The sequence below is a fragment of the Mucilaginibacter sp. UYNi724 genome, assembly GCF_054057495.1.
Map to the genome: position 1 here is coordinate 115,344 of NZ_JBSRZI010000011.1, position 57,671 is coordinate 173,014.

At 43.4% G+C, this 57,671-nt stretch carries 54 protein-coding genes and 1 pseudogene (2 of these 55 cut by a window edge); 31 read left to right on the forward strand and 24 right to left on the reverse strand.

What is annotated here, in order from left to right:
- The 3 genes from ACVW0P_RS16135 to ACVW0P_RS16145 all read right to left on the reverse strand — a co-directional run.
- Positions 1–89, reverse strand: partial view of an NAD(P)H-dependent oxidoreductase gene (locus ACVW0P_RS16135; RefSeq protein WP_457133003.1) — the start only. The gene continues 541 nt to the left of window position 1, outside the view; the window shows 89 of its 630 coding nt (coding positions 1–89); it begins with the start codon at positions 87–89; the stop codon falls past the left edge of the window.
- Positions 90–184: 95 nt separating this feature from the next.
- Positions 185–577, reverse strand: coding sequence for a hypothetical protein (locus tag ACVW0P_RS16140; protein ID WP_457133004.1), 393 nt, complete (start codon positions 575–577; stop codon positions 185–187).
- A gap of 2 nt (positions 578–579) precedes the next feature.
- On the reverse strand, positions 580–2,859 hold the full coding sequence (locus ACVW0P_RS16145; RefSeq protein ID WP_457133005.1) for a transglycosylase domain-containing protein: 2,280 nt from the start codon (positions 2,857–2,859) through the stop codon (positions 580–582).
- A 102-nt stretch (positions 2,860–2,961) separates the two neighbouring features.
- Between ACVW0P_RS16145 and ACVW0P_RS16150 the strand changes: the two genes are divergently transcribed.
- The 3 genes from ACVW0P_RS16150 (at position 2,962) to ACVW0P_RS16160 (ending at position 5,148) form a co-directional block, all read left to right on the forward strand.
- A complete protein-coding gene (locus tag ACVW0P_RS16150) occupies positions 2,962–4,056 on the forward strand; it encodes an Mrp/NBP35 family ATP-binding protein (RefSeq protein WP_457133006.1) in 1,095 nt (364 codons plus the stop codon).
- A 96-nt stretch (positions 4,057–4,152) separates the two neighbouring features.
- A complete protein-coding gene (locus ACVW0P_RS16155; RefSeq protein ID WP_354427000.1) occupies positions 4,153–4,431 on the forward strand; it encodes a NifU family protein in 279 nt (92 codons plus the stop codon).
- 96 nt (positions 4,432–4,527) lie between these two features.
- The gene (locus tag ACVW0P_RS16160) at positions 4,528–5,148 is read left to right on the forward strand and encodes a carboxypeptidase-like regulatory domain-containing protein (RefSeq protein ID WP_457133007.1); all 621 of its coding nucleotides are present in this window, start codon (positions 4,528–4,530) and stop codon (positions 5,146–5,148) included.
- 151 nt (positions 5,149–5,299) lie between these two features.
- Here the strand turns inward: ACVW0P_RS16160 and def are convergent, their stop codons facing one another.
- Positions 5,300–5,872, reverse strand: coding sequence for a peptide deformylase (gene def, locus ACVW0P_RS16165; protein ID WP_354426998.1), 573 nt, complete (start codon positions 5,870–5,872; stop codon positions 5,300–5,302).
- A gap of 21 nt (positions 5,873–5,893) precedes the next feature.
- Complete coding sequence (locus ACVW0P_RS16170; protein ID WP_457133008.1) at positions 5,894–7,123, reverse strand: M16 family metallopeptidase; 1,230 nt, start codon at positions 7,121–7,123, stop codon at positions 5,894–5,896.
- A gap of 60 nt (positions 7,124–7,183) precedes the next feature.
- Here ACVW0P_RS16170 and hpt point away from each other — a divergent pair, with 60 nt between their 5' ends.
- A complete protein-coding gene (gene hpt, locus ACVW0P_RS16175; protein WP_457133009.1) occupies positions 7,184–7,723 on the forward strand; it encodes a hypoxanthine phosphoribosyltransferase in 540 nt (179 codons plus the stop codon).
- A 6-nt stretch (positions 7,724–7,729) separates the two neighbouring features.
- Positions 7,730–8,683, forward strand: coding sequence for a hypothetical protein (locus tag ACVW0P_RS16180; RefSeq protein ID WP_457133010.1), 954 nt, complete (start codon positions 7,730–7,732; stop codon positions 8,681–8,683).
- Here the strand turns inward: ACVW0P_RS16180 and mfd are convergent.
- Positions 8,680–12,033, reverse strand: a complete 3,354-nt coding sequence (mfd, locus tag ACVW0P_RS16185) for a transcription-repair coupling factor (protein WP_457133011.1) — start codon at positions 12,031–12,033, stop codon at positions 8,680–8,682. The two genes, ACVW0P_RS16180 and mfd, sit on opposite strands and share 4 nt — an antisense overlap.
- Before the next feature lie 137 nt (positions 12,034–12,170).
- Between mfd and ACVW0P_RS16190 the strand changes: the two genes are divergently transcribed.
- The 7 genes from ACVW0P_RS16190 (at position 12,171) to ACVW0P_RS16220 (ending at position 16,213) form a co-directional block, all read left to right on the forward strand.
- On the forward strand, positions 12,171–12,587 hold the full coding sequence (locus ACVW0P_RS16190) for a DUF4199 domain-containing protein (RefSeq protein WP_354426993.1): 417 nt from the start codon (positions 12,171–12,173) through the stop codon (positions 12,585–12,587).
- On the forward strand, positions 12,577–12,882 hold the full coding sequence (locus ACVW0P_RS16195) for a DUF2752 domain-containing protein (protein WP_457133012.1): 306 nt from the start codon (positions 12,577–12,579) through the stop codon (positions 12,880–12,882). The genes ACVW0P_RS16190 and ACVW0P_RS16195 overlap by 11 nt, the downstream gene beginning before the upstream one ends.
- A gap of 137 nt (positions 12,883–13,019) precedes the next feature.
- The gene (locus ACVW0P_RS16200; protein ID WP_354426991.1) at positions 13,020–13,388 is read left to right on the forward strand and encodes a TM2 domain-containing protein; all 369 of its coding nucleotides are present in this window, start codon (positions 13,020–13,022) and stop codon (positions 13,386–13,388) included.
- 43 nt (positions 13,389–13,431) lie between these two features.
- On the forward strand, positions 13,432–13,557 hold the full coding sequence (locus ACVW0P_RS16205) for a hypothetical protein (RefSeq protein ID WP_457133013.1): 126 nt from the start codon (positions 13,432–13,434) through the stop codon (positions 13,555–13,557).
- Positions 13,558–13,918: 361 nt separating this feature from the next.
- On the forward strand, positions 13,919–15,016 hold the full coding sequence (locus tag ACVW0P_RS16210; protein WP_457133014.1) for a Nif3-like dinuclear metal center hexameric protein: 1,098 nt from the start codon (positions 13,919–13,921) through the stop codon (positions 15,014–15,016).
- Positions 15,016–15,759 (forward strand): zinc ribbon domain-containing protein, encoded by a 744-nt coding sequence (locus ACVW0P_RS16215; protein WP_354426988.1) that lies wholly within the window; start codon positions 15,016–15,018, stop codon positions 15,757–15,759. The genes ACVW0P_RS16210 and ACVW0P_RS16215 overlap by 1 nt, the downstream gene beginning before the upstream one ends.
- A gap of 223 nt (positions 15,760–15,982) precedes the next feature.
- Complete coding sequence (locus ACVW0P_RS16220) at positions 15,983–16,213, forward strand: hypothetical protein (RefSeq protein WP_354426987.1); 231 nt, start codon at positions 15,983–15,985, stop codon at positions 16,211–16,213.
- Between the two features lie 29 nt (positions 16,214–16,242).
- Here ACVW0P_RS16220 and ACVW0P_RS16225 read toward each other — a convergent pair whose 3' ends face one another.
- Together ACVW0P_RS16225 and ACVW0P_RS16230 are read right to left on the reverse strand one after the other, a co-directional pair.
- Positions 16,243–16,377, reverse strand: coding sequence for a hypothetical protein (locus tag ACVW0P_RS16225; RefSeq protein WP_457133015.1), 135 nt, complete (start codon positions 16,375–16,377; stop codon positions 16,243–16,245).
- 99 nt (positions 16,378–16,476) lie between these two features.
- Positions 16,477–17,547, reverse strand: coding sequence for a PA0069 family radical SAM protein (locus ACVW0P_RS16230; protein WP_457133016.1), 1,071 nt, complete (start codon positions 17,545–17,547; stop codon positions 16,477–16,479).
- A 250-nt stretch (positions 17,548–17,797) separates the two neighbouring features.
- On the opposite strand from ACVW0P_RS16230, the gene ACVW0P_RS16235 reads away from it, so the two are divergent.
- Entirely contained in the window at positions 17,798–18,898 is a 1,101-nt protein-coding gene (locus ACVW0P_RS16235) for a metallophosphoesterase (RefSeq protein WP_457133017.1), read from the forward strand.
- Between the two features lie 49 nt (positions 18,899–18,947).
- Here ACVW0P_RS16235 and ACVW0P_RS16240 read toward each other — a convergent pair whose 3' ends face one another.
- The 3 genes from ACVW0P_RS16240 to rsfS form a co-directional block, all read right to left on the reverse strand.
- A complete protein-coding gene (locus tag ACVW0P_RS16240) occupies positions 18,948–19,586 on the reverse strand; it encodes a LutC/YkgG family protein (RefSeq protein ID WP_457133018.1) in 639 nt (212 codons plus the stop codon).
- 99 nt (positions 19,587–19,685) lie between these two features.
- Positions 19,686–21,794, reverse strand: a complete 2,109-nt coding sequence (ftsH, locus tag ACVW0P_RS16245) for an ATP-dependent zinc metalloprotease FtsH (protein WP_457133019.1) — start codon at positions 21,792–21,794, stop codon at positions 19,686–19,688.
- Between the two features lie 63 nt (positions 21,795–21,857).
- Positions 21,858–22,232: a ribosome silencing factor gene (rsfS, locus tag ACVW0P_RS16250; protein ID WP_457133020.1), complete on the reverse strand. Its 375-nt coding sequence runs from the start codon at positions 22,230–22,232 to the stop codon at positions 21,858–21,860.
- Between the two features lie 92 nt (positions 22,233–22,324).
- Between rsfS and ACVW0P_RS16255 the strand changes: the two genes are divergently transcribed.
- The 5 genes from ACVW0P_RS16255 (at position 22,325) to pfkA (ending at position 26,813) form a co-directional block, all read left to right on the forward strand.
- Positions 22,325–23,050, forward strand: coding sequence for a biotin--[acetyl-CoA-carboxylase] ligase (locus ACVW0P_RS16255; protein WP_457133021.1), 726 nt, complete (start codon positions 22,325–22,327; stop codon positions 23,048–23,050).
- Positions 23,050–23,493 carry a protein-disulfide reductase DsbD domain-containing protein gene (locus ACVW0P_RS16260; protein ID WP_457133022.1) on the forward strand — a complete coding sequence of 148 codons (444 nt, stop codon included), beginning with the start codon at positions 23,050–23,052 and terminating at the stop codon, positions 23,491–23,493. The genes ACVW0P_RS16255 and ACVW0P_RS16260 overlap by 1 nt, the downstream gene beginning before the upstream one ends.
- Positions 23,494–23,527: 34 nt before the next feature.
- On the forward strand, positions 23,528–23,980 hold the full coding sequence (locus tag ACVW0P_RS16265; RefSeq protein ID WP_457133023.1) for a protein-disulfide reductase DsbD domain-containing protein: 453 nt from the start codon (positions 23,528–23,530) through the stop codon (positions 23,978–23,980).
- A 16-nt stretch (positions 23,981–23,996) separates the two neighbouring features.
- Positions 23,997–25,718, forward strand: a complete 1,722-nt coding sequence (locus tag ACVW0P_RS16270; protein ID WP_457133024.1) for a protein-disulfide reductase DsbD family protein — start codon at positions 23,997–23,999, stop codon at positions 25,716–25,718.
- 117 nt (positions 25,719–25,835) lie between these two features.
- Positions 25,836–26,813, forward strand: a complete 978-nt coding sequence (gene pfkA, locus ACVW0P_RS16275; protein ID WP_457133025.1) for a 6-phosphofructokinase — start codon at positions 25,836–25,838, stop codon at positions 26,811–26,813.
- A 63-nt stretch (positions 26,814–26,876) separates the two neighbouring features.
- Here the strand turns inward: pfkA and ACVW0P_RS16280 are convergent, their stop codons facing one another.
- The gene (locus ACVW0P_RS16280) at positions 26,877–28,772 is read right to left on the reverse strand and encodes an SPFH domain-containing protein (RefSeq protein ID WP_457133026.1); all 1,896 of its coding nucleotides are present in this window, start codon (positions 28,770–28,772) and stop codon (positions 26,877–26,879) included.
- 271 nt (positions 28,773–29,043) lie between these two features.
- On the opposite strand from ACVW0P_RS16280, the gene ACVW0P_RS16285 reads away from it, so the two are divergent.
- The 5 genes from ACVW0P_RS16285 (at position 29,044) to rplS (ending at position 31,979) form a co-directional block, all read left to right on the forward strand.
- Positions 29,044–29,592 carry a 30S ribosomal protein S16 gene (locus ACVW0P_RS16285; RefSeq protein ID WP_354426972.1) on the forward strand — a complete coding sequence of 183 codons (549 nt, stop codon included), beginning with the start codon at positions 29,044–29,046 and terminating at the stop codon, positions 29,590–29,592.
- A gap of 79 nt (positions 29,593–29,671) precedes the next feature.
- Positions 29,672–30,202, forward strand: a complete 531-nt coding sequence (rimM, locus tag ACVW0P_RS16290; protein WP_354426971.1) for a ribosome maturation factor RimM — start codon at positions 29,672–29,674, stop codon at positions 30,200–30,202.
- A 77-nt stretch (positions 30,203–30,279) separates the two neighbouring features.
- Entirely contained in the window at positions 30,280–30,660 is a 381-nt protein-coding gene (locus ACVW0P_RS16295) for a VOC family protein (RefSeq protein ID WP_457133027.1), read from the forward strand.
- An 86-nt stretch (positions 30,661–30,746) separates the two neighbouring features.
- Positions 30,747–31,421, forward strand: a complete 675-nt coding sequence (gene trmD, locus ACVW0P_RS16300; protein WP_457133028.1) for a tRNA (guanosine(37)-N1)-methyltransferase TrmD — start codon at positions 30,747–30,749, stop codon at positions 31,419–31,421.
- A 210-nt stretch (positions 31,422–31,631) separates the two neighbouring features.
- Positions 31,632–31,979 carry a 50S ribosomal protein L19 gene (gene rplS, locus ACVW0P_RS16305; protein WP_129877254.1) on the forward strand — a complete coding sequence of 116 codons (348 nt, stop codon included), beginning with the start codon at positions 31,632–31,634 and terminating at the stop codon, positions 31,977–31,979.
- 466 nt (positions 31,980–32,445) lie between these two features.
- Here rplS and ACVW0P_RS16310 read toward each other — a convergent pair.
- The 4 genes and pseudogenes from ACVW0P_RS16310 to ACVW0P_RS16325 form a co-directional block, all read right to left on the reverse strand.
- Positions 32,446–33,099 (reverse strand): annotated as a pseudogene (locus ACVW0P_RS16310) (phosphatidylserine decarboxylase family protein); the annotation flags it as partial.
- 26 nt (positions 33,100–33,125) lie between these two features.
- Positions 33,126–33,965: a phosphatidate cytidylyltransferase gene (locus ACVW0P_RS16315; protein ID WP_457133029.1), complete on the reverse strand. Its 840-nt coding sequence runs from the start codon at positions 33,963–33,965 to the stop codon at positions 33,126–33,128.
- Entirely contained in the window at positions 33,962–34,174 is a 213-nt protein-coding gene (locus ACVW0P_RS16320) for a hypothetical protein (RefSeq protein WP_457133030.1), read from the reverse strand. Before ACVW0P_RS16320 ends, ACVW0P_RS16315 begins: the two co-directional genes overlap by 4 nt.
- Positions 34,155–35,096 carry a CPBP family intramembrane glutamic endopeptidase gene (locus ACVW0P_RS16325; RefSeq protein ID WP_457133031.1) on the reverse strand — a complete coding sequence of 314 codons (942 nt, stop codon included), beginning with the start codon at positions 35,094–35,096 and terminating at the stop codon, positions 34,155–34,157. Before ACVW0P_RS16325 ends, ACVW0P_RS16320 begins: the two co-directional genes overlap by 20 nt.
- A gap of 40 nt (positions 35,097–35,136) precedes the next feature.
- Between ACVW0P_RS16325 and dusB the strand changes: the two genes are divergently transcribed.
- From dusB to ACVW0P_RS16340, 3 genes are all read left to right on the forward strand, one after another.
- Positions 35,137–36,129: a tRNA dihydrouridine synthase DusB gene (gene dusB, locus ACVW0P_RS16330; protein WP_457133032.1), complete on the forward strand. Its 993-nt coding sequence runs from the start codon at positions 35,137–35,139 to the stop codon at positions 36,127–36,129.
- 47 nt (positions 36,130–36,176) lie between these two features.
- Positions 36,177–36,563: a Co2+/Mg2+ efflux protein ApaG gene (apaG, locus tag ACVW0P_RS16335; RefSeq protein WP_252758665.1), complete on the forward strand. Its 387-nt coding sequence runs from the start codon at positions 36,177–36,179 to the stop codon at positions 36,561–36,563.
- A 393-nt stretch (positions 36,564–36,956) separates the two neighbouring features.
- On the forward strand, positions 36,957–38,099 hold the full coding sequence (locus ACVW0P_RS16340) for an NAD(P)/FAD-dependent oxidoreductase (RefSeq protein ID WP_457133033.1): 1,143 nt from the start codon (positions 36,957–36,959) through the stop codon (positions 38,097–38,099).
- 194 nt (positions 38,100–38,293) lie between these two features.
- Here ACVW0P_RS16340 and ACVW0P_RS16345 read toward each other — a convergent pair whose 3' ends face one another.
- Positions 38,294–39,655 (reverse strand): UDP-N-acetylmuramoyl-tripeptide--D-alanyl-D-alanine ligase, encoded by a 1,362-nt coding sequence (locus ACVW0P_RS16345; protein ID WP_457133034.1) that lies wholly within the window; start codon positions 39,653–39,655, stop codon positions 38,294–38,296.
- Positions 39,656–39,674: 19 nt separating this feature from the next.
- A complete protein-coding gene (recQ, locus tag ACVW0P_RS16350) occupies positions 39,675–41,816 on the reverse strand; it encodes a DNA helicase RecQ (protein WP_457133035.1) in 2,142 nt (713 codons plus the stop codon).
- 99 nt (positions 41,817–41,915) lie between these two features.
- Here recQ and ACVW0P_RS16355 point away from each other — a divergent pair, with 99 nt between their 5' ends.
- Positions 41,916–44,417, forward strand: a complete 2,502-nt coding sequence (locus ACVW0P_RS16355) for a M14 metallopeptidase family protein (RefSeq protein ID WP_457133036.1) — start codon at positions 41,916–41,918, stop codon at positions 44,415–44,417.
- A 117-nt stretch (positions 44,418–44,534) separates the two neighbouring features.
- Here ACVW0P_RS16355 and ACVW0P_RS16360 read toward each other — a convergent pair whose 3' ends face one another.
- The 4 genes from ACVW0P_RS16360 to ACVW0P_RS16375 all read right to left on the reverse strand — a co-directional run bounded on the left by ACVW0P_RS16360 (position 44,535) and on the right by ACVW0P_RS16375 (position 49,446).
- The gene (locus tag ACVW0P_RS16360; RefSeq protein WP_457133037.1) at positions 44,535–46,976 is read right to left on the reverse strand and encodes an outer membrane beta-barrel protein; all 2,442 of its coding nucleotides are present in this window, start codon (positions 46,974–46,976) and stop codon (positions 44,535–44,537) included.
- Positions 46,977–47,200: 224 nt separating this feature from the next.
- Positions 47,201–47,413: a hypothetical protein gene (locus ACVW0P_RS16365; RefSeq protein WP_457133038.1), complete on the reverse strand. Its 213-nt coding sequence runs from the start codon at positions 47,411–47,413 to the stop codon at positions 47,201–47,203.
- Positions 47,413–49,086, reverse strand: coding sequence for a PspC domain-containing protein (locus tag ACVW0P_RS16370; protein WP_457133039.1), 1,674 nt, complete (start codon positions 49,084–49,086; stop codon positions 47,413–47,415). Before ACVW0P_RS16370 ends, ACVW0P_RS16365 begins: the two co-directional genes overlap by 1 nt.
- Before the next feature lie 24 nt (positions 49,087–49,110).
- Positions 49,111–49,446: a PadR family transcriptional regulator gene (locus ACVW0P_RS16375; RefSeq protein ID WP_354426955.1), complete on the reverse strand. Its 336-nt coding sequence runs from the start codon at positions 49,444–49,446 to the stop codon at positions 49,111–49,113.
- A 185-nt stretch (positions 49,447–49,631) separates the two neighbouring features.
- Here ACVW0P_RS16375 and ACVW0P_RS16380 point away from each other — a divergent pair, with 185 nt between their 5' ends.
- The 3 genes from ACVW0P_RS16380 to ACVW0P_RS16390 are packed head-to-tail and all read left to right on the forward strand — an operon-like array spanning position 49,632 to position 55,348.
- On the forward strand, positions 49,632–52,739 hold the full coding sequence (locus ACVW0P_RS16380) for a SusC/RagA family TonB-linked outer membrane protein (RefSeq protein ID WP_457133040.1): 3,108 nt from the start codon (positions 49,632–49,634) through the stop codon (positions 52,737–52,739).
- Between the two features lie 17 nt (positions 52,740–52,756).
- On the forward strand, positions 52,757–54,445 hold the full coding sequence (locus tag ACVW0P_RS16385; protein WP_457133041.1) for a SusD/RagB family nutrient-binding outer membrane lipoprotein: 1,689 nt from the start codon (positions 52,757–52,759) through the stop codon (positions 54,443–54,445).
- Positions 54,446–54,466: 21 nt separating this feature from the next.
- Entirely contained in the window at positions 54,467–55,348 is an 882-nt protein-coding gene (locus ACVW0P_RS16390; protein ID WP_457133042.1) for a BT_3987 domain-containing protein, read from the forward strand.
- 221 nt (positions 55,349–55,569) lie between these two features.
- Here ACVW0P_RS16390 and ACVW0P_RS16395 read toward each other — a convergent pair whose 3' ends face one another.
- Together ACVW0P_RS16395 and ACVW0P_RS16400 are read right to left on the reverse strand one after the other, a co-directional pair.
- The gene (locus ACVW0P_RS16395; protein ID WP_457133043.1) at positions 55,570–55,977 is read right to left on the reverse strand and encodes a DoxX family protein; all 408 of its coding nucleotides are present in this window, start codon (positions 55,975–55,977) and stop codon (positions 55,570–55,572) included.
- A gap of 16 nt (positions 55,978–55,993) precedes the next feature.
- On the reverse strand, positions 55,994–56,911 hold the full coding sequence (locus tag ACVW0P_RS16400; protein ID WP_457133044.1) for a S66 peptidase family protein: 918 nt from the start codon (positions 56,909–56,911) through the stop codon (positions 55,994–55,996).
- A 118-nt stretch (positions 56,912–57,029) separates the two neighbouring features.
- Between ACVW0P_RS16400 and metG the strand changes: the two genes are divergently transcribed.
- On the forward strand, positions 57,030–57,671 hold the 5' end (the start) of the coding sequence (gene metG, locus ACVW0P_RS16405; protein WP_457133045.1) for a methionine--tRNA ligase. The gene runs 1,425 nt beyond the window's last position; only the first 642 of its 2,067 coding nucleotides appear in the window; it begins with the start codon at positions 57,030–57,032; its stop codon lies beyond the right edge, outside the window.

Consider the following 57,671-nt stretch of genomic DNA (forward strand, 5'->3'; position numbering starts at 1 on the left):
ATGGCTTGTAATTTATCGGCAGGTATTTTTTTTGTCGTGTCGAACTTTTTGGTGGCGTAGCGCCATTTTAGTTTATCTACTAGGGACATGTTATTTTCTTATTTAGTTATCCGGAAGTAAATGTAGATGTTGCAACACGCATAAAAGTCATAGAGAAGTAATACTACTATAATGGTAGATAATTTTAGAACTCGTTGGCTGTAGAGCGAAGGTCGCCGTATTCTTCGCCCTCGAAATAAGCGGTGTTTAAGGTAGGATCAAGCTCAAAATTCCAGTAGGAGTGCTGGTTATTCAAGTCATTTACAATAGCCGAGCAGCTGAAGGTAAGCTGCAACTTATAATTAACGCGGATGCGCCCTTTCAGCGTAACGGCATCAAAGCGTTTTACCTCAAATGTAAGGGCATCAAATTTTGATGAACCAAATTTGTCCCTGTTCTCCTCCGTTAACGCTTCCAATAATAAATTGTAGGGCTGCATACCGCGTTTAAATAGAGCTTCGACGGTTGCTTGTAAAGCGTCGTTATCCCTCGGTATATTAAAACCTTCCGTTAATGTGATATCGAACCTTTCCTGCATGGTTAAGGCATGCGGTCTTTTAACTCGTTAACCTTTTCTTTGCCCTCGTCCTTCAGGCGGTTCTTTTCGGCTTTTATTTCTTTTCTGGTACGGCCGGCGGTGTCTACGTTATCAACTTTAAGTTTATAATCGGCTTTCACTTTTTCAATTTCAAGCTTAAGCCGGGCTTTAATGGCATCGTTCGTTTCCTCTATTTTTTTCTCCATTTTAGCCGCGGTAGTATCTTTTTTACCGAAGATCCGCTGGAAGAAATTTGGTTTTTTAGGCTCTTCAAAAACGGGCGCGGCAACACCCACGCCGCCACCGCCTTCGTCTTCGGTTTGGTGCATCAGGCTATCGGCAACAGCAGTATCAACAGGTGCAATGGTTTTGCGCAACCCCTCGCGCAGGCGAACGCTGTAAAAGCCGTACGCGCTGGTATCACGGGGCGTAAGGCCTTTGCCGGCCATCAACCGGCCTATGAGGTTAAAGTAGCCGTGCAAGCCCTGCCTAAGGCTGCCATCAGGCTGAAAAGCATATAAGCCCGCTTTAGGTTTAGGAACAATGCTGGCCAGGAAAATACTTTCGCCAATGGTTAACTGAGACGGGGATTTATCGAAGTAATACCTTGATGCTTCGCCAATGCCGTAAATACCCCGGCCCCATTCAATAATGTTAAAGTAAACCTCCAGCATGCGGTTTTTGCTCATAATACGGTTATTCTCTATCAACCATACGATCAGTATCTCCTCTATCTTACGCGACAGGGTTTTGTTCCTGCTCAGGAAAGCATTTTTTATCAGCTGCATGGAAATGGTACTGCCGCCGCGTTTAAATTTCTTTTCCTTAATATCCGTAATGATAGATTTGCGGATAGACTCGTCCACAAAGCCACGGTTGGTGTAAAATGAAGGATCCTCGGCCGTCATCACCGCGTTGCGCACGTTTGGCGAAATTTGTTCTAATGGCGTAAAGTTTGATGCCCCGGCCCCGATGGTATGCGGAGGCATAGCTTTGCCCTCTTCGTAAGGCGTGTAAACAAAGGTATTATTAAGCTTGCCAAGGTCGGCACGGCCATATTTCAGGATCTTAAAATCGCCGTCCTTTCGCAGGCGAGAATCAAATACCAAATCGTCCAGATGTGCACGGTTTAAGTACATATTTAAGCTGTAATTAAGCTTGCCGGTTACCTTAATGCCTTCTAACGACTCAAACATCCCTGTAGGGAACGAATCAAAAACGTCCTGCGCGTTTATCCAGTCGGTGTTTACCTTTGCCTCGTAAACTTTAACCGGGTTAAGCGTGTATTTGAAATATGGACTGGCCGTTAATTTTTTGAGGTGGATAACCGATGAACTGTCTAACGATACATAATTTCGCCCTACAAAAACATTGGCATCAATTGCCCCGTAAGGCACTACAATATCGCTTACAGATAGCCCGGGATGGTTTAACAACAGGTTACGCACACTCCATGAACTATAGATTTTGGTTTCGCCGCCGCTGTTTTTAACGTTACTTAGCTTGGTGCTGATGGTATCAAAATTCAGCTTCAGCTTAAATTTCTTTTCGATGATGGGCAACTCTACCTTTTTGCCTTCGGCGTATAAATGTACGTCGATGTCTTTGTCAGATGGCACCATCTTGCCATCGATATGCCAAATTGCATCACCGTTATTTACGTTGATGGTAGACGCTAGCTTACCATCTTTAATGATAGCCTTTTGGGCCAGCAGGTTAAATTTAGTGCTATCGTCCACAAAACTTATTTTAAAGTTATGCAACGAGAGGTTATCGGGTATCTTATAAAGCACCTCGTTGATAAGATTGTTGGAGAGCTCGGACAGGTCAACCTTATTGCCGGTGTTGGTGGTGTCTTTTTTCTTCTTGAACAGGAAATCGAAGTTTTTTACCCCTTTAACGCTGGTAAGGTTTAAGAAGCCATCCTGTAATATCACATCGGCCAGTTTTATATTGCCAAATATCAATGGAAATATCTTAACGCTTACACTAAAATTCTTGATAGCCAGCAGGCTGTCACGCTGGAACGGAACTATGCTAATATCGGTAAAAGCTACTGTACTTAAGCCCGTAAAACTTGCCGACCCTATTTTTACATCTAAATTATAATCCCTTTTTGCTTTTGCTTTAGCTTTGTAGATAGCTTTTTGGAGCAGTACCTCGCGTTTTGAGTAGGCAACATATCCGCCTATTAGCATAATAACTACTAATATTAGAACGGTTATACCTGCAATACGGATATATTTGGGGTTGATACGGCGCATATTGAAACTTTGCTTCAAAACTAAACTAAATATGATGGTGCAAACGGTTGCAAACTGCAAATTGTTTTCTTAACAAACGCATACCGGTACCTGTTTTCGTATTTTTACGATGAAATATATATGGAATTTACTAAAGAACAAGTTTTACAAGCCCTTGGAAATGTTGAAGAACCCGATCTGAAAAAAGACCTGGTTACCCTTAACATGATCCAGGATATACATATTGATGGCAACAAACTGACCTTTTCGGTTGTGCTTACTACACCGGCATGCCCGCTTAAGGCATTAATTGAAAATGCATGCCGCAATGCTATCAGCCACTTCATTAGCAAAGAGATAGCGGTTACCGTGAACATGACATCGCAGGTTACTACCCAACGTAACACGGGGGTGCCGGGTGTTAAAAACATCATCGCGGTAGCATCCGGTAAGGGCGGGGTAGGTAAATCTACCGTATCGGTCAATCTGGCGCTGGCACTTTCAAAAACGGGCGCTAAAGTCGGTTTGATAGATGCGGATATTTATGGCCCATCTATCCCGATCATGTTTGGCCTGGAGGGTGTGCGCCCTAAGGCAACACAGGAGAACGGCAAAACACGCATAGAGCCGATTGAAAAATTTGGCATAAAATTGCTTTCGATAGGTTTCTTTACAGATCCTAATCAACCTGTGCCCTGGCGCGGGCCAATGGTATCAACCGCGGTTAAACAATTATTTAACGATGCCGACTGGGGAGAACTGGATTATTTAGTGATAGACCTGCCACCGGGCACGGGCGATATCCATATTACGGTTACACAAAGCTTCCCGATTACGGGGGCTGTAATTGTTACCACGCCGCAAAATGTTGCCCTGGCGGATGCTAAAAAAGGTATCGGGATGTTTATGATGCCAGCCATTAACGTACCTATTATGGGAGTGGTAGAGAACATGGCCTACTTTACCCCGGCAGAACTGCCAGATAACAAATATTACATTTTTGGAGAAGGCGGTGGCCGCAAGCTGGCGCAAACGTTAGATGTGCCCTTTTTGGGAGAGATACCGTTAATTAAGGGCATCAGCGACTCTGGTGACGCGGGCCGGCCGATAGTGATGGACGACGATAGTGTAATGACTACTGCATTTATGGAAATGGCGAGGCGTGTTGCCCAGCAAGTTTCTATTTGTAACGCCCAAAGGGCCGATGGTGCACCAAAACCCTCCCCGGTTGGGTAGGGCTTAAAAAAGTCTCCCTTATTGGGGGAGATTTACAGGGGGCGTATAAGGATGTTGATTTTTATTAATAACTTTACTTTATAATTTAAATAGATAATGAGTTTAACAGACAGGGTGGAAGCAGCGTTGGATACCATAAGGCCTTACTTAGAGGCAGATGGCGGTAACGTTTCTGTTGAAGAAATAACCCCTGAAGGTGTTGTGAAGGTAAAACTATTGGGGTCATGCGGATCATGCCCCATGAGCATCATGACGTTGAAGGCAGGAATTGAACAGGCCATTTTAAAGGCCGTTCCGGAAATTACCGGCATTGAAGCGATGAACCTAACCGACATTGATGACCCTAATGCGGTGCTTCCCGAAAACTTAAGATAGTGTTAATAAGTGTTAAATACGTATATTGATAATTTTCAATGATGTATTTTTACCTGCTTGTTTATACACGGCAGGTAATTTGCGTTAATGTAATAAATGAAAAGATTAATTGGCATATTGTTTTTACTGACATCCTTATCAGCATTTTCTCAGCAAAAAGAGAAACCGCTGATACAGTTTACGGGTGTGGTGTACAATGCCGATAGCGCCGGTGTGGTTGTGCCTTACGTAACGGTAACAAACAAAAGCAGCCACAACACGGTAAATATTACCAACTATAAAGGTTATTTTTCTTTTGTAGCGCACGAGCAGGATTCCCTGCAGTTTACCGCTATTGGTTTTGCACCCGCTACGGTTGTGATACCTGAAAACATTAAAAGCAAAAGCTATACCGTACATGTTACCATAAAACAGCAAATGATAAACCTGCCAATGGTAAGGGTTTTTCCATGGGCTACTACTGATGAGTTCCGCAAAGATTTTGTAAACGCCAAAATAGCGGATGACGACCTGGAGATCGCCCGTAAAAACATAAGCCGCAGCTCTATTGCAGCCATGACAAATACTTTGCCCCGTGATGGACAGGAGATTCAGTCTGCAAACGCGCAATACATGCACCAGGATATTGTTAACCAGCACTCGCGTACCAATCCTTTACTTAACCCGCTTGCTTGGGGCAGTTTGATCAAGTCGATCACTGACGGGGACAGTAAATAAGGTGTAGTGATTAGAGGTTAGTTAATTAGTGATTAGTTTAAACATAGAAATAATAAAAAAGCAGGATGGTAAACATCCTGCTTTTTTCGTTTATATAAAGTTTTGTTTCAGAAAGATAGGCCCTGATCTCCAATCAACCAATCACTAATCTCTACCTTCCCTTCTTAGCCGCCGGGAATTTCATGCGATAATCTACATCTACGGCGCCTTTAGAGATATCATTAAGGCGTTTTTCTATCAGGCGTTTACGCAAGGGGCTTAGTTTATCGGTAAATAATTTACCTTCTATATGGTCGTATTCGTGTTGGATAACACGGGCTGCCATACCGCTGATCGTTTCTTCGTGATGTTTCCAGTTTTCGTCGTAATACGAGATCTTAATGGTAGGCTTGCGGCTTACATCTTCGCGGATATCCGGGATGCTCAGGCAGCCTTCGTTAAAAGACCATTCTTCGCCGGTTTCTTCCAGGATGGTTGCATTGATAAATGCTTTTTTGAAATCCTTAAGCGCAGGCTCTTCATCGTCAAATGGCGTAACGTCTACTACAAACAAACGCATAGACATACCCACCTGTGGGGCTGCCAAACCAACACCGCGGGCACCGTACATGGTATCAAACATGTTTCCCACTAATTCTTTGATGTGCGGGTACTCATCTGGTTCAATAGACGTGGCCTTTTTCCTTAAAACAGGGTCGCCGTATGCTATTATAGGATATTTCATAGTGCAAAGGTAGAAGTTTTCTTATTTAGGCTCAAATAATAAGGTTATCATACGGTCATTATCGAAGATCTCGTTGCTGATGTCCAGCAGGTCTTCGGCGGTAACAGCGTTTATTTTGGCAAAAATATCTTCAAGCGAATCTATCCGCCCAAAATCCATCAGGCTTTTAGCCATAGAAATAATGAGGCTCATGCGGCTTTCTTCGGCCAGGGCTATCTGCCCAATAAATTTCTCTTTAGCCTGTTTAAGCTGTATCGTTCCAAGCTTATTGTCGCGTAGTTTTTTCAATTCTTTATGTACCAACCTAAGGGCTTTATCGGCTTTCTCGGCATCGGTACCAAAGTAAATGGAAAAGATACCGGTATCGGTTAACGAGGTATAATTAGATTCGATGGTGTAAGCGATGCCATACTTCTCGCGGATCTCGAGGTTTAAGCGGTTGCTCATGCCCATGCCGCCCAAAACGTTGTTAAGTAACAGCAAACCATATTTGTTTTGATGTGCCGATGGATAGGCCCTGCTGCCCAAAATGCAATGCGTTTGCGAAATGGGTTTCTTTAAGGTATAGATACCCCTGCTTATTGGCTCGGGCGCTATGCGATGTTTTTGATTCGTGTTTTCGGGCACGCTGCCAAAATATTTTTCGCAAAGCTTAACCAGTTTTTTAAAATCGTAGTCGCCATAAACGGCGAAGATCATCTGGTGGGTATTATTATTGGCGGTGATGAATTGTTTTATATCCGCACCATTCAATACGCCAACACTTTCGGGCGTGCCTAAAATATTGTTGCCTATGGGGTGGCCTTTAAAAAGGTACTCCTCAAAATCATCCTGGATGGCCTCTTCGGGCTGGTCCAGGTATGACGAGATCTCGTCCAATATCACACCACGTTCTTTTTCCATCTCATCTTCGGGGAAGGTAGAGTGGAACAGGATATCCTCGAACAGATCTACCGTGCGCTCTAAATGCTGTTTTAGTAACGACGCGTGGATACAGGTATATTCTTTGGTTGTGTAAGCATTAAGGTCGGCACCAACAAGCTCCAGTCGGTTCAGGATCTGCGGGGTATTCCGCCTTTCGGTTTCTTTAAATAATAGGTGTTCAATAAAATGCGCTAGGCCTTCTTTTTGAGGCAACTCATCGCGCGAACCCGCGTTAAGCACAAAACAGCAATGTGTGATAGGCGAAGGCGAATGTTTAAATAATATGCGGATGCCGTTTGGCAGCGCGTGAACCTGGTGATCTGTCATAAAACGTTCAAAGATAGCGTATAAACGTGCAAATTGTTTGGTATTGCTTATGTTTACCTCATGAAATTACAAATTGCCGACCTTGAATTTGAACCCATGTACTCGCACGAGGCTATACAGCAACGTATTGTTGAACTTGCGCAGGCAATAAATGATGATTTTGAAGGCCGCCAACCCATATTTGTAGGGATCCTGAACGGAAGTTTCATGTTTGCATCAGACCTGTTGAAGGAAATTGTTGTGCCATGCGAAGTAACCTTTACCAAACTGGCATCGTACTTTGGCGGACTATCGAGCACCCGCACCATCCGCGATGATTTCGATTTGCATGTAAACATAACCGGGAAAGATGTTATCCTGCTGGAAGATATCATAGATAGGGGCAATACAATAAAATACCTTATAGAAAAACTAATGGTGCGCAACCCGGCATCCATTACGGTATGCACCCTGCTTTACAAACCCGATTCTGTTGAGCACAGCATCGAAGAATTAAAGTACGTAGCCTTCCAGATCCCAAATAAGTTTGTAGTAGGTTACGGTTTGGATTATCGCGAGTTGGGCAGGAATTTGAGGGGGATTTATCAGAGGGTAGGGTAACTCTCGATGATTCAATTGATTTTCAATAATAGGAGAACTTCGGCAATTACAATTACTTGCATAATTTGCTGGGCGTGTGCATTTATTAATCTTAAATTATTTCCAAGCTATTCTTTTGGTCTTTTTATTTGGCTGCCTGCGGTGCTGGGGGCTTTGTCAACTATATTATATGCCTATAAAAATGAGGTAAGAAAGATATCTTGTTTCAAGTTGACCTTAGCAACGCTTTTGATTTTTTGTTTGGGATTATTAACCTTCGCATTTGAAGGGGTTATCTGCATTGTGATGGCCGCCCCAATAGGGATGTTGTTTTCATGGCTTGGTTATTTGATAGGTTATGAAGTCGTTCGGAGCAAAACGGTTAATCCATCATTGATTGCGATATTTTTAGTATTATCGATGCCCATAATAAGTGGGTTTGAATACCTTAAAAGCAAGAGTGATACAGAGCAATTAAGATCTGTTACCACTCGTATAATAATAAACTCCTCGCCTGAGTCTGTTTGGAAAAATGTGATTCAATTCCCGCAATTAACCCCACCTTCGGAACTGATTTTTAAAGCGGGAATAGCTTATCCGATTAACGCCAAGATTGACGGCGTTGGAGTCGGCGCCATCAGGCAATGTAATTTCTCAACAGGAAGTTTTGTTGAGCCAATAACTGTTTGGCAGGAACCACATCTTCTTAAGTTTGATGTAGATGAGCAACCGGAAACGATGAAAGAAATTAGCCTTTACAATCTTCATCCCAATCATTTACATGGCTACTTTGTTTCTAAACACGGGCAGTTTAATATAATAAAATTGAAAAATGGCGGCACATTATTAGAGGGTACCACGTGGTATAGTAATAAGATTAAGCCTGGTATATATTGGAACCTTTGGTGTGATTTTATTATTCATAAAATCCACGAACGTGTTTTAGATCATATCAAAGCTGAATCTGAGAAAGCCGATTAAACTGGCTGAACCACCGTCATCTCACTCAATATTTCCAACGCTTCATCAATATTTCCAATGCGCTCTATGCTTAGGCGGAGGGTGTTTTTTACTTCTTTAAGGTTGGTGCGGCGCGGGTTGCGTTGTACAAATTCCAGTACTTCCTTAAACGCGTCTGTTTCAAAATAGGCCGATTGCTGGTTGGTAATAAAGTAGCCGCGCAGTACATTCTTCTTTAACGATACCTTCTCAAAGCCGATTGCCTTGCCCAGCCATTGCAGGCGCATGGAGTTCAGTAAGTCGTGTACTTGTGGCGGGATAGGGCCAAACCTGTCATGCAGTTGCTGTTTAAAGGCCTGCAATTCGGTTTCGTTATCCAGCTTGCTAAGTTCGGTGTATAGGTTATAGCGTTCGCCAATGTTGGTTACATATTCATCAGGGATCAAAATTTCCTGGTCGGTATCTATCTGCGTGAACGATACGTACGGCCTTGGCTTATCATCGGGAAATACGCCTTTAAACTCGTCTTCCTTCAGCTCCTGGATAGCTTCGTCCAATATCTTATGGTACATGTCAAAGCCTATTTCGGCTATAAAACCACTTTGTTCAGCCCCCAGTAAGTTACCGCTGCCGCGGATGTCCAGATCACGCATGGCTACGTTAAAGCCGCTGCCCAGGTCGCTAAATTCTTCTATCGCGCTCAGGCGTTTGCGTGCTTCGTTGGTTAAGGTACTTAACGGCGGACTAAGCAAATAACAATACGCCTTTTTATTGCTTCGCCCAACGCGGCCACGCATCTGGTGCAGATCGCTAAGGCCGAACATGTGGGCGTGGTTAATGATGATGGTATTGGCGTTGGGGATATCCAAACCAGCCTCGATAATGGTTGTTGCCACCAACACATCGTACTCGTGGTTCACAAACTTTAGCATTACATCTTCCAGTGCATCGCCTTCTAACTGGCCGTGAGCAATACCTATGCGGGCTTTTGGCACCAGCTTGTGGATCATGCCGCCAAGCTGCGGTAGATCTGCAACGCGGTTATGGATAAAGAACACCTGGCCGTCCCGGTCTATCTCTTGCTGTACCGCGTCTTTTATCAGCGTATCGTTAAATACGTGCAACTCGGTAACTACCGGCTGGCGGTTTGGTGGCGGGGTAGATATAATGGACAGGTCGCGCGCGCCCATTAACGAAAAGTGCAGCGTACGCGGTATAGGCGTAGCGGTTAGCGTTAGCGTATCTACATTGGCGCGCATGTGTTTTAGCTTTTCCTTTACAGATACACCAAACTTTTGCTCCTCATCTATGATCATCAACCCCAGATCCTTAAACTTTACATCCTTGCTCACCAAACGGTGTGTGCCTATGATGATATCTACCTTGCCTTCTTTAAGCCCGGCAAGGGTGTCTTTAATCTGCTTGCTGGTTTTAAAGCGGTTCACATAATCAATGTTCACCGGGAAGCCCTTAAGCCTATCACTAAATGTTTTGTAATGCTGGGCCGCTAAAATGGTGGTAGGCACTAATATGGCTACCTGCTTGCTATCTGCAACGGCCTTGAAGGCGGCACGCACGGCTATCTCGGTTTTGCCAAAGCCCACGTCGCCACATATCAGCCTATCCATAGGATGCGGCGATTCCATGTCTTTTTTGAAATCAACAGTGGCTTTTTCCTGGTCGGGCGTATCCTCGTAAAGGAAGGATGCTTCCAACTCGGTTTGCAAGTAACTATCGGGCGAAAAGGCATTCCCTTCCTGTGCTTTGCGCAGGGCGTAAAGCTTGATCAAGTCGCGGGCAATGTCCTTAACTTTTTTTTTTGTTGTTTTCTTAAGGCGTTCCCAAGTATCCGTTCCCAGCTTGTTCATGCGGGGTTCAGTGCCCTCTTTACCGCTGTATTTGCTGATGCGGTTAAGGGAATTTATGTTTACGTACAGCAGGTCGTTATCGGCATAAACCAACCGGATCATTTCCTGCGTTTTACCGTTCACCTCCACTTTTTCCAGGCCCGCGTATTTGCCAATACCGTGATCGATATGGGTTACAAAATCGCCGGGCTTAAGGTCGCGCAGCTCTTTTAGCGTGATGGCTTGCGAACGTTGGTAACCCTTTTTAAGCTTGTATTTATAATAGCGATCAAATATTTGGTGATCGGTGTAGCAAGCCAGTTTTTGTTCGCGATCTATAAAACCCTCGCGGATGCTGATGCTCACGGGGGTGAACTTTACGGTTTTATCCAGATCTTCCAGAATAGCGTAGAGGCGTTCTACCTGCCTTGCAGAATCGGTTAGAATGTAATTCTCGATCTTTTCGGCCTCGTTATTTTTAAAGTTATGGATCAGTAGGCTGAAATCCTTATTAAACGATGGCTGCGGGCGCATGTCAAAATGGATAGGCGTGGCATCGGTATAAAAAAATTGCTTGCCAAATTCAACCAACGGAAAATCATGCAGTTGGTCGGCAATTAGTTTCTCATCAGTAAAGCTAAATTTAGGGTCTATCCAATCTGGGTTTTGGTTTTTTTCATCAGCAGATAAAGCCTTCCAAAGTTGAGTGGCCTTTTTGTGACCGGTTTGGATAATATCCAGCGTAAACTGCACATCTTTTATCCATACTTGCGTACCGGGTTCTACATATTCCAGCAGGGAGATGTTATTCTCCGTCAGGAATTTAGATTGTACATTGGGTACAATGGTGATGTTTTTTACCTGCTCAACCGAAAGTTGGCTCTCTATCTCAAAGGTGCGGATAGATTCTATAATGTCGCCAAAAAACTCCACCCGGTAAGGCAATTCGTGCGAGAAGGAGAAAATATCCACAATACCACCACGTACCGAAAACTGTCCCGGTTCATAAACAAACTCTACGCGGTCAAAATCATACTCCACCAAAAACTCGGTGATAAAGTCTATATTCAGTTTATTGTTGACGGAGATCTCCAGCGTATTCTTTTCCAGGGAGGCACGGTCTATCACCTTTTCGGCCAATGCCTCGGGGTAGGTTACGATAAGCTGGCCGTATTCGGTAGAATGGTTAAGTTCGTTCAGTACCTCGGCGCGCGCCAAAACGTTGGCACTATCGGGCTGGGTAAATTCAAATGGTTTACGGTATGATGATGGGAAAAGCAAGGCCTCTTTACCGGTAAGATTCTCCAGATCGGCCAAAAAGTAAGAGGCTTCTTCGCGTTCGGGCAACACAAATACCATGTGCTTGTGCTGTAAAAAATACAACGCTGCCGCCATGGCCGCATCACCCGATCCGACTAAACCACGAAGCTGAACCCTTGGACTTTTACCGGCATTTAAAGCTTGCGCCAATGCCTTTATCCGCTCGTCGGCCTTGTATCTCTCTAATATATCACGGATGTTCAAAACGTTGTAAATATAGGTAAAAAAGCCTTTTTTAAACAGGCCTAACTATTTATCATAAAATTAAAGCAAACAATTTGCGCTTATGTTTACTTTTAAATGATATTTTGAAATCGCAAAAGTACCAAACTTTATACAACATGAAAAACTCAGTAATATTTGGATTAATAATAGGTGTTTTAAGCTTAATTTGGCTTTTTGTAATGCGCCAAACAGGCTATAACTTGTCAGACAGTAAAGCAAACCCAATAGAATACGTATCTATACTAATACCAGCCATAGGTTTATTTTTCGGCGTAAAGCAATTTCGCGATGGCGAACTTAAAGGCAAAATGGGCTTCCTGGAAGCGTTGATACAAAGCTTTAAGATACTATTGGTTGGCGGCGTATTTGCCGTATTTGCGGGCATCATATTTATAAACTGGGGTAACGGCGATAGTAACGACACAACTTTCCAGAGTTTTAGCGGCCGTATTTTTGGCGCCCTGCTTGTTGGTGTAATAGAGGCTTTTGCAGTATCTTTATTGCTTACCACCAAAAGCAACCGTGTCGATTAGGAAAATATTTAACCGGTATTTCGAATTAATCTTCTGGATTTTGGCGTTGGCCTGCCTGGCGTTTACTAACCCGGCAGGCCAGAGCCATTTTAGTTTGTGCCCGCTAAAGCTGCTCGGCATTACCTGGTGCCCGGGCTGCGGCCTTGGGCATGCTATTTCTTATTTGTTTAGGGGCGATGTTAAAAACTCGTTTCATGCCCATTGGCTCGGCATCCCCGTTCTGCTGCTTTTATTATACCGCATCTGCACGCTTCTTATAAATAAGCAATATAACTTTATCGCCCCACGTCGGTAAACAAATCCCTGCCGTATTTCGCCGAATAAATTACCACGCTTACCGATGCTTTATATCTGGTTGCCTATTATCCGTAGGCTAATTTGCCATTCGATAGTAGTTTTACATCATCAAATCACACAATAAAACTTAAAAAGATGAACACTTACAATCCTTATATGTCACTGCCAGGCATCACAACAGAGGAAATGGCAGTTTTACATCAAGCAACAAACGACTTGACAGACGCCCAAAAACAAAACTTTTACATGATCTATTCAGGCAAAAGGCGCAGCCCTCAGGACATCCTGATATTTACATTGCTTGGCTTTATCGGCATAGCCGGTGTGCAACGCTTTTTAGTTGGCCAAACATTGATGGGTCTGTTCTATTTTTTCACCGGCGGCTTTTGTTTGATCGGTACCATTGTTGACCTTATAAACCACCAATCATTGGCGAACGAGTACAACCAGAAAATGGCTTACGAGAGCTTCCAGATAGCTAAAATGGGCGGCTTCAATCAATAATAATTAAGTTATATAAATTAAAATCCTAAACCATATCACAATCATGAAAAATTTGAAAATACCTGCAACCCATAAATTAGTGTCACGCTTTGACAAAGAACTAATGAGCATTTTAATGAACGACCTTAAAACACTTAAGGCCCGTAACCTTAAACACGCGGCTTTATAAGGCTACCTAAACCTTATCACAATACAAAGAATCAAAACGAGGTAAGAATTGGCAAACCGGCAACGGTTGGCGCCAAAGAAAATATTACCTGCACGTTTTGATTTTTTTTGTTCTTTTCACCCTGACTTGTTCGAAAGAGTGGGCTTTAAAAAGGGCGGATGTAATGCCGGGAATAGATTACTCCCCCGCGGCACTTCGGGTCTTACCCTCTTTGCGAAGCAGAGAGGGTCGACAAGCGTAGCGATGTCGGGGTGAGTAAAATCGCAAAGCGACGACATTGAAAAAAGTCTGCCCTGTCGGGGGAGATTTAGAGGGCAACAAATTTCCAATCTTCGCCTTACCTTATTATCTTAGTGCAATTATGAAATTAGCACAGCTAACTACTTACCTGGAAAGCCTGGCCCCGCTGGCCTTGCAGGAAGATTATGATAATAGCGGATTGATAGTTGGTCAGCCGGATATGGAGATCAGCCAGGCCCTCATCTCGCTTGATTGTACCGAGGCCGTAGTTGATGAAGCCATTGCCACGGGTTGCGAGGTCATCATCTCGCACCACCCTATAGTGTTTAAAGGGCTTAAAAAGTTCAACAGCAAAACGTATGTGGAGCGCGTGGTGGAAAAAGCCATCCGTAACAACATCGCTATTTACGCTATCCATACCAACCTGGATAATATTATGAGGGGTGTTAACGCCCGCATTTGCGAAACTATTGGTTTAACCAATACCCGCATATTGGCACCCAAACATAACCTGCTTAAAAAACTGGTTACCTATGTGCCCGTTGCGCAGGCCGAGCAGGTGCGTAAAGCATTGTTCCATGCCGGAGCAGGCCATATTGGCGAGTACAGCGAAAGCAGTTTTAACGTAGAAGGTACCGGCACCTTCAAAGGCGGCGAAAATAGCGACCCTTATGTAGGCGAGCCCGGCGTGCGCCACCACGAGGAAGAAATGCGGATAGAGACAGTTTACCCCGCCAACCTGGAGAGCAAGATAATTATGGCGCTGGTTTTAGCGCATCCGTACGAAGAGGTAGCATATGATCTTTATAACTTAACCAACCAGCACCAGCAAATTGGCAGCGGTATGATAGGTGAACTGGAAATACCAATGGACGAAGCTGATTTTTTGGGCGAAGTAAAGGCCGCTATGGACTGCGCGGTTATCAGGCACACGGCGCTTACGGGCAAGCAGGTTAAAAAAGTGGCTGTTTGCGGAGGCTCGGGAGGCTTTTTATTGAAGCATGCAATAGCCGCCGGCGCTGAGGTTTTTATTACTGCCGATTATAAATATCACGAGTTTTTTGATGCTGAGGGAAAAATAGTGATCGCAGACATCGGACATTTTGAAAGTGAGCAATTTACGCAACAATTATTGTGCGAAATTATTCAAGAAAAATTTCTTAACTTTGCCATCCGTTTAACAAAAGTGAATACAAACCCCGTCAAATATTTTATTTAATGGAACAAACCATAGAACAAAAGCTTAAAGCTTTATACGACCTGCAAACCATCCACACCAAAATTGACAAAATACGCCAGGTAAGAGGTGAATTGCCTATGGAAGTTGCTGATTTGGAAGATGATGTTGCCGGCCTTGAAACCCGCATTCAAAAAATTAAAAATGAGCTTGATGATCTTGAGGACGAAATTGTAACCCGCAAGAACCTGATCAAAGACTCTCAGGCGAACATAAAAAAATACGAGACTCAGCTTAACGAGGTTAAAAACAACCGCGAGTATGATGCAATTTCGAAAGAAATTGAGATACAAGGCCTGGATATACAAGTAAGTGAGAAAAAAATTCGTGAGTTTGGTTTTGAGATCTCTTCAAAAACAGCCATCTACGAAAAGGCGCAGGCTGACCTTGATGCCCGCCGCAGCGACCTTGATGCTAAAAAAGATGAGTTAGGCACCATTACCGCCGAAACAGAAAAAGAAGAAAATGAATTAACCGGCCAGGCAGAAAAAGCTACAGCTACTACTGATGAGCGTTTGCTTATTGCTTACAACCGTTTACGTAAAAACGCTAAAAATGGTTTAGCGGTAGTTACTATCCAGCGTGATTCGTGTTCTGGTTGCTTTAACCAGATCCCGCCTCAGCGCCAGTCTGATATCCGTCAACGCAAAAAGATCATCGTTTGCGAGCATTGCGGCCGTATCCTGGTTGATGAGTTAATGGCTCTTGAAGAAGAGAACGTATAATTTGAACCCGTTCATAAACTTATATTTAAAAGGCCCCGTTTACGGGGCCTTTTTTGTTACCCGAAATGCTGTGCGAGGAGCGTAGACACACGGCAACCTCAGCATATCCGTGTGTGTTGTGAGATTGCCACGCTATCGCGTAATGACACGGTTGTAGTTTTTTTCAAATAAAATTCCATTCCCAGCGTTAAGGGTTATCTTTACCACCGAGAAGATTTGAGATATGGGATTACCGCTAAGGATTACTTTTAATGACAAGGATTATGTTTACCAGATAGTAAACAGCCGCCTTATTAACCAAAATACTACTGAACTTGAGCTATTGCTGAACGGCGAAAAGCTGCAACTGATCAAAGAAAACACCATCTGGATTCAAAAAGAAGGCGAAGAACAACTCGATCCTAAATTTGTGCAGGCGCTGGGTAGGTCGGTATCTTTAAGGTTGAGGATGTAATTACGAGTTATAAATAGGTTTGTTTTTTTCTAACCAACCTTTGCGTAGATGGTCACAAGCGTTTCTATGTTGTCGATGGATGCGCGTTCCCAATAAGTTGGGTATGCATTTGGGTCATAATCGAGGTCATTCCATGCCCACCATAAAAGATCGCTTTTAAGCAATACGTTGAAATATCAACCAATATACTATATAATTTATTTTTTTTGCCGGGTCACTATTGTACTCCAATGACGCGCGGTGGCAGAGCTATTGTCCTTTCCCTAAAACAGGCTCGTCTGCTTACCTCCTTTAGGAGTAAATAAACTAAGATCATATCCGGGCATTTCCCGGCCTGCAAGGAAGCGTACGCAAGCCATGCGGTATAATTGGTGTATCGACTGCGCAACGTGGCCCTCGCCGCTCATCCGGCGGCCAAAATCACTATCGTTAAGGTTGCCGCCGTGGCAGGCTTTTATCATATTTAGCACCTTATCTGCCCTGTCGGGGAATGCCTTGTAAATCCAATCGGTAAAGATCTCGGCAATGGCGCCATTAAGCCTAACAATGGTAAAGCCTGCGTCAACCGCGCCACGGTCGGCAGCGGCTTTAATAATGTCGGGGATCTCGTTGCTGTTCAGTCCCGGTATAATAGGCGCAACCATCACCCGGCAAGGGATGCCTTTTTCAGTCAGCTTCTGGATAACAGCCAGGCGGCTCATCCCCGTAACGGTCCGCGGCTCCAGCTTTTGCCTGAGTGTCTCGCTTAGCGTGGTTATAGAAACATTGACGTGAGCAAGCCGCATGCTTGCCAGTTCGCCTAAAATATCCATATCCCGCAGTACAACATTGTTTTTGGTAATGATGCTTACCGGGTGCCGGTATTTTAAGAACACTTCTAACAACCCCCGGGTAATTTTTAGTTTACGTTCTACAGGCTGGTAGCAATCCGTATTGCCCGATAAAATGATAGGTACGGGTTGATAGCCTTTTTTGTTCAAGTATTTTTCGAGCAGTTCGGGCGCATTGCGTTTTATGATGATCTTGCGCTCAAAATCCAGCCCGGCGCTAAAGCCAAAATATTCATGACTGTTGCGGGCGTAGCAGTAAATACAACCATGTTCGCAACCCTGGTATGGGTTTATAGAATGGAAATGACTAAGATCGGGGCTGTTGGAAATGCTGACGATCTTCTTTGGGGTTTCTTCAAAAAGGTGGGTGTGAGTGTTCTCCAGTAACTCTTCGTCCAGCCCTTCTATATGGTCCAGCACATACTTGTTTTTTAAAAACCTGTTGTGGGTGTTTACCTGCGCCCCTCTACCCTTAAAGAATTCATCGTTCTCCGCATGTGACATAAGAACAAATTTGCTAATTATTTTAGCAAATTACAATTCTATCATGTTATTTTTTATGGCGTATCCCCAATACCAATGGTTTTACATTCTCATCAACAGGCGGTACAGTAGCAAAAACGAGTTCAAATCGTACAAGTTTCGGTGAACATGGTAGACCTTGGTAACGATCAAACCACCACTATTACCGGCTCGGGCGAGTATTTATAGTACGCCAATTCACACAAATAGCAACGGCGCATGTTTACACCACATGCGCCGTTTTTTGCAACGTTTACTTTATAAACCCGTATCACGCCTTGCCGATAGGTTTTCATCCCGCCCAAATAAAGCAAGGGTGAACAAAGCATTAAATGCGCTTTATAAAAGCATTACAACCAAGCCGGGAAAAAAGGGCTTAGTAATCCCTTTTGATGCCTATAAAGACAAATTCATCATCCTGTCTGACCAACATAAGGGCGCACGTGATGGTGCGGATATATTCGCCAAGTCGGCTAAGAACTACCTGGCCGCACTTGATAATTATTACAAAGAAGGTTTCATCTACATAAACCTTGGCGATAGCGAAGAGCTTTGGGAAAACCTGTTTGTAACCGTTAAACGCCACAACAAAGCCACTTTTGAAAAAGAAAAACAATTTATACCCGGTGATAGGTTTGTAAAGATTTTTGGTAACCACGATCTGTATTGGGGAAACGACCCGCTGGCCGCTGTTAGCCTATTCCAGATATATGGGCGGGCCATCCGGGTTTATGAAGGGGCCGTATTGCAAACCACAGTAAACAATAAGCCGCTCGAAATTTTTATGACCCACGGCCACCAGGGCGATCTGCAAAGTGATGGCAACTGGTTCAGCAAATGGTTTGTGTCTGATATATGGGGCCCACTACAAGGCTTTTTGCGCATTAACCCCAATACTCCCGCATATAATAATCAGCTAAAAACCGACCATAACCGCATGATGTACGAGTGGAGCAGCCGGCGAAAAAATATGCTGCTGATAACCGGGCATACACATCAACCGGTATTTAGATCGTTAACGCAGCTGGAGATACTTTACATTGGGTTGGATAATGCTAAAAAAACAAAAGACAATGTAAAAACTGCTGAAATTGAAAAGAAAATAACCGCCCTGCACCTGCAGGGTAACACCCAGCCCGATTTTAATGGATATCTCGATACCTATTTTAATACCGGTTGCTGTTGTTTTAATGACGGCGATATCACAGGGATAGAGCTTTCAGATGGGTACATCCGACTCATTAAATGGGCTTACCATAAAAAGGTAAGTGAAAGGCTTGTTTTGGAGGAGTGTAAATTGGAAGGGTTGCATATTTTAAGAGAAGCAGAGTAGCCGGTGCGAGGTGCGCTCTTCGATTCAAGAACTACGCATCTTATTACATCTATCCATCCAACAAAAACACAAACAACTCCTTGGGCCCGTGAGCGCCAAGTACCAATGTTTTCTCGATATCCGCAGTGCGGCTTGGGCCGGTTACGTGGGTTATCATGCTTGGCACGCGGCTGCCGTATTTCTTTTTTAGTAACCTAAATCCATCTTTAAGATCGAGCACCATTTGCGAGGTGTAGGCCAGCACAATATGCACCGGGGGATATATGCTTAACCTGCGGCCTGCAGCATCGCCGTTAGAAAGCAATATGGTGCCGTTGCGGGCAATTAAAGCTTCGCAAAGGGTAAATCCTACTTCTGCTTGCTCAAAGTCTTTATCGGTCTCAAAAAAGGGATATTCGTATGTGTTCAGTATTTCCTGTAATTTAGGTTCCCAGCAGTAAATTTTGTGCCACTTGCGTTCTTCAGCAAGCTCCAAAAGGCTTTCAATAAATTGCACCTCATCTTCACAAAAAACGAACCGGCCGCTAACAGCAGTAAACGCTTCTGCAAATAAAACCTCCAGCATCTCCTCTTTTGGGGGGTACATGGGCAGGTCTTCCAGGTTGGGATATGGATTATCGCGTTTCTCTAAAAGCGCTTTACGTACTTTTTTTAAAAGCTTTTCTTTTGATGTAGTAATATCCCTCATTGGTATTCAAAAGTAACAAGTAGAAAATAAAAAATCGCAAGCCTTATCCACAAATGCGGATAAAAGACTTGCGATCTTAAATATGTAAGCCCTAATTATTTATTTTTCTGAAGATGGCTCTTCGGGCACATCTATCATAGAAAGTTCGGGGTTAATCAGTTTATCGGGGATGGCGTTGTTATCCGGTATAAGTTCCGGTTCGCCGTTAACAAATTTATCATAAGCCGTACGGTGCTCAAACGGCCTTTTGCCCAATATCTCTTCCAGATCTGATTGGAACAGTACCTCTTTTTCCAATAACTTGGCGGCTACGTTTTCAAGCCCCTCGCGGTGCAGGTTCAACAGATCTTTCGTGCGTGCGTAAACAGATTCGATTAGGTTACGTACCTCGGCATCTATCAATTCGGCAGTAGCGTCAGAGTATGGTTTTACAAATTGGTTTTCGCCCTGCGGGTCGTAGAAGGAAAGGTTACCTACCTTTTCGTTCATACCGTATATTTTAACCATGCCGTAAGCAAGGCGGGTAATCCGTTCCAGATCGCTTAAGGCGCCGGTGGTTATTTTGCCAAAAATGATGTCCTCGGCAACCCTGCCACCCATAGATAGTGTCATGTCATCGATCAGTTCTTCTTTGGCAACCAGGAACCGTTCGTTTGGCAGGTATTGCGCATAACCTAACGCGGCAACACCACGCGGAACGATAGATACTTTAACCAATGGATCGGTATGCTCCAGGAACCAGCCTGCAATAGCGTGGCCGGCTTCATGATAGGCAACAACCCGTTTCTCTTCGGGAGAGATAAGCGTATTTTTCTTCTCAAGGCCACCAATAACACGGTCAATAGCATCCTGAAAGTCTTTCATATCAACCGCCTCTTTGTTCTGGCGTGCAGCAATTAACGCGGCTTCGTTACAAACGTTAGCAATCTCAGCACCCGCAAAACCCGGGGTTTGGGCAGATAGTTTTTTTGGATCTACACCTTCGGCCAGTTTAATCGGCTTTAAGTGAACTTTAAAGATCTGCTCACGGCCAATCAGATCCGGTTTATCTATAGATACCTGCCTATCGAAACGTCCCGGGCGCATTAACGCGCTATCCAGTACATCCGGGCGGTTAGTAGCCGCAAGGATAATGATACCGGAATCAGTACCAAAACCATCCATCTCCACCAGCAACTGGTTTAGCGTATTTTCGCGCTCGTCATTGCCTCCCATCATGTTGTTTTTACCACGGGCGCGGCCAATAGCATCAATCTCATCAATAAATATAATACAAGGCGCTTTGTCTTTTGCCTGTTTGAACAAGTCGCGCACACGTGATGCACCAACACCTACAAACATCTCCACGAAGTCGGACCCGGATAACGAGAAGAAAGGCACCTGCGCTTCGCCTGCAACAGCTTTAGCTAACAATGTTTTACCTGTACCCGGCGAACCTACCAGCAAAGCGCCTTTAGGAATTTTACCACCTAGGTTAGTGTATTTTTTAGGGTTTTTAAGGAAATCTACAATTTCCATAACCTCTTGCTTAGCTTCTTCAAGGCCGGCAACATCATTAAAGGTTACCGATACCTGCGCCTCTTTATCAAACAAGGTAGCTTTAGATTTACCTATATTGAAGATCTGGCCGCCTGCGCCACCACCTGCACCACCGCCCATTCGGCGCATAATAAATAACCATACGCCCACAAGCAACACAGCCATTATCACACATTGAAAAAGCCAGCTGTTTAACAGGCTCTCTTTACCTTGCTCAAATTTAACTGCTACCTTATTAGCCTCTGGCACATCTTTTTGTGCTGCCGCTATAGATTGCTTTAAACTTTCGTAAGATGCATCGGTAAAATTGTATTGCGGCTCATTGCCGGATATGCCCAGACTGCGCTTGCTTTTGTTGGCATCGGCATATTCAGATTTGCCTACACTACCTTTTTTAAGGTAAACATCAGCAGTTATAAGGTCGCCGTTTTTGTAGGCCACAATGTGGTCAACATCGTTGTTGCGCAGCATTTGATTGCTTACCCTTTGAAAATCGATCGTTTTGCCGTTATTGCCGCTAATTAAGGTTGGTATAACCAGTATACCAATAATAGCAATGGCGTAAAGCCACATCAAATTAAATTTAGGCGGTTTTGGCGTAATTTTTTTATTCGGCACCTTGCGCAAAGGCTTAGGCGCGTCTGATTTCTTATTATCTTTAATTTCCATTTTTTACAAGCTCAACTGAGCAATAATATAATTTAAAAAGGGCATTGCGTTACCGCGCTTTGTTTAAGCGCTTTTATAGTTTTTAATCTCAGCATCGCCCCATAGGTCTTCAACGCCGTAAAACTCGCGTTTATCCGTTCTGAAGATGTGTATAACAACGTCTACATAATCCAGCAGTATCCACTCGCCATGCTCAAGGCCCTCTTTTCTCCAGGGGTCCTGTTGCATCACTTTATAAATTTCTTCCTCAACACTGTTTGCTATTGATTTTACCTGTGTGGTCGAATCGGCGTGGCAAATTACGAAGTAATCTGCTACCGAACTGTTTAAATTACGGAGATCGAGCCTTACAAGGTCATTACCTTTTTTCTCTTGCATGCCGTGGATGGCAAGTTCAGAAATGTAGGTAGATTCATTTATCACTTTACTTTTTACCATTAAAAAGATTTAGTTTTGAACGATTTTGGGTTTAATAATATTATACGTTGCAAAATAACATATTTTCAGGATTATTTGTTGGACAAAATTTAGTGTCACTAAAAGAAGTTGACTCTACAAACACATTCCTCAAAAATATCTTGTCAAATTCCAAGCCAGTACCCGAGGGAACGGTCATTATGGCAGAAGACCAATTTGCCGGACGCGGGCAGCGGGATAATAAATGGCACGCCCAACCGGGGAAAAACTTAACTTTCAGCATCCTTTTAAACCCAACGTTTTTATCGGCACAGCAGCAGTTTGACCTAACGCGCGCCATTAGTATGGGTGTATATGACGCATTGCACCCCCTATTACGTGACAGCCTGAAGATAAAATGGCCAAATGATATTTATTACGGTGATGCAAAGCTTGGCGGTATGCTGATAGAAAACATATTGCAGGGCAGCCAGATCAAACATTCCATTATAGGTATAGGACTTAACATTAACCAGGAGAATTTCCATCCGGACGCAGTTAACGCAACTTCTATCAAAAAGATATTACAAAGGGATTATGAATTAAAAAATATATTAGCTGAAATTTGCAACAATATAGAAGCATATTACCTGCATCTTAAAGCCGGCCGAATTGAGTTTGTAAGGAATTTATATTTGAGCCGACTATATTGGTTAAACGAACGGCATGCATTTAAGTCGAACGGAGAGATCTTTGAAGGCGTTATAAAAAACGTTGAGCCTGCCGGGATGTTGGTTGTTGACAATAACGGCAAGGACGAGACTTATAACTTAAAGGAAATAGAATTTTTAAATAAATAATGAAAAAAGCGGTTTTAGCCATCGTGATGTTTCTATATGCAATTGGTGCTAAGGCCCAAATGCAAAACCCGGTAAAATGGGCATACGCGGCTAAAAGGATTAGCGCTACCGAAGCGGTTGTATTGTTAAGGGCCACTATTGATAAGGGCTGGCATATATACTCGCAAAAAAGCAGCGCCGCGTTAAAAACAAGTTTCGTGTTTAATCCGTCAAAGGAATATACGCTGGTAGGGAAAACGATGGAACCTAAGGCCATAGTGAAGTTTGAACCGGCCATAAAAGCAAGCCTCAGCTATTTTGAAAATTCAGTTGTGTTTCAGCAGAAGATAAAATTAAGAAGCGCCAATGCAAAAACCGTAACAGGTAAGTTGGAGTATATGGCTTGTAAAACCCAATGCCTACCACCGGAGGAAGTTGAATTTACCATCCCGATAGGGAAATAAAACGAATAATATTAGAATTTTTAAATAAACTATAATGAGAAAAATACTTTTAGCGGTAACCGCATTAATGATAACTTTTGCTGCCAAGGCGCAGGTAGAGTCGCACGTGAGATGGTCATACGCGGCCAAAAAAACAAGCGCGACGGAAGCCGTTGTTTTAATAAAAGCGACTATTGATCAGGGCTGGCACATTTACTCGCAAACCGTAAAGGATGGCGGCCCGGTAAAAACAAGCTTTACCTTTGACGTTTCAAAAGAATACACATTGGTTGGCAAGCCAAGCGAACCAAAACCCATTACCCGTTTCGAGAAAGTGTTTAACATGAATGTTGGCTACTTTGAAAACGCGGTTGTGTTTCAACAAAAAATTAAACTAAAATCGGCCAAGGTTGCTGCTGTTAAGGGTAAACTGGAGTTTATGACCTGTAACGATTCCAAATGTCTTCCACCAGACGAGGTTGCGTTTACTATCCCGTTAGGTAAATAATATTAAGATACGACAAATGAGATCAGCTCCCCTGCGTAGCGCTTTTAAGCATGCGCTTTTACTTTTAGTTATCCTTTTTTCTTTTGTTGCGTTATTGCCGAAACAGGTAAAAGCACAAACCGCCGATACTGTTTCTACAAACGATGTTGAATTTACGGATGTGCCATCGGCCTCTCAGCAGATCATCGCTAACAAGAAAAAGATAGATTCGCTCGCTAAAATAGAGGCCGACTCTGCGAAAGCCGCAGGGGCAAATGCTATATTGAGGGATTCCGCTGCAACTGACTCTTCTGCCAGTCTTTGGCAGTTATTCATTATAGGCTTTTTAGGCGGCTTTGCGGCATTTTTGCTGCCATGTGTTTACCCTATGCTGCCGTTAACAGTAAGCTTTTTTACTAAAAGAGGAGGCACAAGGGCAAATGCTATTTGGCAGTCATGCCTTTACGGGCTATCTATTATATTTATTTATGTAGTATTTGGATTGCTGATCACTATTATTTTTGGCCCTGCGGCACTTAACGGGCTTGCAACCAATGGTATATTCAATTTCTTTTTCTTCTTGATGCTGATCGTATTTGGGGCGTCGTTCTTGGGTGCGTTTGAAATAACATTGCCAAGTTCGTTAGCTAATAAACTGGATGCGAATTCTGATAAGGGCGGTTTGGCCGGGATCTTTTTTATGGCTGCTACCTTAGTAGTAGTATCGTTCTCTTGTACAGGACCGGCTATTGGTGGTGTACTTTCAAGCGCTTTTACAAAAGGCGACAGGCTTGGGCCTGCGGTTGTGATGTTTGGCTTCTCATTAGCAATTGCGCTGCCGTTCACTATATTCGCCATGTTCCCGTCAGCACTTAAAAGCCTGCCAAAATCTGGCGGTTGGTTAAACAGCGTTAAAGTTATTTTGGGTTTTATCGAGATCGCATTCGCTTTAAAATTTCTATCCAACGTGGATTTGGCCTACCACTGGAACTTAATTGACCGTGAGGTTGTTTTGTCGCTCTGGATAGCCATTGGCATTTTAATGAGTTTATACTTGATAGGTAAGATCAAATTCTCGCATGACAGCGATGTGCCATACTTAACGGTAACCCGCACTTTTATTGCCATGGGTATGTTTGCCTTTACCGTGTACATGGTCCCCGGCCTTTGGGGCGCGCCTTTAAAAGCCATCAGTGCTTTATTACCGCCATTGAGCACGCAAGATTTTGATATTACAGGCGGGGGCGCAGCAGCTATTGTAACGCCGGTCAATACATCAAGCATCAAAATAAAAAAATACGAGGAGCTTTTTAAGCGCCTGCCTAAAGTAAAAGGGCTTGATGAATGGTACGACTATGACCAGGCGATACAACTATCAAAAGAATTGCATAAACCCATCCTCATCGACTTTACCGGATGGAACTGCGTTAACTGCCGCGAAATGGAGCAAAATGTATTACCAAACCCGGAAGTGCTTAAGCGCCTGCAGAACGACTTTGTAATTCTGCAAATGGTAATTGATGATAAAACAGAGTTGCCTAAAGCGGAACAGTACACTTCGCCCGTTCAAAAGAAAGAAATAACCACCCTGGGCGGTAAATGGCTTGATCTTGAAATTTCAAAATACAACACCAACGCACAGCCATACTACGTAATTATCAATGAAACAGGGCAATCGCTGGTTAAACCAATTGGCGCAACCGATACTAAATCTTTTATTTCCTATCTCGACAGCGGGATAGCTGCCTATAAAAAGTAGGCGGGTAAAAAAAATTAATGTAAATTCGCGGAACTTTACAAAAACGATGTAGCACGCCTGCATGGCTTTTGTAAAGTTCTTTTTTTACACTTATAAAGCGACAGCGCCCTTTTAAAAATGACGCAGATCAAGAACATTGGAGTTTTTACATCGGGTGGTGATGCACCGGGTATGAACGCCGCCATCAGGGCGGTAGTACGCTCCGCAATCTATTATGGTATTGAAGTTACCGGTATCCGCAGAGGGTACGAGGGGATGATAAATGGCGAATTTTTTGCCATGGACAGGAAATCTGTTTCAAACATCATACAGCGCGGTGGTACTATCCTTAAAACCGCACGCAGCGAACAATTCAGAACGGTTGAAGGCCGTAAACTTGCTTACGATCAGCTAAAAAAACATAGTGTTGATGCCCTTATTGGCATTGGCGGCGACGGTACTTTTACCGGCGCGCATATTTTTGGCGACGAGTACGATTTCCCTATTGTTGGTTTGCCCGGTACTATTGATAATGACCTTTTTGGCACCGATTTCACCATCGGTTACGATACTGCCATTAATACCGTTATTGACGCCGTTGATAAGATCCGCGATACTGCAGAATCTCACGACCGGGTGTTTATTGTTGAGGTAATGGGCCGCGATTCGGGTTTAATTGCCTTACGTACCGGTATTGCATCGGGTGCGGAAGCAATTGTGATCCCTGAGAGCAAAACAAACATTGATGCCCTTTGCGAGCGTTTAGAGCATGGCCGTAAAGATAAATTATCAAAAATTGTTATTGTTGCCGAAGGTGACGATGCCGGTGGCGCATTCGAGATTGGCCGTCATGTAAAAGAGCGTTTCCCACATTACGATACCCGGGTATCTATACTTGGGCACATACAGCGTGGTGGCCGCCCGTCCTGCCAGGACAGGGTATTGGCAAGCCGTGTTGGCGTTGCTGCTGTTGAAGCATTAAAGGCCGGGCACCGTAACGAAATGATAGGCATTATTCACAACGAGATCTCTTATACCCCGTTTGAGCACGCCTGCAAACATAACGTAGAAATTAACCCCAACTTTTTAAAGATAGTAGAGATACTGGCTATATAAGTTAGGATGAGTATAAATCAGAAAGCCCCGCAATTTTGCGGGGCTTTCTGATTGTATTGTGTATTACTCCGCCTTTGGCGTAATATCTACCACTTTTGCTTCGGCTTCTCTTTGGAGCTTTTTAAGCATTTCGGTGCCGATAAGGGCATCTATCATGCCATTGCCGCCACCATTTTGGCCGGTAACCAGAATCTCGGGTACCAATTTGATCCCATTGCTGGCTAAAGCTTCTGCCACGCGTACTATCGCATATTGCTCGGTACCCATAGCTTCGGTTTTTTGTTTGGTTACCTCGGCTTCGGCCAAACCTATGGCCTTTATCTTACCTGCATCAGCTGTACCGTTAACTTCTGTTGCGTTGGCATCCGCCTTGGCATTAATAGTTTTAGCTTCAGCATCTGCTTTAGCAATAATGGTTTTATTTTCGGCATCAGCTTTAGCGTTTATCACCCTCGATTCGGCATCACCACGTGCAGCAGCAACTTTCGAGGCAGCCATTTGAGTATTGATTTCTACCTGTCGGGTCGATTTTACAACCTCTGGCTGCATATCGGCACCAGCTTTGGCACTTTCAAATTCCTTACGCTCTATTTGGGCGCTTTTCTGAATTTCGTAAGTAACGCGTTCCTGTTCTGCTATTTTACGGTCGGTAAGGGTTTTCATTAAAGCTTCCGGTGGCACAATGTCACCAATCAATGTATCTACACCCTCTACATTATAATCGGACAATACTTTGCTGATCTGGGCCCGGGCATCTTCCTGCCTTTGCGACCTGTTGGTCAGGAATTCAATAACACCACTCTTTTGCGCCGAGTTACGAAAGTAGTTGGCAATAGTGGGTTCCAACACTTGCGATACCAGGTTTTTGGTATTACCAAACCTCGCGATCACTTTAGGTGCATCGTTACGCGGAATGTGGATGATCTGCGATACGTCCAGATTGAACGTAAAACCATCAGAAGAACGTACGCTAATGGTACATAGGTTTTTGTCCAGTTCATGGCTTTCGGTACGGCTATTAGCCCAGTTCAATACAATGTTGGTGGTAGGGACTATCTCTACTGTGTGGGTGTAAATATTAACCGGGTGTTTCCCAGGGTCAAGCGGTTCATCCCAAACACCTTTGTCATATTTCTTCACAATGTTACCGTGGGTAAAGCCCACACCACTGGTATCCTTACCTTCGGGGCCAACAAAGGAGTTTACCACCCCTACATATCCAATATGGATGTGCACCATTTCTACCTGTTCAACAATAGCAAACCATGGGTTAAGGTAATAGGTACCGGCCAGGATAACATCCTCCTGCAAACCCTTTTTACCGCCTGCTTTAATAAATGCCATCGGGTCCTGGTAGTTACGGTGCCCGTCTACCGAGCCACCGGCAATTTCACCTTTATCCAAAGGCTCACCATCAAGCGTGGTTACAATACCCACCTTATTTTCGTGGATGCTGGTAGTAGGTACCATCACAATCTCGAACAGGAAAGTGTTGATACGGTAGTTACCCGGTGTTAAGAACGCGGCTTGCGGGCCTTTTTGCCCGTTGTTTTCAAGAAACGCCTGCGAGTCCTGGAATTTATCGCAGTTTACAGGTTTGCCCAGCACTCGGCCAATATCCATTGGCGCGCCGTCTTTGGCTTTTACCAGGCCCAACCTATCTTGCGGCACCACAGTAAAGGCTTCCATGGTAATTACATATTGCCATGGCCACATGCGCCAGTACAACCCCGGGGCAAGTGGTTTTGCCTGCATACCCGCTTCGCCGTCAATAGCGATGATACGGCCATCGGGCAGCCGCTTGCTCCCATAAAGGGTAAATTTTTTAACAACTAAACCAATACGGTCATCAGGCACGATGATCATACCACATAAAACACGCAATACAAATTTGTAAAGCAGAACAGCACCCACCAGCGGAAACACCCACCAGAATTGGATCAATAAGTTTTCAGACATTTTATTTAAGTGATTAATTTAACGGGGCCCTTAAGGTGCGGGCCCCTCACAATAACTTATAGCTTTATGAGACCTTGGCTATATAGTATTATTATGATGCCGGAGGGATTTGCTTGTTACAAAAAAGGGCGGAAATATTTTTGAGCCCATTATTAGCACATTGTTATTAAACTATTTATTACAAGCCTTTTATATATAAATAATAATTTTTACCTTTGCATCCCCGCAGAAAGAACTCCGGGGACAATGTTGAATACATAAAAACAAAAGAATGGCAACTAAAATTAGACTGCAAAGACACGGTAAAAAAGGCAAACCCTTTTATTACATCGTAGTAGCAGATGCCCGTGCTCCAAGAGACGGTCGTTTTATTGAGCGTGTAGGTTCATACAACCCTAACACAAACCCGGCTACAATTGATATCAACTTCGAGAAAACGCTTGAGTGGGTAAACAATGGTGCACAACCAACAGACACTTGCCGTGCAATACTGTCTTACAAAGGCGTATTATACAAAAAACACTTACAAGGTGGTGTTAAAAAAGGCGCTTTAACCGAAGAACAGGCAGAAACTAAATTTGCTGAGTGGTTAGACCAAAAAGATGGTAAAATAACTGGCAAAAAATCAAACCTTAACGCTGCAAAAGACGAAGCCCGTAAATTGGCTTTAATTGCTGAGGCGAAAAAGAAAGAAGATAAAGCTGCAGCTATCGCTGCTAAGAATGCTCCTGTAGCAGAAGAGGTAGTTGAAGAAGAAGCAACTGAGGCACCAGCCGAAGATGCTGCTGATACTGAAACTAAAGCAGAAAGCGCTGAGTAATTATTTGAACGCAGGTTCATAAGCAAATGGCGAAGCAACCCAACGGTTCTTCGCCATTGTTATTTAAACGTATTTATACATGACAAACACGGCAGAATATTTTAGGCTTGGCAGTATTTTAAAAACCAAAGGCCTTAAAGGCGAAATGCAGGTTTATATTGATTTTGAAGATGCAGAGGATATCAAAATAAAATCGTTGTTTATTGATATTGCCGGTAAGCTGGTACCTTACTTTGTAAGCTCTATTAAGTTTTTGCAAAAAAGCCAGGCGTACCTTAACCTGGAAGATGTAGATACTATTGAAAAGGCCGCGATGCTGGTTAAAAAAGACATTTACCTGCCCAACAAAGTAAAGCCTAAAAAGAAGAAGGAAGAGTTTACACTTAAAGATGTGAAAGGCTTTATTGCGGTTGATGAAACCCACGGCGAACTGGGCGAGATTTTGGATGTAGTAGAATATCCGCAACAACTTATCGCATCAGTAAACTATAAAAATAAAGAAGTGCTGTTCCCGCTAAATGTGGATATCATCAAAGGGATAGATATTGAAAGCGGTGAAGTTTACATCGATCTGCCGGAAGGTTTGCTGGATGTTTATTTGAGTGAGTAAGTAACATGTGCGATAATATGAATGAATAAAAGCTTCCTGATATGGGGGCTTTTTATTTTTTAAGCTTAAATTAGCGTATGGTAACAACATTCGCACCCATGCTTATCATCCCCAACGGGTTAAATGACGTAACCTTTTATACTAAAGCCTTCGGCGCGGTCGAATTGCGTCGGTTTGGTAATGATGATGGTACTATCCACGTAGTGGAGTTTGCTATTGATGGGTCAGTTTTTCACCTGCATGAGCAATGGGAAACCAAACTGATAAGCCCTGATAGGGCTGGGGCAAGTACCGTATCGGTAAATATATTTGTTGACGATGTTGACGCGGTAGTCGCGCAGGCTGTCGCTGCGGGAGCGAGGATTACGTCGCCAGTGCAAGATTTTGATTACGGCTACCGCCAGGGCGATATTATAGATCCTTTTGGGCATTGCTGGCAAATACAAAAGAAGATTTAAGAGAGAACCAGGACATTTAGAATCAATACGAAAAAGTCTTGGCTCTTGATTCTTACTCTTGGCTCTAATAAAAGTATCTTTGCCTCATGCGTTTCGATATTATCTCTGTTTTGCCTGCCTTGCTGGAAAGCCCATTTGCTCATTCTATTTTGCAGCGCGCCCAAAAAAAGGGCGTGGCCGAAATTGCGGTGCATAACCTGCGCGATTACTCTACCGCCAAACAGAAAAGCGTTGACGATTACCCCTACGGTGGCGGTAGCGGCATGGTGATGACCATCCAACCCTTTGCAGATTGTATAGAAAAACTTAAAGGCGAGCGCGAATACGACGAGATTATTTTCATGAGCCCCGATGGTGAAACGCTAAACCAGGGCATAGCCAATCAGTTATCCATTAAACAAAACGTAATAATACTTTGTGGCCATTATAAAGGGATCGACCAGCGCATCAGGGACCTCTACGTTACGCGTGAGATCTCGATAGGCGACTATGTGCTATCTGGCGGCGAACTGCCCGCAGCTGTGCTGGTTGATGCAGTGGTTAGGCTGATACCAGGGGTGCTAAATGATGAGACCTCGGCCCTGTCTGATTCTTTCCAAGATGATATGCTGGATGCGCCCGTTTACACCCGCCCCGCCGACTGGAACGGGCATAAAGTACCTGCCATTTTATTGAGCGGCAATACCCCCGAGGTTGAAAAGTGGCGTTTCGAGCAAGCCCTGGAGCGTACCAAACAACGCCGGCCCGATCTGTTGGAGTAAATCGAGGAATGGATTTACTGTTAATTGTTGGATTGCTAACTATTTAATAAACAATTAGATAATCCTATAAACCCATTAGAAACCGCCACCACTTGTGGACAAAATACATTTTGTGGATATTTTTAAAATAGGTTTTTAAAATCCAAAAAATATCCTTATAATTGCACTCCGATTTTTACGGGTTAAAAGTCGCTTTAAGAGCTAAAAATCATGGATTTAGTAAAATTTGTAGAAGAGCAATCAGTAGTTAAAAATACCTTCCCGTCGTTTAAGGCTGGTGACACTGTTAGCGTGCATTATAAGATCAGAGAAGGTAACAAAGAACGTATCCAACTTTACCAGGGTGTTTGTTTACAACGCAACAGCGTTGGTAACAGCGAAACCTTTACAGTACGTAAAGTATCTAACGGTATAGGTGTTGAGCGTATTTTCCCTATCAACTCTCCAAACATCGATAAGATCGAAGTTAACAGCGTTGGTAAAGTACGTCGCGCCAAATTGTTCTACCTGCGTGCCCTTACCGGTAAAGCAGCTCGTATCAAATCAAAAAGGGTTTAATTATCTTTTCGCCGAAAGGCGGATACAATATAAAGCATACAAACCTGCCCGTTATACGGGCGGGTTTTTTTGCGTTGATGTAGATTTAGCAGCAAGGTAAACTTGTTGAGTCATTACCTTGTTGAGGCGATAAGACAGATGTGAATGCGAACGATAGGCTATGAGCAAAAAAAGCCCCGATGCGTTTACACCGGGGGCTTTCTGTATTATCGTTAATTAATTATTTCTTATCGTCTTTCTTAACAGTTGCTTTTGGTTTTGCCGTTGCTTTAGCTACCGGCTTTTTACCTGCGGCAGGTGCGGCTGCTTTAGCTACCGGTGGTTTAGCAGGCTGCTCTTTTTCGAGGTCGTGCTCAATTACCAATGTTTCTTCGCCGTGTGCATCAGATAATGGTGTTTCTACATCTGGGATAAGGGTATTTTCCACAACGTCTGATGTTACTTCGGCAGCTGGTGCAGCACCCGTTAGTTCAGCTAAAATGGTACGGCCGCCTTTAACAACCTGGTTAAGTTCTACATTTATCTTGGTTCCTAAAGGCAGGAACAGATCCACCCTCGAGCCAAATTTGATGAAGCCGAATTGCTGGCCTTGTTCAACTGCATCACCCTCTTTAACGTACCATACAATGCGGCGGGCAAGCGCCCCTGCTATTTGGCGGAACAATACCTGTACGCCTTGGTTATTCTCGGTTACAACAGTTGTGCGTTCGTTTTCGGTTGATGATTTTGGGTGCCATGCCACCAGGTATTTACCGGGGTGGTATTTAAAATATTTTACAACGCCACTAATAGGGTTACGGTTTACGTGCACGTTTACCGGCGACATAAATACCGATAGCTGGATTCTTCTATCCTTCAAAAATTCGGTTTCATCTGCTTCTTCAATTACAACCACTTTACCATCGGCAGGGCACAAAATCTGATTTTCGCTGGTAGTGATAGCAAACTTAGGGTTGCGGAAAAACTGAACGATAGTAACAAACAATAAAAACGACAAGATGTAAACTATCCATTTTACCACATGGGCATCAGGGAAATAAAATGATATAGCAGCATTAAGTAATGCTATAACCAGTATAGTTAAGGCAAGTGATGTATATCCTTCTTTATGAAAAGTCATATATAGGTTAATAAGTTTCTACAAAATTAAACATTTAGAACAAAGTACAAGTATGTATAAACAACCGGGGCAGCCAGCAGTAATCCGTCGAACCTGTCAAGCAAACCTCCATGGCCCGGAAGAATGGTACCGGAGTCCTTTATATTGATGCTGCGTTTAAACATAGATTCTACCAGGTCGCCCAGGGTGCCAAAGCAAGAGATTAAAATACCTACCGATACCCAGTTTTTCCAGCTTAGTTCGGGGTAATAGATGCTGATAATATAACCCACACCCGCGCTGATGACTACACCACCAATAAAACCTTCCCAGGTTTTTTTAGGGGAATGGCGCTCAAATAATTTGGTGCGGCCAATGCTCATGCCTACAAGATAAGCGCCGGTATCGTTTGCCCACAGCATCAGTAAAAATGCCAGCGGGATATGAAAATTGTACGGGCCGCTTACGTATGATAAAGCATGGAAAAATGTAAAGGGCATAATTACAAACGCCATACCCAACAGGGTGTAGCCAATATTAGCAAATGGCGAAACAGATATTTTAAAAAGCTCGTAAATAAACACAATGCTAATGCTAACGGGCAATAGAAACAGCAATATATAACCTATATGCAAGCTATTTACCCCCGCTAATGCCAGCGAGCCGGCGTAGGTAATAAATGCGAAAGCGGCGTAAATTAACGCACCGTTAAGTATCCCCATAGGGATGTTGGGGTTGGCGGTATCCTTTTTAATAAGGGTGTAAAACTCGTAAAGGCAAAAACCGCTCAACAGTAAATAAAAAGCGCCAAATACATTGTGGCCCAATAAAAAGGAGCCTATCATCACTATAATAAAAAAGAAGCCTGTTATGGCGCGTGTTTTCATAAACTTATCTGGTTCAATATCATTATTTCGATAGCATTGCTAAAGTTTTCCTGGTGAACGTAAACTTCTATATCGCCAAATGCCTGGTGAGACGATGCCTGTTTATTAAGCAATACGGCATCTATCTGGTACCCGGTAAGCACCTGTTTCACAATTTCTGACTGATAAAAGTTCGACGAAGTAAAAATTTTAACCCAGTTCTTCTCCATTTAATAGGGGCTTTCGCTTGCCCTGTGCTACTTTTTTGTAAACTATCAGCAAAATTATAATAATTAACGCGCTAAATAGATAGCCTGTGTAACTAAATAGGTGCGCATCATCAAGGTTTACCTTAATTTGCTTTTTTTGATAAAGGTAGGTGCCAATTACCGCGGTTGAATTGTTTAAGAAATGCCCCCATACCGCCGGCCAGATGCTGCCGCTATACGCTACAAAATAACCAAACAGCGCCCCTAACAAGGTACGGGGCAAAAAGCCGTAAAATTCCATGTGGAAAGCGCTGAAAAGTACCGCGGTTACCCAAATAGCGATGTGCGTGTTTTTAGCCCACTTTTCAAATATGGTTTGCAACACCCCGCGAAACATGAATTCTTCGGCTACAGCTGTTAAAAACCCTATTAGTAATACATTTTTTACACAGTCCCAAACCGAATCCATTTTTAAGATAGCTTCTGTAACTCTGCGGGCACTCTCTTCGCTATCCTTCATCCATTGTTCTAACCCGTGGAGCCATTTAGGCAAAACCATTTGTTGGTTTACGTTGCTCAAAACCTCTATAAGTGGCATAGATACCAACATCACAAAAAAAGCAACAACAAACAGCAGCCACGGGAAACGGAAAGTAAGCTTAAGATAACTGTCGGGCGACCTCACAACCCATTTCGCAAAAACTACAGGCGCCAAAAAAATGGGTATAGTGGTAGTAACCACCTGTAAAATATACAAAGCATTTATACTTTGCGGGTGGCTAAAGTTTAACCGTGCTATATCTAACAGTAGGTTTACGCCGTATAATGCGGCTATCATTCCAAAGCCCAAAAGGTTACCGGCTAAAAATATCCCGGCAAAAACAGCTATAAAAAGCAACAGTTGTTTTGCCGGGGATATTTGATTTACAGGGCTTTTCATCATATAGCTTAAATTTCTTAAATTTGCAGGGTTAAATATAAGCATGTCTGTACAAATAGGAAATATTGATTTAGGGGAGTTCCCGTTGTTGCTGGCACCGATGGAGGACGTGAGCGATCCGCCGTTCCGTTATGTATGTAAGCAAAACGGTGCGGATATGATGTACACCGAATTTATTTCGTCTGAAGGATTGATTCGCGATGCCGCTAAAAGCCGCCAAAAACTCGACATATTTGAATACGAACGCCCCATAGGCATACAGATTTTTGGCAGCGACATAGACCACATGCGCGAGGCTACTGAAATAGCATCCCTTGCAGGCCCCGATCTGATGGATATTAATTATGGCTGCCCTGTAAAGCAGGTAGCATGCCGCGGCGCGGGCGCAAGCCTTTTGCAGGATATTGATAGGATGGTAGCGATGACCAAAGCGGTTGTAAATGCTACACACTTACCCGTTACCGTTAAAACACGTTTAGGGTGGGACGATAACACCAGAAATGTTTACGAAGTTGCCGAACGCTTACAGGATGTAGGAATAAAGGCGCTTACCATACATGGCCGTACCCGTTCGCAGATGTACAAAGGCGTTGCCGATTGGACGCTGATACACGATATTAAAAAAAACCCGCGCATCAAGATCCCGATATTTGGGAATGGAGATATCGATTCGCCGGAGAAAGCTGCCGAATGGCGTACGCAATTTGAGGTGGATGGAATGATGATCGGTCGTGCTGCAATTGGTTATCCGTGGATCTTCCGCGAGATAAAGCACTATTTTAAAACCGGCGAACACTTGGATAAACCAACCATTGCCGAGCGTATTGAGGTTTGCAAAACCCACCTCGAAAAATCGATGGAATGGAAGGGGCCACGCACAGGTATTTTTGAGATGCGCCGCCATTACAGCAACTATTTTAAAGGTGTACCCGATTTTAAAGAGTACCGAATGAAACTTGTTACGGCCGCAACCGTAGAAGAAATTATGGATATACTGGACCAGGTAGACAAAAAATATGCTTTTGAAATGGCGTAATATTTGTTTGCATGCTATATATTTGAATTAAAGAGACAATAAAACACATGACCACTATCATAACTGAAGGTGTAAAGGTTTCAGTTGAAACGATTTATCAGCCCGAATATTCAAACCCTATGAATGATCACTTTATGTTTGCCTACAGGGTGAGTATAGAGAATATGGGCAATTATGCCGTACGTTTGGTAAGCCGCCACTGGTACATTTTCGACTCTAACGGCGCCAAGCGCGAAGTAGAGGGCGAAGGTGTAGTTGGGCAGCAACCTATAATTGAGCCGGGCAGCTCTCATGAATATGTAAGCGGTTGCAACCTAAAAACAGATATGGGCAGCATGAAAGGCGAGTACCAGATGGAGCGCCTGTTGGATAACTCTGTATTTAACGTGCAGATTCCCGAGTTTTATTTAATTGCACCTTACAGGTTGAATTAAGACAAGCAAGAGATTAGGATATAAGAACCAAATATTGAGCCCCGACAGAAATGTTGGGGTTTTTTGTGGCTAAAATCAAATATGCCTATGCCAGATAACGTTGGCCGTTGTACCAGCCCCTGTAATAACTATTAAGATAGTCAGGTAGTTACTCTTGTAAATACAAAAGGCTGCCCTAAGGCAGCCTTTCTAAACAACAATCAAACTATTTAGATTATTCTGCCTTTTAAGAAGCTGGCCGGCTATCTTGCGGAGGCATATGCAATACGTTGTAATGCAAAATCAATAGAACGATCAATTGCATTACGCAACCCTATTAACTAACGCTACAGTTAAATTTTATTTATTTTAAGAAGCGCATTGGACTGAGGACGATAGACTACATTTGATTTAATGGATAACCATAATTTTTCCTACTGGGAACGTACCGCGTTTATTGATAATGCCGATGTGATCATTATCGGCAGTGGCATTGTTGGCTTGAGTGCCGCCCTGCATTTAAAAACCCTCGAACCCAATTTAAAAGTGCTGGTTTTAGAGCGGGGATTTTTACCAAGCGGCGCAAGTACAAAAAACGCTGGTTTTGCCTGTTTCGGCACGGTTTCGGAGCAGTTGGAATTGCTTAAGCATACCCCTGAGGAGGAAGTTGCCCGCCTGGCTAACTACAAATGGCGCGGACTGCAACGCCTGCGCCAAAACCTGGGCGATGTTAATATTGACTACCACCAGCACGGTGGTTACGAGTTATTTATGAGTGGTGAAGAAACGCAGGCTGATGAGGCTATAGATAATCTAACCCGATTGAATAAATTATTAAAACCTGCTATTGACGGGAATGATATTTATACCGTTGCAAATGCTAAAATTGCAAGTTTCGGTTTTACGGGGATATCAAGGATGATCTACAATCCATTTGAAGGACAGATCCATACCGGTAAGATGATGCGCGCACTGCTTAATAAGTGCTATCAAAAGGATGTTATGGTATTAAACGGTTGCGAGATTTCGGCCATCCATGATCAAGGCGACCAGATCCATCTAACATCCCCGCAGGGCAATTTTAAGGCGAAAAAGGTTATTATGGCAACTAACGCTTTTGCCAAACAACTTTACCCCGAATTAAAGGTTACCCCCGGCCGTGGGCAGGTATTGGTTACCAAACCTATCAAGAAGTTGAAACTAAAGGGCACTTATCATTTTCAGGAGGGGTATTACTACTTCCGCAATATAGATGGCCGTATACTTTTTGGTGGCGGGCGCAACATTGATTTCGCCGCCGAAGAAACCCCTGAATTTGGCCATACTGATGCTGTAAAGCAAAAACTTACCCAATATCTGAACGAAGTTATCCTCCCCGGCCAAAATGTAGAAATTGATTATTGGTGGAGCGGTATCATGGGTTTTGGCGAAGAGATAAGCCCGATAGTGAAGCAAGTAGAACCCAATATATTTTGCGCCGTGCGCTGCAATGGTATGGGTGTGGCGATGGGTAGTTTGGTAGGAGAGGAAGTGGCAGAGTTAGTACTTAAAGCTTAATTTTTTCGCGTTTAAAATCAATTAAAAATTCAACTGTTTGTATTGCAGTGTCTTATGTGTTCACGTTCACGGTAGTGAACAAACGCAATTTTTTTATAATTAATTGAATATTAGCGTTTTGCATTTTGTGTTTTTAAGATGTGTTACTAATCCATTGAAGTTCAATGATTTACAATTTGAAATTGTGAACACGTCTACAACAACTCCACCAACCTTTCCAAAGCCATGCCGCGGGAGCCTTTTATCAGCACCGTTGCATTGGTTATCGGGCTTTGTTTAAGGCCTATCATCGCATCTTCGGCAGTCATGTAAAAAGTGGTATTGATGAGATTGGTATTATCCACCTCGGTTTGCTGGCTGGAGAAATCTTTGCCGATAAAAATTCGCTCATCCACCTGGGCCGCCATGGCTTTTTGGATAACCGAAGTATGTTCAACCGCCGATTCTAAACCCATCTCGAACATATCGCCCAGGATCATCACCTTATGATCAGCCTGTACCTTATCCATGTTTTCGATAGCTACGAACATGCTGCTTGGGTTAGCGTTGTAAAAATCGCAAATGAGGGTATTGGTAGCTGTTTTAGTGATCTGCGAGCGGTTGTTTTTGGGCTGATAACCCTCAATGCCCTGGTCGATCTCGTCGGACGAAAGCCTAAAGAAACGCCCGATACAAATGGCAGCCAAAATATTATCCAGGTTATAGGCCCCGGTAAGCTGCGACTGCACGTTGTAAGACGAACTTGTTTTATCGTGCCACTTCAGCGTTAAAAAAGGGGAGTTATCCAGCAATTTACCGCTCACCAGGTTATTACTATTCATGGTTTTGCCGTAGTGAACCACGTTTTTTAAGGCACGTGCTTCCTGCATGTCTGTAAGCACCTTGTCATCGCTATTTACAAAAGCTATCTTCTGTGTTTCGGACTTCCCGTCTGCCGGACTTTCCGACTTAGCTAAATAATCATACAGTTCCCCTTTACCTATTTTAACTCCCTCGACCCCGCCGAAACCCTCTAAGTGGGCTTTACCTACGTTGGTGATTAACCCGTGGGTTGGCTGCGCGATGGTGCATAACAGGGCTATCTCTTTTTGATGATTGGCACCCATTTCTATCACCGCCATTTGGTGCGATGTATCGATAGCAAGAATGGTTAATGGTACACCGATGTGGTTATTTAGATTGCCCTGTGTTGCCAGCGTTTTAAACTTTTGCGATAGCACGGCTTTGATCAATTCCTTTGTTGTGGTTTTGCCATTGGTGCCGGTAAGGCCAATAACCGGGATGGTTAACTGCCTGCGGTGGTGCCTTGCCAGGTCCTGTAAAGCGGTAAGAACATCACCAACCAATAAAAACTTTTCGCCGGTTGCATATTCGGGGTTATCGATAATTGCATAGGCCGCACCTGCTTCAACTGCCTGTGGCGCAAAAGTATTCGCATCAAATTTATCGCCTTTTAACGCGAAAAATAAGCCGCCGGGCGCAATTTTACGGGTATCTGTACTGATAACCGGGTGTTGGATAAATAGCTTGTATAGTTGTTCGGTGGTTGTTTTCATGATAAAATTGTAAACTAAATTACGCTTCTCTGTTCATCCAGGCAATAACGGCTTTAATTTCTCCGTATGTATAAGCATCACCCAAAACTTCTTTAATAGGCGACAGCATGGCGCTGCCATAACTTTCAACCGCTTCTTTTATAGCCGGGATCTTATTTTCGTTAACAAATTCGAATACGTCAAGTTCGCCGGTTTGTATAAAACGGCTCAGGTGGCCTTCAATTGTGGTTGGCGATAAACCGCGCTCGTGCGAGATCTCGGTAACGCTTTTACCCTCTTTATATAGGGTATAAGTAAACTGAAAGGTATCTGATACCTTACCCTTTTTAATTTTTGGTTTGCGCTCGCGCTTAACCGATTTCTGTTTAATGCGCGATGGCAGCCCTTTCGCAACGCTATAATTAGTTACGATAGCCAAAAACTCGCGGCCGTATTTAGCAAGCTTTGCATCACTGAAACCCGAAATCAATCGTAACTCGTCCATTTTTTGTGGTAGATAAGTGGCAATTTCTAATAATGTAGCATCTGTTAATATTATATCAGCAGGCAGGTTCTCGCCAAGGGCAATTTCCTGTCGCTTTTTGCGCAGATCGGCCAGTAATTCAGCCTCATAATTCAGCACTTCCTGTTCCTGCTCATCTGTAACCTGGCTTGCTATCAGTTCAACCTTTAGATCGCCCTTTAAAACGGCTTCGCTTTTTGGGGTAAGGCGGATAGTTGGGAAACCTTCGTCAACGCTTTGCAAAAATCCTTGCGAGATCAGTTCGCGTAGGTAGCGCTGCCAGTCGGCCTTGCTGATATCTGCGCCTGCGCCATATGTTTTAAGTGCTTTATGGTCGGCCCAGATCTTCTCACTTCTTGAACCACGAAGGAAATCGATGAGGTATGTTGTGCCGAAACGCTCCTTTAATCTTGCCACCGCAGAGAGTGCTTTTTGGGCGATAAGCGTACCATCAAATTTGGTAAACTCGCTCAGGCAAAAATCGCAGGAGCCGCAATTATCCGGGAATGCTTCGTCAAAATAATGCATCAAATACTGGCGGCGGCAGGCGTGCAGCTGGCAGTAATTTACCATGTCATCCAGCTTTTTTAGCATAATGGCACTTTGCTCTTTGTTGTTTTCTACCGTAGCAAATCCACGCAATTTAATGGCATCGCCGGGCGAGTAAAGCAATAGCGCATTAGAAGCCAAACCATCCCTGCCTGCACGGCCGGTTTCCTGGTAATAGCCTTCTATGTTTTTGGGCAGGTCCATATGCACCACGTAGCGCACATTGCTTTTGTTGATACCCATACCAAAGGCGATGGTTGCCACAATGATCTTGATCTCATCTTTCAAAAAAGCTTCCTGGTTGCGTGCCTTTACCTCGTTGGTTAGCCCGGCGTGGTAGGCTGCCGCAGCGAAGCCCTCTTCTTTTAAGTCATCCGCCAGGGCTTCTGTCGACTTCCGGGAAAGACAATAGATGATCCCCGAATCATCTTTATGCGACTCTAAAAAGCCTAAAAGTTGGTTAAAACTGTTCTTTTTGGGGATGACGCGGTACGTAATGTTCTCGCGGTTAAATGAGGATATAAAAACCGCAGGCTGATGCAGGTTTAGTTTTTCTAAAATATCTTTTTGGGTAAGCTTATCGGCGGTAGCAGTAAGGGCTATTACCGGTACTCCGGGAAATTCTTTTTTCAACCCCGCCAGCATCAGGTACTCGGGGCGGAAGTCGTGGCCCCATTGCGAGATACAGTGCGCCTCATCAATAGCTATCTGCACCACGTTTAGGGTATGCAAAAAAGCCATCATACGGTTATCGGCACCAAACAAACGTTCTGGGGCTAAATACAGCAATTTCAATTTGTTATCGCGCAGCTGTATGGCAATGTCCTTTTGCTCCTCGGCACTCTGGCTGGAGTTTAGGAACGCCGCGGGGATGCCGGTAAGGTTCAGGCTGTCTACCTGGTCTTTCATTAAGGCTATCAGTGGCGATATTACGATGGTTAAACCACCAAGCAATACGGCAGGTAACTGGTAACAAAGGGACTTGCCACCGCCTGTTGGCATTAGCGCCAGAGTGTCTTTATTATTTAAGACGTTGGCTATGATGGCTTCCTGCGAAAGCCTGAACTCTGAGTATCCGAAATATTTTTGAAGGGCTTGTATGGGCGTCATGGTGTGTATGCAAAAGTGCAGATTTGAATTAATAGCCTTATGATGAAACCTCAAAAAAATATCTTTAGATTAGCCTTTACTGACACAAGCATTTTATACATGATAAAAAAGCTACTCTTTGTTTTGATAGCCGCGCTCTGCGGTATCCCTGTTTTCGCGCAGCAGCTACAATCGCCCGAGCAATTTTTAGGATATAAACTTGGCGATAAGTTTACCCCGCACTACCGTGTGGTAGAGTATTTTAAATACGTTGCCCAAACGGCTAAGAACGTGCAATTACAGCAATTTGGCACCACAAACGAAGGCCGCCCGTTGCTGGCCATGTTCATCGCAAGTGATGATAACATTAAAAGACTGGAAGAGATCCGCCACAATAACCTGCGCATTGCGGGCGTAGAGAGCGGTGCTATTACGCCAAATTCGCCGGTAATTACCTGGCTAAGTTATAATGTACACGGCAACGAACCGGCATCGAGCGAGGCCGCGATGTGGACCTTGTTTGACTTGGCCGATCCATCGAACGCAAAATCGAAGGAATGGTTAACAAACAGCGTGGTAGTTATTGACCCATGCCTTAACCCAGATGGGCGCGACCGTTACGTGAACTTTTATAATTCGGTAGGTGGTATAACGCCTGATGCCAGCCCATTATCGCGCGAGCACATGGAGCCCTGGCCGGGCGGCCGCGTAAACCATTATTACTTTGATTTGAATCGCGACTGGGCATGGCAGGCACAAAAGGAAACGCAGGCACGTGTTGGCCTTTTTAACCAATGGCTGCCCGAAGTGCATGTAGATTTTCACGAACAGGGCTACAATAACCCATACTACTTTGCCCCGGCTGCCGAACCATACCACAAGGATATTACCCAATGGCAGCGCGATTTCCAGGTGGTGATTGGTAAAAACAACGCCAAATATTTCGACCAAAATGGCTGGATGTATTTTACCAAACAGGAGTTTGACCTGCTTTACCCATCATACGGCGATACTTACCCGCTTTATAACGGCTCGATAGGGATGACTTACGAGCAGGGGGGCATTAGCGGGGGGCTTGCGGTTGTTACCCGCAGCGGTGATACGCTTACTTTGGCGCAAAGGGTTTCGCACCATCACACAACAGGCTTAAGCACCGTAGATGTTGTATCTGCAAATGCCCAAAAGGTAGTAGATGAGTTTAAGAAATTTTATGATAACAGCCGCCAAAACCCACCGGGCCAATACAAAACCTACGTAATTAAAAACGACAATAATGAAAAGGTGAACGAACTGGCAAAAATGCTTACCCGCAATGGCATCCAGTTTGGTTACGGGCTGGCTAACAAGTCGGTAACCGGTTACAATTACTTTACAGGCGCTACCGAGCAATATAATGTAGAGCCTAATGACCTGGTGGTAAATGCTTATCAGCCAAAATCGGTATTACTGCATGTGTTGCTGGAGCCAAAAACCTTTATCCCCGATTCGGCAACGTATGATATTACCGCCTGGGCACTGCCTTATGCTTATGGGTTAAAAGCTTATGGTGTAAAAGAATCTTATAAACCGGCCAACACCAATTCGAGCGTGGTTAAACCTGCTGCATTAACAAATACCAGGGCATATGCTTATGTATCGGCGTGGCAATCTGTTGCCGATGTCAGGTTTTTATCGGCTTTACTGAAGAAGAATATTAAGGTACGTTACTCGGAGTTGCCTTTTGAGGCCAAGGGTAAAAAGTTCACCGCAGGCTCCTTATTGGTTACCCGTGCCGGGAACGAGAAAATAGATTTTGACCGCATAGTTACCCAACTTGCTGCCGATATGGGCCACGAGATTACGCCGCTATCATCCGGGTTTGTAGATAAGGGGTCGGATATTGGATCGTACGATGTAAAATTTATTAAACAGCCACACGTTGCATTAATTACCGGGGATGGCATTAACTCGGAAGCGATGGGCGAGGTTTGGCACTTTTTTGAACAGCAAATTGGTTATCCCATCAACCTGATCCGTTACCAGGATATTAACCGCATTAAACTGGCAGATTATGATGTGCTGATTATGCCCGACGGTAGGTATAACGATCTTACAGCAGACAACCTGCAAAAGTGGGTTAGTGATGGTGGCAAACTTATCGCATTAGAAAATGCGGTAGCATCGTTGGTTGATAAAAAAGGCTTCGATATTAAAAAGAAGGAAAGTAAAAAAGATGATAAGGCCGATCCGAAAGCCAAGCCAAGCGTTAAACTTTATGCCGACCGTAACCGCGATGCCATCCGCTCCAGCATCCCCGGTGCTATATTTAAGCTGAATATGGACAATACCCATCCGCTTGGCTTTGGTTTCCCTAATTATTATTACTCTTTAAAACTAAGCGATGATATTTATGATCTGCTTGGCGATGACAATTGGAATGTTGGCACTATAGAAAAGAATGGATATGTGGCCGGCTTTGCCGGTGTGCAATCCAAACAAAAAATAAACAACGGTATGCTGCTTGGCGTACAATCCATAGGCCGCGGCTCGGTAGTTTATTTGGTAGACGACCCGTTGTTCCGCAGCTTTTGGGAAAATGGCAAACTGCTGTTTAGCAATGCCGTTTTTATGGTAGGGCAGTAAGACAGTTTGCAGTTTGCTGTTAGCAGTTTGCTGATTATTATTAGCCCGACAAAACAAAAAGCGATGAACTATACGTCCATCGCTTTTTTGTTTTGGTGCGAACTGCCTACTGCAAACTTACCCTCCGCTCTTCACTCTGCCTTTTTCGTCTTCGGCACCGGTTTGGTGCTGGCGGGCTTTTATCTTGTTGTTGCCAAAGTTGTAAGTAAAGGTTATGCGGGCAATACGGGTTTCGTTTTTCTGCACCAGGTTTAGATTGGTGACCGAAAAGTTGGTACTCACCCTGCTTTTACGGGTGTCAAATATGTCGGACACTGCCAGTTTAATATTCATCTTTTTCTGGTAGAACGAGTGGCTGATGCCGGCGTCTATCGCGTATTGCGATTTTATTTTGAAGATGCTATAGCTTTGGGCTGACTGGTAATTGCCAGTCACTTCTAATTTATATCCCGGTACCATAAACGTTTGCGTTGCGCGGCCCTGGAAAGAGAACTGCCCGTTGTTTAGCGCCTGGCCCAAAAGCACCGGCGACTTAAAATTCTGGTAAAAACCATCCACATTAACATTTCCCGTCCACCATTTGGTAATGGTGTAAGGCGTATTGATATTGATGTTATAATTATCGCGTGTTGCCAGGTTTTCGTTGGTTTGGAAAGTTGCTTTCTTCACGGTATCGGTGTACAAAACATCCACACTTGCATCTGTGGTGCGGCTGTAGCCAAGGGTTACGTTAACGGTTTTATTGTAGGTGTAGATAAGTTCGAAGGTGTTGGTGTACTGTGGTTTAAGAAACGGGTTGCCTTTTTCGTAAGTGTACTGGTCCAGGTAATAAATGAAGGGGTTAAGGTTGTCATAACTCGGGCGGTCGATGCGGCGGCTATAGCTTAAGCCAACCTCATGCTTATCAGATAAAGTTTGGTTAATAAACAAAGTTGGGAAAAGGTCAAGGTAAGATCGGTGCACTATCTGGTCATTAGTGATGAGGTTACCCGTAGATATGGTGTTCTCGGCACGTAAGCCTGCTTGTATTGATGTTTTCTTAAACGTTTTGCCAAGGTTTACATATGCCGCGTTCACCTTTTCATCATAAACAAACCGGTTGGTGCGCGATGGGTCGTTCATAAATGCTCCACCTTGTTCAATCTCGGCCTGCAGGTTGTTATCCGTTTTTACCGAACTAAATTTTACACCCGTTTCAAGTTTCAAACTTTTGCTAAGCGGGTAGGTATAATCAGCCTTGGCAGTATAAATGCTGATGGTTGATGGTGTTTGGTTACGCAAATACAATGATGGCTTTTGTGTGCTGCCATCCGGCAGGAAAAAGTATGTATCGTAATTGGCGAAGGAGTTGTTCTTAAATTTAGAATAATCAAGGTCGATACTCAGTTCCTGGCCGGCTGTGTCTATTACCCATTTATCATTCAGGTTTACGGCAATGTTGCGGTAAGTTTGTTTGATGCCGGTAAGGGTGTTCTGGAATGAATCTATCCCCATTGGTACCGAACCAATGTTGGTGCGGCTGGTATTGTTATTCACTTCGTTGGTGTAATCGCCGCTTACCACAAAACCCAGGGTATTGGTAGCCGATGTATTATAATCTGCACCCACCCGGTAATTGTTATAATGTACCGGCTTTTTCATTATAGTGTTCTGGGTGAAGTAACGCGTAGTTGGCCCACTTACTACGGTACGGTTAATGTCCAAAACATTTTGGCGGGTAATATCGCCACGGCTAAGCGTACCAAATAGATTCAGGTTTCCTGATTTATGGTTTATGGTTAGGCTGGTGTTGTCCCTGAAGTTTTTCCCGTAACCTGCGCCGGCTGTTAAGCTGCCGTTGGTGCCGCTTTGCTTATTCTTTTTAAGTTTTATGTTAATAATACCCGAGTTACCCGATGCATCGTACTTTGATGATGGGTTGGTGATCACCTCTATCGATTGAATGGTGCTGCCATCGGTAGACCTTAACATGGCAGCCAACTGGGTGGACGATAAGTAGGTAAGTTTATCGTTTATCATCACGGTTACACCCTGCTTACCTTTAAGGGTGATGTTATCGTCCTTATCTATAGTAACACCCGGTGCGCGTTCCAGGATCTCTAAAGCAGAGTTGCCCGCGGCAAGTACACTATTCTCCACATTCATTACCGTGCGGTCAAATTTACGTTCGATAAGTGGTTTAGCCGAGGTGATGGTAACCCCCAGCAGATCGCGACTGGTTTGTTGCATGGTTATGGCTGGCGCGCTGGTGGCATCGCCGGTAACGTCAAAAGCGGGGCTAAAAGATGGTTTATAGCCTACATTGGTTGCTTTAACGAGGTACTTGCCTGCCATAACACGGTCGAAAACGTATTTCCCGGCATCGTTTGTAAGCGTACCTTTTACTACAGACGAGTCTTTGGCCCGTAAAAGGGTAACGGTGGCATAGTCCATTGGTTTTGCTTGCTCGTTTAAAAGCAGACCGTTTACTGTTGCCGGTTTTGTGCTTTGTGCATTAGCTATAGTACTACTTATAAGCAGTACTATTATATATAGTAGTTTGGTGATGCGAGTTTTCATGGTTGTAAAATTTAGGCAATACGAGCCCTGCGAAGGATTTTCTTTCGATTTTTTGAATGGGCAATAAAACTTGAATTATTGGGGCGGTTATATCGCCGGGCTATATGATATATTGTGTAGGTGTATGCATGGCTGTAGGTTTATGTTGTATGCGGGCAATATGCCAACATGTTGATGTCTTTGTTATAAGATGGTAAAAGGGTACTAAAGGTTACAGATAAATGTTAATTTATTAGCTGTGGGAACAGTATTTCTGCAATATCCTGATATATAAAGCTATGTGCATGGCCGGGGGTTGCCGCACGCGTTTTGTTTGATGCCAATGCCGTTTTTGTAGTATGCGGCAATACATGATTTTTATGAGTAGATGAATTATAAAATGGTAATATAAGCCCGCTGAATAACAGCAGGCTTATATATTTTATGATGGGTTCCATTATTGCCCGGCGTTTGCTTTTGCAGTACTATCTGCAATAACTTTTTGTTGCGGCGTTTGCGGGATAACCAGCGTATCTACCTTACATTGCAAACCGTTATCGGTCATAATAAATTTTGCAGGCGAATGGTCGTCGCGTTTGTTGGTGCTGTTGCAGCCGTAATAGTCAATATCCCTTAAAAAGCGGTCTATCTGGTCGTCAACAACAACTTTTGAATTTAACGGGATCCTGAGGGTTAAATGTAACCTTTGGGCGCGCCATAACCGGTCGCCTTGTTTTTCTAAACGGCGGTTAAATTTAAGAACGTTACCTTCCTGCACAAACTGATAGTTGGTGCCACGTGCGTTGTAAAGGGCTTCCTGGTAATCGCTGCCACGGGCACTAAAAGATTCTACAAGAACGGGCTCAACCACGTCACTTTTCTCAATTGTGATATCTATGTTTTTATCGGGCATGTCCATGTTGTTATCGTCGTCATCATCAAGGATAACACGGTTACCAAAATCCTCTTTAACCCTCAGGCGGACGCTGTCTTCCTTCGTCAGGAATTTAATATCATTGAGCTTTAAGTAATAAGTACTATCGGCAGATGGTTTGATGTTTATGGTTTGGCTAAAGCTGGCGTACTCTTTAAAGTCTGCAGATGTTTTAGCGGTGTAATATATAACGATGCTTAAAGCGATGATCCAGGTCATTAACAATGCAGATCCCGCGGTGCGGTTGATAACATTACCACGAAACACATAATGGATAAGTGTTAAGATAATTGCAAGCAAAGGTATAATTGACATTAGCAATGCGCAAACTATAAATATGTTATTAACGTGCTGGTTGGCAATGTTAAAAGGGAAGATGCGATAAATGCCCATGTTGAAATTGCCGTATGCAAAAGCAGATACGGTAACTATAATGAGTGCTATGATACCCGCGAATGCGCTGGCGATAAGTGCAATGGCTATCAGTTTGCCAAAAACCTTACCGGCACCGCCTAAAAAATTACCAAAGTGGCCAAAAATATCACCGGCAAAATCGCGGGTTTTGTAAACAAAAGGGCGGGCTTCGTTATGAAAGTTGTGCAGGCTGCCTTTAATCGTATTCAGCTCTTCTTCGAAGTTGTTTTTAAAACCCTGCAGATCCTGCTTTTGGCCTTTCATAGCCATGCGGTCGGCACGGGTAATGGCCTTAGGAATTACTATCCATAGTATAACGTAAATTATAAAGCCGGTGCCAAAAAATGCTACCGAAATGGCAAACAACAAACGTATCCAAACCGGGTTGAAATCAAAGTAGTTAGCTATGCCCGAGCATACGCCGGCAACCAAGTGGTCGTCCGGGTCGCGGAACAGGCGGCGGGGCTCGTTGCCGTAGGTAAAAGCTTGCTGCGCATGCGGTTTTGCGCCGTCTTCCTCTATTTCAAAATCCTCTACCGAGCCCATTTGCTCAACAACGGTTTTTACATCCTGTATAACAATAACCTGTTTGCCCTCTTTAAGCAGGGTCTCGTTAAACATTTCGGCAATGCGGTTCTCAATATCGGTTGTAATTTCCAGGCTATCTGCCGAGTTCAGGAAGTGGCGCTGCACATCGGTCATGTAGCTTTTAAGTATCTCGTAGGCGTCCTCCTCTATATGGAAAACAATGCCGTTTATATTTATGATTATAGTCTTATTCATGATGGGGTGGTAATTTGTTGTTTATTAATTGTTTCTGTTGCCAATTGCGGTTTCTACGGCAAAGGCCAGTTCCTTCCAGGTACCGTCGAGCTGCTCGAGCACCTTACGGCCTTCATCACTAAGCACATAGTACTTTCGTGGCGGCCCGGATGTCGATTCCACCCAGTTGTAAGAAAGTAGGCCATTGTTCTTTAATCGGGTTAATAAAGGGTATAGCGTACCCTCAACCACAAGCAAGCGGGCTTTCTTAAGCTCAGCAATTATGTCTGATGCGTAGATCTCGCCCTTTGCTATAACGGAAAGAATGCAGTACTCCAGTATGCCTTTCCTCATTTGGGTTTGTGTATTTTCAACAATCATAATGCAAAGATATATGTTTTGGAATGTATTATGCAATACATAGTACTGTATTTTTTATCTTTTTTAATTTTTTTAAAATATTTTTATGAAAAAGCACCTTTTTTTACTTTTTTATTTGATTTATTGATAGTGGAACAGTACTTTTATGATTAATTAACTATTAACTGATCTTATTATTAACAAACATGAAAAAACTTCTACTAGTAAGTTTGTGTTTCCTGATGTTATGTGTAACGCAGGTGTATGCACAAAATCGTACAATTACTGGTACAGTTACTTCAAAGGATGACGGTTTACCGTTACCGGGAGTAAGTGTTCAAGTAAACGGAACCTCAATTGGTACCCAAACCAATGCATCTGGTAAATTTAGTCTTAGTGTTCCTGCTTCGGCAAAATCATTAAGCTTCTCATTTATCGGTTTTCAAAAACAAACCGCTAATATTGGTTCAAGCGACGCGCTAAGCGTTTCTTTAGGCTCAAGCGCTAACCAGTTGGGCGAAGTGGTAATTGCAGCTGCAGGTTTGCAGGTACAAAAAAGCACACAGGGTTACGCCACAACCCAATTAAAAAGCCAGGCTATTACACAAGGTAAAACACCAAGTGTTGCAGCAGCATTATCTGGTAAAGTTGCAGGTTTGCAAGTTAACGTTGTAAGTTCTGGTGTAAACCCACAAGTACGTATTGTGCTACGTGGTAACCGTTCATTACTTGGTAACAACCAGGCCTTGATCGTTTTGGATAATATCATTGTTCCAAACGCGGTTTTAACCAATCTTAACCCGGAAGATATCGAAGACATCCAGGTGTTAAACGGCTCTTCTGGTGCGGCCCTTTATGGTTCTGATGCATCAAACGGTGCGATTTTGATCACAACCAAAAAAGGTAAAAAAGGACAGACTTCAATTCGTTTTTCAAACACTACAAGTTTAGAGCAGGTAAGCTTTTTTCCTAAAGTGCAAAACAAATTTGGTTCTGGTTCAACTTCAGGTATCCAGGAGTACATTCCTTTTGAAAACCAACAGTATGGCCCGGCCTTTGATGGTTCTTTAAAACCAATTGGCAGGGTGCTTGAGAATGGTGATCAACAGATCGTTCCTTACTCTGCAACCAATTCAAAGAATGATTTTTGGGAAACAGGTGTTATGAACCAGTCAGATTTCACCTTACAATCAGGCGATGAAAAATCTACTGTTTACTTATCAGGTCAGTATGTAACTCAAAATGGTACAACTCCGGGTGATAAATACAACAGGGTTTCGGTACGTTTAAATGGTACACGCGATCTTGGTAACAAAGTAAGCATGGATTATACTGCTAATTACGTGCAAAACCGTTACGATATCACTTCTGCTACCGGCACTATCTATGATAATTTGTTGAACCAACCGGATAACATACGAATCACTGATTACAAAGATTGGAGAAACAATGAGTATGCTAACCCTAATGGTTTCTACAATGATTATTATGATAACCCTTACTATGCTAAAGACAACAACCGTCAAAAGACTCGTAATGATTATTTGATCGGTAAGGTGGAGTTGAAATGGAAACCTATTTCTGAATTAACGTTTACAGGCCGTGTGGGTATCTCTACATACAACACTTCAGAGAAGATTTACTCTAACAAATTTGTATTTACTCCATACACTGTAGCAGGCGATAAATTTAACGGCAACAACAATATCCCAGGTAGCGTTAGCGATAATAGTTCTTACACAACTCAATTATTGTCTGAGTTGCAAGGTACTTACGCTAAAACATTTGGCGATATCAAAGCATCATTCACTGCAGGTGGCCAAATGCGTGGGAACAATGATAATGCACAGAATGTTAATGCAAGTGGTTTGATCCAACGCGATCTGTTTAACGTTTCTCAACGTTACACTCCGAACGTTAATGGTAGTCAAAGTTCTGCTGTTAGGCACCAACTGGGTATATACGCGGATTTAAGGTTAACTTATAAAGACTACTTAACCTTAGAAGGTACAGGCCGTAACGATTGGACTTCAGTATTAGCTGTTCAGAACCGTTCATTCTTTTATCCTTCGTTAAGTGCTTCATTCATTCCAACCACCGCGTTCGAAGAATTAAAAAATAGCCATATTTTAAGCAGCTTAAAAATCCGTGCATCTATCTCTAAAGTAGGTCAGGCAAACATCGGCGCTTACTCTAACATACCTACTTACGGGCAGGCAGCTGGTTATCCATTTAGTACTGGCCCTGGTTACAGGATCAGCGGTCAATTGGTATCTCCAAGCTTACGCCCGGAGATCACTACAGGTTTTGAGGGTGGTTTTGATGCGCTATTTCTTGATGAGCGTATCTCTTCAAGCGTAACTTATTACAAAACAAACACTAAAGATCAAACTGTGCCAACTGGCGTTTCTAACGCAACGGGTTATACCTCGTTCCTTACTAACACAGGGAATGTGAAAAACGAAGGTATCGAGGCAGTGTTAAGTGTTATCCCTTTAAAAACCGCTGATTGGCAATTAACTTTGGGTGCTAACTACACTTTTAGCGATAATAAAGTAACTGAAATAAGCGGTGACTTGAAACAATTAGCACTAAGCAGCGGCGGTAACGCACAGGTTTACGCAATTACAGGCATGACATATCCGATGTTACAGGGTATCGATTATCAACGTGATCCTCAAGGCCGTGTTGTGATTGACAGGACTACTGGTTACCCAATTGCTAACTCAGCACAAACTATTTTGGGTAACACTAACCCTAAACACCGTTTAGGCTTAAACGTTGAGGTGAAATACAAATCATTAAGGTTATTCGCCCTTGCGGAATACCGTGGTGGTTTCGTTATTTACAATGACGGTGCAGGTGGTTTTGACTTCTCTGGTTCAGGTATCAGAACAGCTTACTACAACCGTGAGCGTTTTGTATTCCCTAATTCATCATACTTTGACGCTGCAAGCAACTCATACGTTCCAAACACCAATATTACTGTATCTGACGGTGGTGCTGGTTTCTTCCCTGATGGTAATTTTAACAGAAATGTTGCTACTAACTACATCTATAGTGGTGCATCTTGGAAACTGCGTGAGGTATCGCTGTCTTATGATTTGCCTAAAACTTTGTTAGCGGGTCAAAAAGCTATCAAAGGTGTAAGCATCAGTGCACAAGGTCGTAACTTGTTCTTGTGGGTACCTAAATCAAACATCTATACCGACCCTGAGCTTAACTTCAGCGATGGTAACGCTATAGGTATTACTTCGTTAAGCCAAACGCCTCCAACACGTTACTATGGAGCTACCTTAACAGTTACATTATAATTTTAACACAAACAGAAATGAAAAGGATAAAAATATTTAGTATGATACTTTTGGGGGGGTGCTTAATTGCTGCTACCTCATGTAAAAAGTATCTGGATGTGAATAACAATCCAAACTCTCCTATTGATGTGACGCCAGATCTAATTTTACCTGCAGCGTTAGCCCAAACGGCAGCTACCAACGTAACTTTTAACAGTTACGGTGCGTGGGCTGGTGGTTACCAGGCAAATGCTGGTGGTTACGGTGGTTTTGGTTCGGTTTTAACTTACAATTACTCAACTCAGGATAACATCGGCTTGTGGTCTCAAAGTTTTAACAACCTTAACGATTACCAAACCATCATTAACAAAACAGATGCAACCGGCGTTTACAAAAACTACAACGCGATTGCTAAAATAATGAAAGCGTTTTGTTACTTACGCTTAATTGATGTGTACAATGATGTGCCTTACAGCGAAGCATTAAAAGGATTAGGTAACCTTGCTCCAAAATATGACAAAGCCGAAGACGTTTACAAAGGTTTATTTGGAGAGATCAACGAGGCAATTGCTTCATTAGCGCTTGCTAACGATCCTCAAAAAACAATTAAAACGTCTACAAGCCCTAACAGCAGCAGGATCGATATCGTGTTCGGCGCTGGTGAAACAGCTGGTGGTGCAGCAAATAATGTTAATTTTGAAGCTGCAGATGGTTTCCCTTCTGCCATGTGGACTGAATTTGCAAACACGTTGAAACTTAAAATGCTTGTACGTACCCGTGAAGTACCAAGTTTTGCTACTACTTTTAATGCTGAGAAAGCGAAACTGGTTGGAGCAACATTTATTAAATACGATGTTAAAGTACAGCCGGATTACGCCGGCCAAGATGGTAAACAAAACCCTGCATGGAATGCTTATGCTTACAATGCAACCGGCGGTGCAAGCCAGTTAACAACTATACCAACTTTTTATGCGGTTGGTTTTTATAATGGAACTAAACTTTTGAACCGCGTAACTGGTCAGGGTATTACTTACTCAAGCCTTACAACAGCTAACCAATTGGGTATAGTCGATTCATTTGTTCCAGGATCTCCAAACGGTACAGTTTGGTATGTAGGGTCTAAAGCCGGTACATCAGGAGATGCTTTGGGTATTTTAAAAGGCCCAAAAGCTGCAATGCCATTAATGCTTTCTTCTGAAAGTTATTTTTTACAGGCTGAAGCAAATCTTTTCTCGATAGCAGGTACACCAGCAGCTGCAGAAAATAATTTTTACACCGGTATCGATCAATCTTTTAAATACTTATACACTGCTCAGGATGAGTCAATCAGCCCCGATCACTTTGGTATCATTAAATACGGTTTAGATGATTCAGATGTAGGTTTCTACAGAACAGACGGCGACGTTAACTCTACCAGCTATTTAGCTAACTTTAACTTAGCTACAACTACTGCTCAAAAACTGGAAGCTATTATCACGCAAAAATGGATCTCTGAAAACTACATCCATAGCAACGAAGGTTGGTCTGATTACAGAAGAACAGGCTATCCTAAAGTTGTAGCTGGCGACAAGTACACTACATTTGCTTCGGTACAATCACAGTCAACACATCCAGATAAATTACCTGTTAGGGTGCTGTATCCTTCTTCAGAATATGCGCTAAATCCGACAAATGTACCTCAAGGTATAAGCCCATATACATCTCGTGTGTTTTACGATTTGAATTAAGAATCATTTAAATAAGATAAAATGAAAAAGTATTATAACGTTATATTATTCACCCTTGCTGTTACAGGATTAACATCTTGTTTAAAGGATGATAAAACAAACTTAACCCCCAATAATTCCCCAGCTGTTGTAGAGTTTTCATCGTCATTGGTGGAATTACCTGCTTCACCGGTAGGTAGTACATATGCTTTGTTCGAAAGAGCATACGACGCGGCGGCGGAAACAGATGTACCATTTGACATTAATTACACAGGTGGTGAAGCAGCTCCAAAAGACCTGAAAATCACCTTTGGTGTTAAGCCCGAAGCGGTAGCGCAATATGTAGCTGAACGTCTTGAGAGAGACAGAAAAACAGTTGTACTTGGTGTAATGCCGGCAAATTTATACACCTTGCCAACAGGTGTTGTAATACCTAAAGGACAGCGTAAAGTAACGGTACACATTAAGGTTAAAACAAACCAAGTTGTTGATTTTACCAAAATCACTATCCCAATCAGCATTACTGATGCAGATGGTGCCACTATTAGCGGTAACTATGGTACTATATTAGCTAAGGTTAACGTTAAAAATCAGTATGATGCTAATTATCATTCATCGGGTAGGTTTACCCACCCGGTTGCAGCTTCATCAAGGGATCTTGACGCTGACAAACGTTTACTTACAGTAGATGCTAATACAGTATCAACAAGTATAGCTGACGTTGGTAGCTCTATGAATCTTACTGTTAACGCTGATAACAGTGTAACTGTAGTTGGTTCATTAAGTGCTACACAGCCACTTAGTACAGTTCCTGGTAAGACAAATACATACGATCCTGCTACCAAAACTTTCCACTTGAATATTAGATATAGTGGCGGTGGCGGTTTCCGCATAATTCAGGAAGACCTGAAACGCATAGATTAATACAATCTATTGTATATAAAAAGCCGCCCTGAATTTTGGGGCGGCTTTTTTGTTTAAGGCAATTGTTTTGTACGGTTTAGAGCTATCACCACGGCGTTGGGAAACATATAAGTTACAGACGGGAGGAATTTGGCACGCCGGTTATAACAACACATCAATTCTGTACGATAGTTGGACTTATTAAATAATTATAAAAAGCGTTCGTAAATCAACAGACTGCTTTATTTCTTATCTACACTATATTTGCCCGGCCCGATAAAGAACAAACCTGCAAACATTATGGCATCTTCTATGGCGTGTGCCGCGCCCTGCATGCCATCGCCCTTACCAAAGTGCGTTGCCGCGGCAACAATAAGGTTTATAACCAATAGTAAACACACCGGCCTGAACGTAAGCCCTACAACAATCAAAAACCCACCCAGGGTTTCTACCAAAGCCGCAGCAAAACCCCAAAATACCGGTGCGAAGTGGATGCCGACATATTTTGTTGATACACCTAACCCTGCCCAGGCATTGATACCGCCAGTTAATTTGGGATAACCGTGGAAGATGAACATTGCGCCAAGCCCTACCCGGATGATGAGCAGTCCTAGATCTTTATACTGGCTTAATTTACTTAAGTACGCCATAATTGAGTGTGTTAATTTATGAATAACTTATTTCTACGCCTTCTGTTTTTACCGATAGGTTTATAGCCTTGCCCAACACCAAACTGCAATTATTTGATATATGCCCTGCCGGGAAATTAAAGCATACGGGGTAATCGTATTCGGCAACAACATCATTCACTATCTCGGGCAATGATTGGCCGAACGGAATGTCGTTATCTTTTAGATCGGTAAAGCCACCCACAATAAGCCCGGCAAGGTTTTTAAGTTTACCGGCACGTTTAAGGGCCCGCAGCAGCCGGTCTATTGCGTACAGGTATTCGCCCACGTCTTCAATAAACAACACCTTACCGCTGTAATCCATATCACTTACCGAATTAATTACGGCCAGCAGCAGCGAAAGGTTGCCGCCAATTAAGATACCGCCGGCGGTGCCCATGCGGTTTAACGGCTCGGGGGGTAAGTAGTAGTTCAGTTGCTCGCCAAATAGCGCTTTTCTGAGGGTTTTTAAAGAGTATGCGGATGCATCGGGAATATTCAAAGGCATTTGCCCGTGTATGCAGGGCAAACTATAATTACTTATTACGTGCGAGTGCAGCAGGGTAATATCGCTGAAACCCACCAGCCATTTTGGGTTAGTTGCAAGCTTACCAAAATCTACCAGGTCTACCATGCGTATAGTACCATACCCCCCACGGGCACATATAATGGCTTTAATGCTGTCATCATCAATAAAGCGTTGCAAATCGGCAGCGCGTGTAGCATCATCACCGGCAAATTGATGGAAACTTGCGGTAACGGTATCGCCTAATATCACTTCCAATCCCCATGACTCAAGCAAATTAACCGCATCCGTCATAGGGACGGGCAGTTTTTTGGCGGGGCAGGTAATAGCTACCTTATCGCCTTTTTTTAGGTATGGTGGGGTAAGAGGGTATGTTCCGTTGGCCGGCATAATTCTGAATAATTAAATTTGTGCTTTTGAGTGATCAACTTCCGTCTTCCGGTCATACGGACTTTCCGTCTTACCGACTAAAAAGTTATCTTTGCAAATTAATAAACATCCCTGTTTAATGTCGCAACTTAATAAATATAAAAGATACACCATTACATCGGCTTTGCCTTACGCAAACGGGCCGCTGCACATTGGCCACTTGGCGGGCGCATACCTGCCGGCAGATATTTTTGTACGTTACCTGCGGCTAATGAAAAAGGATGTTGTGTACATCTGCGGGTCCGATGAGCATGGTGCTGCCATCACCATAAAGGCTAAAAAAGAGGGCACCACGCCGCAGGCTATTATTGATAAATACCACAACCAAATAAAAGATAGTTTTGAGGAGTTTGGGATAGCGTTTGATATTTATCACCGCACCTCATCACCCATCCATCACGATCTTTCGCAAGAGTTTTTCCTGAACCTTTACGAGAAAGGTGAGTTCATCGAGAAATTCTCCGAACAATATTACGATGAAGATTTCGACCAGTTTTTGGCCGATAGATACATTACGGGAACCTGCCCTGTTTGCAGCTACGATAAAGCCTACGGTGATCAGTGCGAGAACTGCGGCACGTCGTTAAATCCAACGGATCTTATCGACCCAATATCGACCCTGAGTAACAAAAAACCGATCCTGAAGCCTACCAAGCATTGGTATTTACCATTGGATAAATACCAGCCCTGGTTAGAGAAATGGATAGATGAGAAAGAAGGT

Coding starts and splice junctions, on each gene's coding strand:
- ACVW0P_RS16150 (WP_457133006.1), top strand. CDS start 2,962: ATGGAATTTACTAAAGAACAAGTTTTACAAGCCCTTGGAAATGTTGAA.
- ACVW0P_RS16400 (WP_457133044.1), bottom strand. CDS start 56,911: ATGCCGGCCAACGGAACATACCCTCTTACCCCACCATACCTAAAAAAA.
- recQ (WP_457133035.1), bottom strand. CDS start 41,816: ATGACGCCCATACAAGCCCTTCAAAAATATTTCGGATACTCAGAGTTC.
- ACVW0P_RS16260 (WP_457133022.1), top strand. CDS start 23,050: ATGAAAAAAGCGGTTTTAGCCATCGTGATGTTTCTATATGCAATTGGT.
- ACVW0P_RS16390 (WP_457133042.1), top strand. CDS start 54,467: ATGAAAAAGTATTATAACGTTATATTATTCACCCTTGCTGTTACAGGA.
- ACVW0P_RS16265 (WP_457133023.1), top strand. CDS start 23,528: ATGAGAAAAATACTTTTAGCGGTAACCGCATTAATGATAACTTTTGCT.
- ACVW0P_RS16355 (WP_457133036.1), top strand. CDS start 41,916: ATGATAAAAAAGCTACTCTTTGTTTTGATAGCCGCGCTCTGCGGTATC.
- ACVW0P_RS16295 (WP_457133027.1), top strand. CDS start 30,280: ATGGTAACAACATTCGCACCCATGCTTATCATCCCCAACGGGTTAAAT.
- ACVW0P_RS16345 (WP_457133034.1), bottom strand. CDS start 39,655: ATGAAAACAACCACCGAACAACTATACAAGCTATTTATCCAACACCCG.
- ACVW0P_RS16340 (WP_457133033.1), top strand. CDS start 36,957: ATGGATAACCATAATTTTTCCTACTGGGAACGTACCGCGTTTATTGAT.
- rimM (WP_354426971.1), top strand. CDS start 29,672: ATGACAAACACGGCAGAATATTTTAGGCTTGGCAGTATTTTAAAAACC.
- ACVW0P_RS16155 (WP_354427000.1), top strand. CDS start 4,153: ATGAGTTTAACAGACAGGGTGGAAGCAGCGTTGGATACCATAAGGCCT.
- hpt (WP_457133009.1), top strand. CDS start 7,184: ATGAAATTACAAATTGCCGACCTTGAATTTGAACCCATGTACTCGCAC.
- pfkA (WP_457133025.1), top strand. CDS start 25,836: ATGACGCAGATCAAGAACATTGGAGTTTTTACATCGGGTGGTGATGCA.
- ACVW0P_RS16180 (WP_457133010.1), top strand. CDS start 7,730: ATGATTCAATTGATTTTCAATAATAGGAGAACTTCGGCAATTACAATT.
- ACVW0P_RS16270 (WP_457133024.1), top strand. CDS start 23,997: ATGAGATCAGCTCCCCTGCGTAGCGCTTTTAAGCATGCGCTTTTACTT.
- apaG (WP_252758665.1), top strand. CDS start 36,177: ATGACCACTATCATAACTGAAGGTGTAAAGGTTTCAGTTGAAACGATT.
- ACVW0P_RS16140 (WP_457133004.1), bottom strand. CDS start 577: ATGCAGGAAAGGTTCGATATCACATTAACGGAAGGTTTTAATATACCG.
- def (WP_354426998.1), bottom strand. CDS start 5,872: ATGAAATATCCTATAATAGCATACGGCGACCCTGTTTTAAGGAAAAAG.
- ACVW0P_RS16395 (WP_457133043.1), bottom strand. CDS start 55,977: ATGGCGTACTTAAGTAAATTAAGCCAGTATAAAGATCTAGGACTGCTC.
- ACVW0P_RS16375 (WP_354426955.1), bottom strand. CDS start 49,446: ATGATTGTTGAAAATACACAAACCCAAATGAGGAAAGGCATACTGGAG.
- rplS (WP_129877254.1), top strand. CDS start 31,632: ATGGATTTAGTAAAATTTGTAGAAGAGCAATCAGTAGTTAAAAATACC.
- ftsH (WP_457133019.1), bottom strand. CDS start 21,794: ATGGAAATTAAAGATAATAAGAAATCAGACGCGCCTAAGCCTTTGCGC.
- ACVW0P_RS16190 (WP_354426993.1), top strand. CDS start 12,171: ATGAAAAACTCAGTAATATTTGGATTAATAATAGGTGTTTTAAGCTTA.
- ACVW0P_RS16160 (WP_457133007.1), top strand. CDS start 4,528: ATGAAAAGATTAATTGGCATATTGTTTTTACTGACATCCTTATCAGCA.
- ACVW0P_RS16235 (WP_457133017.1), top strand. CDS start 17,798: ATGCGCCGTTTTTTGCAACGTTTACTTTATAAACCCGTATCACGCCTT.
- ACVW0P_RS16385 (WP_457133041.1), top strand. CDS start 52,757: ATGAAAAGGATAAAAATATTTAGTATGATACTTTTGGGGGGGTGCTTA.
- ACVW0P_RS16315 (WP_457133029.1), bottom strand. CDS start 33,965: ATGAAAACACGCGCCATAACAGGCTTCTTTTTTATTATAGTGATGATA.
- ACVW0P_RS16360 (WP_457133037.1), bottom strand. CDS start 46,976: ATGAAAACTCGCATCACCAAACTACTATATATAATAGTACTGCTTATA.
- rsfS (WP_457133020.1), bottom strand. CDS start 22,232: ATGGTAAAAAGTAAAGTGATAAATGAATCTACCTACATTTCTGAACTT.
- ACVW0P_RS16380 (WP_457133040.1), top strand. CDS start 49,632: ATGAAAAAACTTCTACTAGTAAGTTTGTGTTTCCTGATGTTATGTGTA.
- ACVW0P_RS16370 (WP_457133039.1), bottom strand. CDS start 49,086: ATGAATAAGACTATAATCATAAATATAAACGGCATTGTTTTCCATATA.
- ACVW0P_RS16320 (WP_457133030.1), bottom strand. CDS start 34,174: ATGGAGAAGAACTGGGTTAAAATTTTTACTTCGTCGAACTTTTATCAG.
- ACVW0P_RS16215 (WP_354426988.1), top strand. CDS start 15,016: ATGGAACAAACCATAGAACAAAAGCTTAAAGCTTTATACGACCTGCAA.
- ACVW0P_RS16220 (WP_354426987.1), top strand. CDS start 15,983: ATGGGATTACCGCTAAGGATTACTTTTAATGACAAGGATTATGTTTAC.
- ACVW0P_RS16200 (WP_354426991.1), top strand. CDS start 13,020: ATGAACACTTACAATCCTTATATGTCACTGCCAGGCATCACAACAGAG.
- ACVW0P_RS16205 (WP_457133013.1), top strand. CDS start 13,432: ATGAAAAATTTGAAAATACCTGCAACCCATAAATTAGTGTCACGCTTT.
- trmD (WP_457133028.1), top strand. CDS start 30,747: ATGCGTTTCGATATTATCTCTGTTTTGCCTGCCTTGCTGGAAAGCCCA.
- ACVW0P_RS16285 (WP_354426972.1), top strand. CDS start 29,044: ATGGCAACTAAAATTAGACTGCAAAGACACGGTAAAAAAGGCAAACCC.
- ACVW0P_RS16325 (WP_457133031.1), bottom strand. CDS start 35,096: ATGATGAAAAGCCCTGTAAATCAAATATCCCCGGCAAAACAACTGTTG.
- ACVW0P_RS16170 (WP_457133008.1), bottom strand. CDS start 7,123: ATGACAGATCACCAGGTTCACGCGCTGCCAAACGGCATCCGCATATTA.
- ACVW0P_RS16210 (WP_457133014.1), top strand. CDS start 13,919: ATGAAATTAGCACAGCTAACTACTTACCTGGAAAGCCTGGCCCCGCTG.
- ACVW0P_RS16240 (WP_457133018.1), bottom strand. CDS start 19,586: ATGAGGGATATTACTACATCAAAAGAAAAGCTTTTAAAAAAAGTACGT.
- ACVW0P_RS16365 (WP_457133038.1), bottom strand. CDS start 47,413: ATGGAACCCATCATAAAATATATAAGCCTGCTGTTATTCAGCGGGCTT.
- ACVW0P_RS16280 (WP_457133026.1), bottom strand. CDS start 28,772: ATGTCTGAAAACTTATTGATCCAATTCTGGTGGGTGTTTCCGCTGGTG.
- ACVW0P_RS16230 (WP_457133016.1), bottom strand. CDS start 17,547: ATGTCACATGCGGAGAACGATGAATTCTTTAAGGGTAGAGGGGCGCAG.
- dusB (WP_457133032.1), top strand. CDS start 35,137: ATGTCTGTACAAATAGGAAATATTGATTTAGGGGAGTTCCCGTTGTTG.